At 62.6% G+C, this 56,717-nt stretch carries 55 protein-coding genes (2 of these 55 cut by a window edge); 21 read left to right on the top strand and 34 right to left on the bottom strand.

Going from position 1 to position 56,717, the window contains the following annotated elements; all coding sequences use genetic code 11:
• The 5 genes from leuS to bamE all read right to left on the bottom strand — a co-directional run.
• Positions 1-1,650 carry the 5' portion of a leucine--tRNA ligase gene (leuS, locus tag P3T25_RS30730; protein WP_429360624.1) on the bottom strand. 945 nt of this gene lie to the left of the window's left edge, so 1,650 of the gene's 2,595 nt are visible here — the first part of the coding sequence; its start codon is at positions 1,648-1,650; the stop codon falls past the left edge of the window.
• 219 nt (positions 1,651-1,869) lie between these two features.
• Positions 1,870-2,307 carry an ExbD/TolR family protein gene (locus P3T25_RS30725; protein ID WP_154558095.1) on the bottom strand — a complete coding sequence of 146 codons (438 nt, stop codon included), beginning with the start codon at positions 2,305-2,307 and terminating at the stop codon, positions 1,870-1,872.
• A 28-nt stretch (positions 2,308-2,335) separates the two neighbouring features.
• Entirely contained in the window at positions 2,336-3,052 is a 717-nt protein-coding gene (locus P3T25_RS30720; RefSeq protein ID WP_429360621.1) for a MotA/TolQ/ExbB proton channel family protein, read from the bottom strand.
• 64 nt (positions 3,053-3,116) lie between these two features.
• Positions 3,117-3,914 carry a 4-hydroxy-tetrahydrodipicolinate reductase gene (gene dapB, locus P3T25_RS30715; RefSeq protein WP_429360619.1) on the bottom strand — a complete coding sequence of 266 codons (798 nt, stop codon included), beginning with the start codon at positions 3,912-3,914 and terminating at the stop codon, positions 3,117-3,119.
• Positions 3,915-4,117: 203 nt separating this feature from the next.
• On the bottom strand, positions 4,118-4,957 hold the full coding sequence (gene bamE, locus P3T25_RS30710) for an outer membrane protein assembly factor BamE domain-containing protein (protein ID WP_154558170.1): 840 nt from the start codon (positions 4,955-4,957) through the stop codon (positions 4,118-4,120).
• Positions 4,958-5,115: 158 nt separating this feature from the next.
• Here bamE and fur point away from each other — a divergent pair, with 158 nt between their 5' ends.
• Positions 5,116-5,544, top strand: coding sequence for a ferric iron uptake transcriptional regulator (gene fur, locus P3T25_RS30705; protein WP_012434340.1), 429 nt, complete (start codon positions 5,116-5,118; stop codon positions 5,542-5,544).
• 118 nt (positions 5,545-5,662) lie between these two features.
• Here the strand turns inward: fur and P3T25_RS30700 are convergent, their stop codons facing one another.
• From P3T25_RS30700 to P3T25_RS30690, 3 genes are all read right to left on the bottom strand, one after another.
• On the bottom strand, positions 5,663-6,175 hold the full coding sequence (locus P3T25_RS30700; RefSeq protein WP_429360617.1) for an ureidoglycolate lyase: 513 nt from the start codon (positions 6,173-6,175) through the stop codon (positions 5,663-5,665).
• 13 nt (positions 6,176-6,188) lie between these two features.
• Positions 6,189-7,199: an allantoicase gene (gene alc / locus P3T25_RS30695; RefSeq protein WP_154558099.1), complete on the bottom strand. Its 1,011-nt coding sequence runs from the start codon at positions 7,197-7,199 to the stop codon at positions 6,189-6,191.
• A 134-nt stretch (positions 7,200-7,333) separates the two neighbouring features.
• Positions 7,334-8,662, bottom strand: coding sequence for a C4-dicarboxylate transporter DctA (locus tag P3T25_RS30690; RefSeq protein WP_429360615.1), 1,329 nt, complete (start codon positions 8,660-8,662; stop codon positions 7,334-7,336).
• 227 nt (positions 8,663-8,889) lie between these two features.
• Between P3T25_RS30690 and P3T25_RS30685 the strand changes: the two genes are divergently transcribed.
• Positions 8,890-9,582 (top strand): FadR/GntR family transcriptional regulator, encoded by a 693-nt coding sequence (locus P3T25_RS30685; protein WP_154558100.1) that lies wholly within the window; start codon positions 8,890-8,892, stop codon positions 9,580-9,582.
• Positions 9,583-9,678: 96 nt separating this feature from the next.
• Here P3T25_RS30685 and gap read toward each other — a convergent pair whose 3' ends face one another.
• Positions 9,679-10,689: a type I glyceraldehyde-3-phosphate dehydrogenase gene (gene gap / locus P3T25_RS30680; protein WP_429360613.1), complete on the bottom strand. Its 1,011-nt coding sequence runs from the start codon at positions 10,687-10,689 to the stop codon at positions 9,679-9,681.
• Positions 10,690-10,784: 95 nt separating this feature from the next.
• A complete protein-coding gene (tkt, locus tag P3T25_RS30675) occupies positions 10,785-12,806 on the bottom strand; it encodes a transketolase (RefSeq protein ID WP_429360611.1) in 2,022 nt (673 codons plus the stop codon).
• A 302-nt stretch (positions 12,807-13,108) separates the two neighbouring features.
• On the opposite strand from tkt, the gene speE reads away from it, so the two are divergent.
• The 3 genes from speE to P3T25_RS30660 all read left to right on the top strand — a co-directional run bounded on the left by speE (position 13,109) and on the right by P3T25_RS30660 (position 15,284).
• Positions 13,109-13,996 carry a polyamine aminopropyltransferase gene (gene speE, locus P3T25_RS30670; RefSeq protein WP_429360609.1) on the top strand — a complete coding sequence of 296 codons (888 nt, stop codon included), beginning with the start codon at positions 13,109-13,111 and terminating at the stop codon, positions 13,994-13,996.
• 114 nt (positions 13,997-14,110) lie between these two features.
• Positions 14,111-14,524 carry a VOC family protein gene (locus tag P3T25_RS30665; protein WP_054034519.1) on the top strand — a complete coding sequence of 138 codons (414 nt, stop codon included), beginning with the start codon at positions 14,111-14,113 and terminating at the stop codon, positions 14,522-14,524.
• A gap of 19 nt (positions 14,525-14,543) precedes the next feature.
• Positions 14,544-15,284, top strand: coding sequence for a 16S rRNA (uracil(1498)-N(3))-methyltransferase (locus tag P3T25_RS30660; RefSeq protein ID WP_429360607.1), 741 nt, complete (start codon positions 14,544-14,546; stop codon positions 15,282-15,284).
• A gap of 100 nt (positions 15,285-15,384) precedes the next feature.
• Here P3T25_RS30660 and P3T25_RS30655 read toward each other — a convergent pair whose 3' ends face one another.
• The 3 genes from P3T25_RS30655 to P3T25_RS30645 form a co-directional block, all read right to left on the bottom strand.
• Positions 15,385-15,945: a barstar family protein gene (locus P3T25_RS30655; RefSeq protein WP_054034683.1), complete on the bottom strand. Its 561-nt coding sequence runs from the start codon at positions 15,943-15,945 to the stop codon at positions 15,385-15,387.
• Between the two features lie 16 nt (positions 15,946-15,961).
• Positions 15,962-16,378, bottom strand: coding sequence for a ribonuclease (locus P3T25_RS30650; RefSeq protein ID WP_429360605.1), 417 nt, complete (start codon positions 16,376-16,378; stop codon positions 15,962-15,964).
• 418 nt (positions 16,379-16,796) lie between these two features.
• Complete coding sequence (locus tag P3T25_RS30645) at positions 16,797-19,136, bottom strand: NADP-dependent malic enzyme (RefSeq protein WP_429360603.1); 2,340 nt, start codon at positions 19,134-19,136, stop codon at positions 16,797-16,799.
• Positions 19,137-19,343: 207 nt separating this feature from the next.
• Between P3T25_RS30645 and thiL the strand changes: the two genes are divergently transcribed.
• The 4 genes from thiL to P3T25_RS30625 all read left to right on the top strand — a co-directional run bounded on the left by thiL (position 19,344) and on the right by P3T25_RS30625 (position 22,054).
• Positions 19,344-20,342: a thiamine-phosphate kinase gene (thiL, locus tag P3T25_RS30640; protein WP_171926715.1), complete on the top strand. Its 999-nt coding sequence runs from the start codon at positions 19,344-19,346 to the stop codon at positions 20,340-20,342.
• Positions 20,332-20,904: a phosphatidylglycerophosphatase A family protein gene (locus P3T25_RS30635; protein WP_171926716.1), complete on the top strand. Its 573-nt coding sequence runs from the start codon at positions 20,332-20,334 to the stop codon at positions 20,902-20,904. Before thiL ends, P3T25_RS30635 begins: the two co-directional genes overlap by 11 nt.
• A gap of 96 nt (positions 20,905-21,000) precedes the next feature.
• Entirely contained in the window at positions 21,001-21,501 is a 501-nt protein-coding gene (locus P3T25_RS30630; RefSeq protein WP_429360600.1) for a CinA family protein, read from the top strand.
• Positions 21,502-21,541: 40 nt separating this feature from the next.
• Positions 21,542-22,054 carry a cupin domain-containing protein gene (locus P3T25_RS30625; RefSeq protein ID WP_429360598.1) on the top strand — a complete coding sequence of 171 codons (513 nt, stop codon included), beginning with the start codon at positions 21,542-21,544 and terminating at the stop codon, positions 22,052-22,054.
• 16 nt (positions 22,055-22,070) lie between these two features.
• Here the strand turns inward: P3T25_RS30625 and pyrF are convergent, their stop codons facing one another.
• The 12 genes from pyrF to P3T25_RS30565 all read right to left on the bottom strand — a co-directional run bounded on the left by pyrF (position 22,071) and on the right by P3T25_RS30565 (position 35,053).
• Positions 22,071-22,886 (bottom strand): orotidine-5'-phosphate decarboxylase, encoded by an 816-nt coding sequence (gene pyrF, locus P3T25_RS30620; protein ID WP_429360596.1) that lies wholly within the window; start codon positions 22,884-22,886, stop codon positions 22,071-22,073.
• A 139-nt stretch (positions 22,887-23,025) separates the two neighbouring features.
• Complete coding sequence (locus P3T25_RS30615) at positions 23,026-24,078, bottom strand: aldose 1-epimerase (protein WP_154558110.1); 1,053 nt, start codon at positions 24,076-24,078, stop codon at positions 23,026-23,028.
• A 218-nt stretch (positions 24,079-24,296) separates the two neighbouring features.
• Positions 24,297-25,262 (bottom strand): SMP-30/gluconolactonase/LRE family protein, encoded by a 966-nt coding sequence (locus tag P3T25_RS30610; RefSeq protein ID WP_429360594.1) that lies wholly within the window; start codon positions 25,260-25,262, stop codon positions 24,297-24,299.
• Positions 25,259-26,059 carry an SDR family NAD(P)-dependent oxidoreductase gene (locus P3T25_RS30605; RefSeq protein ID WP_429360592.1) on the bottom strand — a complete coding sequence of 267 codons (801 nt, stop codon included), beginning with the start codon at positions 26,057-26,059 and terminating at the stop codon, positions 25,259-25,261. The genes P3T25_RS30610 and P3T25_RS30605 overlap by 4 nt, the downstream gene beginning before the upstream one ends.
• 40 nt (positions 26,060-26,099) lie before the next feature.
• A complete protein-coding gene (gene araH, locus P3T25_RS30600) occupies positions 26,100-27,116 on the bottom strand; it encodes an L-arabinose ABC transporter permease AraH (protein WP_093635407.1) in 1,017 nt (338 codons plus the stop codon).
• A 54-nt stretch (positions 27,117-27,170) separates the two neighbouring features.
• Positions 27,171-28,706, bottom strand: a complete 1,536-nt coding sequence (gene araG / locus P3T25_RS30595; RefSeq protein ID WP_093635405.1) for an L-arabinose ABC transporter ATP-binding protein AraG — start codon at positions 28,704-28,706, stop codon at positions 27,171-27,173.
• Between the two features lie 206 nt (positions 28,707-28,912).
• Complete coding sequence (locus tag P3T25_RS30590; RefSeq protein WP_154558113.1) at positions 28,913-29,911, bottom strand: arabinose ABC transporter substrate-binding protein; 999 nt, start codon at positions 29,909-29,911, stop codon at positions 28,913-28,915.
• Between the two features lie 173 nt (positions 29,912-30,084).
• Positions 30,085-30,861 carry an SDR family oxidoreductase gene (locus P3T25_RS30585; protein ID WP_429360589.1) on the bottom strand — a complete coding sequence of 259 codons (777 nt, stop codon included), beginning with the start codon at positions 30,859-30,861 and terminating at the stop codon, positions 30,085-30,087.
• Entirely contained in the window at positions 30,858-31,538 is a 681-nt protein-coding gene (locus P3T25_RS30580; RefSeq protein ID WP_429360587.1) for a 2-dehydro-3-deoxy-6-phosphogalactonate aldolase, read from the bottom strand. The genes P3T25_RS30585 and P3T25_RS30580 overlap by 4 nt, the downstream gene beginning before the upstream one ends.
• Before the next feature lie 36 nt (positions 31,539-31,574).
• Complete coding sequence (locus P3T25_RS30575) at positions 31,575-32,633, bottom strand: 2-dehydro-3-deoxygalactonokinase (protein ID WP_154558116.1); 1,059 nt, start codon at positions 32,631-32,633, stop codon at positions 31,575-31,577.
• Entirely contained in the window at positions 32,630-33,601 is a 972-nt protein-coding gene (locus P3T25_RS30570; RefSeq protein ID WP_154558117.1) for an IclR family transcriptional regulator, read from the bottom strand. The genes P3T25_RS30575 and P3T25_RS30570 overlap by 4 nt, the downstream gene beginning before the upstream one ends.
• Positions 33,602-34,072: 471 nt before the next feature.
• On the bottom strand, positions 34,073-35,053 hold the full coding sequence (locus P3T25_RS30565; protein ID WP_429360585.1) for a glycosyltransferase family 2 protein: 981 nt from the start codon (positions 35,051-35,053) through the stop codon (positions 34,073-34,075).
• 250 nt (positions 35,054-35,303) lie between these two features.
• Between P3T25_RS30565 and P3T25_RS30560 the strand changes: the two genes are divergently transcribed.
• Positions 35,304-36,131: a glycosyltransferase family 8 protein gene (locus tag P3T25_RS30560; protein WP_154558119.1), complete on the top strand. Its 828-nt coding sequence runs from the start codon at positions 35,304-35,306 to the stop codon at positions 36,129-36,131.
• Between the two features lie 22 nt (positions 36,132-36,153).
• Here the strand turns inward: P3T25_RS30560 and mtgA are convergent, their stop codons facing one another.
• From mtgA to mpl, 5 genes are all read right to left on the bottom strand, one after another.
• The gene (mtgA, locus tag P3T25_RS30555; protein WP_154558120.1) at positions 36,154-36,876 is read right to left on the bottom strand and encodes a monofunctional biosynthetic peptidoglycan transglycosylase; all 723 of its coding nucleotides are present in this window, start codon (positions 36,874-36,876) and stop codon (positions 36,154-36,156) included.
• Positions 36,877-36,948: 72 nt separating this feature from the next.
• On the bottom strand, positions 36,949-37,812 hold the full coding sequence (gene aroE / locus P3T25_RS30550) for a shikimate dehydrogenase (RefSeq protein ID WP_171926723.1): 864 nt from the start codon (positions 37,810-37,812) through the stop codon (positions 36,949-36,951).
• Positions 37,809-39,923, bottom strand: a complete 2,115-nt coding sequence (locus P3T25_RS30545; protein WP_429360582.1) for a ribonuclease catalytic domain-containing protein — start codon at positions 39,921-39,923, stop codon at positions 37,809-37,811. The genes aroE and P3T25_RS30545 overlap by 4 nt, the downstream gene beginning before the upstream one ends.
• 177 nt (positions 39,924-40,100) lie before the next feature.
• Entirely contained in the window at positions 40,101-40,703 is a 603-nt protein-coding gene (locus P3T25_RS30540) for a YqiA/YcfP family alpha/beta fold hydrolase (RefSeq protein ID WP_171926725.1), read from the bottom strand.
• Positions 40,700-42,094, bottom strand: coding sequence for a UDP-N-acetylmuramate:L-alanyl-gamma-D-glutamyl-meso-diaminopimelate ligase (mpl, locus tag P3T25_RS30535; protein ID WP_171926726.1), 1,395 nt, complete (start codon positions 42,092-42,094; stop codon positions 40,700-40,702). The genes P3T25_RS30540 and mpl overlap by 4 nt, the downstream gene beginning before the upstream one ends.
• A gap of 212 nt (positions 42,095-42,306) precedes the next feature.
• Here mpl and P3T25_RS30530 point away from each other — a divergent pair, with 212 nt between their 5' ends.
• From P3T25_RS30530 to P3T25_RS30485, 10 genes are all read left to right on the top strand, one after another.
• Positions 42,307-42,960 (top strand): UDP-N-acetylmuramate--alanine ligase, encoded by a 654-nt coding sequence (locus P3T25_RS30530; protein ID WP_154558123.1) that lies wholly within the window; start codon positions 42,307-42,309, stop codon positions 42,958-42,960.
• Positions 42,961-42,971: 11 nt separating this feature from the next.
• Entirely contained in the window at positions 42,972-43,520 is a 549-nt protein-coding gene (locus P3T25_RS30525; RefSeq protein WP_408381942.1) for a TlpA family protein disulfide reductase, read from the top strand.
• A gap of 194 nt (positions 43,521-43,714) precedes the next feature.
• Complete coding sequence (gene aroQ, locus P3T25_RS30520) at positions 43,715-44,170, top strand: type II 3-dehydroquinate dehydratase (protein WP_030100935.1); 456 nt, start codon at positions 43,715-43,717, stop codon at positions 44,168-44,170.
• A gap of 76 nt (positions 44,171-44,246) precedes the next feature.
• Positions 44,247-44,717, top strand: a complete 471-nt coding sequence (gene accB / locus P3T25_RS30515; RefSeq protein WP_097390440.1) for an acetyl-CoA carboxylase biotin carboxyl carrier protein — start codon at positions 44,247-44,249, stop codon at positions 44,715-44,717.
• Between the two features lie 129 nt (positions 44,718-44,846).
• Complete coding sequence (gene accC, locus P3T25_RS30510; protein WP_054040733.1) at positions 44,847-46,214, top strand: acetyl-CoA carboxylase biotin carboxylase subunit; 1,368 nt, start codon at positions 44,847-44,849, stop codon at positions 46,212-46,214.
• 3 nt (positions 46,215-46,217) lie between these two features.
• Positions 46,218-47,120 (top strand): 50S ribosomal protein L11 methyltransferase, encoded by a 903-nt coding sequence (gene prmA / locus P3T25_RS30505; protein WP_171926730.1) that lies wholly within the window; start codon positions 46,218-46,220, stop codon positions 47,118-47,120.
• Positions 47,121-47,168: 48 nt separating this feature from the next.
• Positions 47,169-48,530 (top strand): DUF3426 domain-containing protein, encoded by a 1,362-nt coding sequence (locus P3T25_RS30500; RefSeq protein ID WP_429360577.1) that lies wholly within the window; start codon positions 47,169-47,171, stop codon positions 48,528-48,530.
• A gap of 71 nt (positions 48,531-48,601) precedes the next feature.
• Positions 48,602-49,102, top strand: coding sequence for a thiol peroxidase (tpx, locus tag P3T25_RS30495; RefSeq protein WP_154558128.1), 501 nt, complete (start codon positions 48,602-48,604; stop codon positions 49,100-49,102).
• Between the two features lie 95 nt (positions 49,103-49,197).
• Positions 49,198-50,136, top strand: coding sequence for a carbohydrate kinase family protein (locus P3T25_RS30490; protein WP_429360575.1), 939 nt, complete (start codon positions 49,198-49,200; stop codon positions 50,134-50,136).
• A gap of 25 nt (positions 50,137-50,161) precedes the next feature.
• Positions 50,162-50,638, top strand: coding sequence for a glycine zipper 2TM domain-containing protein (locus P3T25_RS30485; RefSeq protein ID WP_054040737.1), 477 nt, complete (start codon positions 50,162-50,164; stop codon positions 50,636-50,638).
• A gap of 253 nt (positions 50,639-50,891) precedes the next feature.
• Here the strand turns inward: P3T25_RS30485 and P3T25_RS30480 are convergent, their stop codons facing one another.
• From P3T25_RS30480 to P3T25_RS30470, 3 genes are all read right to left on the bottom strand, one after another.
• On the bottom strand, positions 50,892-51,506 hold the full coding sequence (locus P3T25_RS30480; RefSeq protein WP_093645210.1) for a histone H1-like DNA-binding protein: 615 nt from the start codon (positions 51,504-51,506) through the stop codon (positions 50,892-50,894).
• A 30-nt stretch (positions 51,507-51,536) separates the two neighbouring features.
• A complete protein-coding gene (locus P3T25_RS30475) occupies positions 51,537-51,863 on the bottom strand; it encodes a hypothetical protein (RefSeq protein WP_093645212.1) in 327 nt (108 codons plus the stop codon).
• Between the two features lie 85 nt (positions 51,864-51,948).
• Complete coding sequence (locus P3T25_RS30470; protein WP_054040807.1) at positions 51,949-53,184, bottom strand: ribonucleotide-diphosphate reductase subunit beta; 1,236 nt, start codon at positions 53,182-53,184, stop codon at positions 51,949-51,951.
• A 339-nt stretch (positions 53,185-53,523) separates the two neighbouring features.
• Between P3T25_RS30470 and P3T25_RS30465 the strand changes: the two genes are divergently transcribed.
• A complete protein-coding gene (locus P3T25_RS30465) occupies positions 53,524-53,799 on the top strand; it encodes a hypothetical protein (RefSeq protein ID WP_429360572.1) in 276 nt (91 codons plus the stop codon).
• Between the two features lie 88 nt (positions 53,800-53,887).
• On the opposite strand, the gene P3T25_RS30460 is transcribed toward P3T25_RS30465, so the two are convergent.
• Positions 53,888-56,717, bottom strand: the 3' portion of a protein-coding gene (locus P3T25_RS30460; protein WP_429360570.1) for a ribonucleoside-diphosphate reductase subunit alpha. 176 nt of this gene lie beyond the right edge of the window; only the last 2,830 of its 3,006 coding nucleotides appear in the window; its start codon lies off the right edge, out of view; its stop codon occupies positions 53,888-53,890.

The following is a 56,717-nucleotide window of genomic DNA, read 5'->3' as shown; positions in this document are numbered from 1 at the left end:
CTTCGCCCAGAAGCGCGAGTACAAAAGGTGCAGAATCGCGTGCTCGATACCGCCGATGTACTGGTCCATCGGCGCCCAGTAATCGGTGCGCTCGTCGACCATGGTTTTCGCGTCCGGCGCCGCGTAGCGGTAGAAGTACCAGGACGAATCGACGAAAGTGTCCATCGTGTCGGTTTCGCGCTTCGCCGCGCCGCCGCAGGTCGGGCAGGTGCAGTTCACAAACGCTTCGGACTTGGCGAGCGGATTGCCCGTGCCGTCCGGCACGAGGTCTTCCGGCAGCACCACCGGCAAGTCTTTTTCCGGCACCGGCACGTCGCCGCAGGTCGGGCAGTGGATGATCGGAATCGGCGTGCCCCAGTAACGCTGGCGTGACACGCCCCAGTCACGCAGACGCCACGTGATCTGTTTGTCGCCGAGGCCGAGTTCTTTCAGATCGGCGGCGATGGCATCGACTGCCTGCGTGTAGTTCAGGCCGTCGTACTTGCCGCTGTTGATGCAGACGCCGCCTTCCTTCTCGCCATACCATTCCTGCCACGCTTCGGTCGAGTATTCCTTGCCTTCAAGGGCGATCACCTGCTTGATCGGCAGACCGTATTTCTTCGCGAACGCGAAGTCGCGCTCGTCGTGTGAAGGCACGCCCATCACCGCGCCTTCGCCGTAGCTCATCAGCACGTAGTTGCCGATCCACACTTCGACCTGTTCCTGCGTCAGCGGATGCGTGACGTAGAAGCCGGTGGCCATGCCCTTCTTTTCCATCGTCGCCATGTCGGCTTCAGCGACGCCGCCGCGCTTGCATTCTTCGATGAAGGCCTGCAGCTCCGGCTTGTCTTGCGCGAGACGCGTGGCGAGCGGATGCTCGGCGGCGACCGCGCAGAAGGTCACGCCCATGATCGTGTCGGCGCGCGTGGTGAACACGCGCAGCAGCTTCTGTTCGCCGTCGATTTCATACGGGAAACCGAAGTTCACGCCGAAGCTCTTGCCGATCCAGTTCTGCTGCATGATCTTGACGCGTTCGGGCCAGCCGAGGCCTTCGAGGTCGTTCAGCAGCTCATCCGCGTACTGCGTGATGCGCATGTAGTACATCGGGATTTCGCGCTTTTCGATCAGCGCGCCCGAACGCCAGCCGCGGCCGTCGATCACCTGCTCGTTGGCGAGCACGGTCTGATCGACCGGGTCCCAGTTGACGGTGCCGGTTTTCTTGTACGCGATGCCCTTTTCGAGCATCTTCAGGAACAGCCACTGGTTCCACTTGTAGTAATCGGGGCTGCAGGTTGCGACCTCGCGCGACCAGTCGATCGCGAGGCCCATCGACTGCATCTGCTTCTTCATGTAAGCGATGTTGTCGTAGGTCCACTTCGCCGGCGGCACGTTGTTGGCCATTGCCGCGTTTTCCGCCGGCATGCCGAACGCGTCCCAACCCATCGGCATCAGCACGTTGTAGCCGTTCATCCGCAGATAGCGGTACATCACGTCGTTGATCGTGTAGTTCCGTACGTGCCCCATGTGCAGCTTGCCCGACGGGTACGGCAGCATCGAGACGCAATAGAACTTGGGCTTATCAGTGGTTTCCGACGTCTTGTACGCGTCGATGGCGCGCCATTGCCCTTGCGCGGCGGCTTCGACGTCGGAGGGAACGTATTTTTCGTGCATGGTGTGATGGAATCGCTGGGTTCGGTGCTTTCGCACCGTGCCTGGTGCTCTGCTGGATGAAATGGCGTCGTTTCCCCTTCTGCGGGGGAAAGGGCTGATTATACCGTCCACGGACGGGTGCGCCGCGTGGCGTGGCGCGCGGGGCGGCCTCGCAGGCGCGGGAGCGGCTGCATGTTTAGCGGCATGGCCCACCGGGCGCGGTGCCGCCCGATAACGCAGCTAGGGTTTAGCGCCTGGAGGCGGCGGATCCGTCACGAAACCGATCCGCTCGAGCCCGGCCTGCTGCGCCGCGCCCATCACCTGCGCGATCACCTCGTAGCGCGTCGAGCGCTCGGCGCTCAGGTGGATCTCGGGCTGGTCGGTCTGCGCCGCTTTGCCCGCTGCCATGAATTGCGCGCGCATCTGCTGCAGCGTAATGACGCTGCCGTTCCAGTACAGCTTGCCGGCGGCATCGATTGAAAGAGAAATGGTTTGCGGCGTTTGCCGCGCGGGCGCGGCCGCGACTTTGGGCAAATCGAGCCGGATCGCGTGCGTGAATAAAGGCGCGGTAATGATAAAAATCACCAGCAGCACGAGCATCACGTCGATCAACGGCGTCATGTTGATCTCGGCCATCGGCGCGGCCGTCTGCTTTTTCTCGAGTCCGCCGAATGCCATGTCGCCTCCTTCTGCCTGAGCGCTGCGCTTAGTGGGTCGGGGTCCGGGCCTGGGCTTGCTGCGGCTGAGGCCGGGGCTGATCCGCCGGCGCGCACACATAGGCGTGCAGATCGTGCGCGAAGCCGTCGAGTTCCTCCGACAACTGCCGCACCATCCGCCCAAGCACGTTATAGGCGAGCACTGCCGGGATCGCGACCACGAGGCCGAAAGCCGTCATGATCAGCGCCTCGCCGACCGGACCCGCGACGTTCTCGATCTGCGCCTGACCGCTCGCCGCGATGCTGCCGAGCGCGTGATAGATACCCCAAACCGTGCCGAGCAGGCCGACGAACGGCGCCGTGCTGCCCACCGAGGCCAGCAGCACCTGGCCGAACTCGAGCCGCCGCTGCGACGCGTTGAGCGCCTGGCGCAGCGCCCGCAACACCCGCTCGCCGCGCTCGACGCGGGCGAGCAGCGCGCCGGGAATGTCCACTTCGGCGGCATGCAGCGCGGCCTCGGCGAGCGGCGTGAAGACGCGCTCGCGGTCCACGCGTCTCATTGCCGCGACGCCGTCCGACAACGTCGACGCCTGCCAGAACTGCGCAATCGCCGGCGTGGCCTGACGTTTCGCGCGCGTGAGGATCCAGCTTTTGACGATCAGAAAGCACCAGCTCGCAATCGACATAGCCAGCAGCACATACGCGACGCCATGCGTGATCGCGTCGCTGGTTTCCAGGTAGTGGATGATGCCGCTGCTGCCTGCCATCTGACCTCGCTATCGGAAAGTGATTACAGGGGCGTAACGGGGCCCTGCACAGGCCCCGTGCTGCTCAACGCAGGCCGAGCACGTCCTGCATGTCGAAAAAGCCCGTCTCGTGGCCTTCGAGGAAACGTACAGCACGAAGCGCGCCTTGCGCATACGACAGGCGGCTCGCCGATTTGTGCGTGATTTCGATGCGCTCGCCGATGCCGGCAAACAGCACGGTATGGTCGCCGACGATATCGCCGCCACGAATTGCCGAAAAACCGATCGTGGACGGATCGCGTTCGCCGGTCACGCCTTCGCGGCTGTAGACCGCGCATTCGTCGAGATTGCGGCCGAGCGCGTTGGCGATCACTTCACCCATGGTCAGCGCCGTGCCGGACGGCGCGTCGACCTTGTGGCGGTGATGGGCCTCGATGATTTCGATGTCGTAGCCGGTCGCGAAATGCTTCGCGGCGTATTCGAGCAGCTTCAGCGTGACATTGACGCCCACGCTCATGTTCGACGAGAACATGATGGCGATCTTGTCCGCCGCGGCGCGCAGTTGCGCTTTCTGCTCGTTGTCGAAACCGGTCGTGCCGATCACCATTTTGACGTTGTGGCGCTGCGCGGCTTCCAGATGCATCAGGGTGCCTTCCGGACGCGTGAAGTCGATCAGGTAGTCGGATTCGGCGAACACGCGCTCGACGTCGTCCGTCAGCAGCACGCCCGTCTGTTTGCCCAGAAACGCGCCGGCGTCCTGACCGAGTTGCGGGGAGCCCGCACGGTCGAGCGCACCGGACAGCGTGGCGTCGGAATCATTGAGGACGGTTTCGATGAGCATCCGGCCCATACGGCCCGATGCGCCAGCAATGGCAATTTTCATGGCTACGAGGGTTCGAAAGGGGTAAACCGCGGCAAAACCCGTCAAATGCGGGCAAAAGCGGCGGCGGGCAGCACACCCGGGCGCCGCACATACAGGACCAGCAGACGACCAGTACAGGTACGGCAGAACGGCTGACGGGCGCGGCGCACGGTACATTCCGACGCAGCGCCCGTCTTAACCGTCCCAAGAGAAGGACAGCGTGCTTAGCCGCCCGTTCCCACAGTGGACGAAGAAGACGTCAACGGCGCGTTATGCGTCGGGCCGCCATTGCTGCTTTGCGGGCCCGTCGGTCCCACCGGATTATCCTGCGTGCCCGGAACCTGCGGCGGCGGCGGACGATGGAACTGGAACTGCGGCTGCCCAGCGGCCGTGGGGCCTTGCTGCGGAATACCGCCGCCGTTGGCGGTCGGCGCGGTGGAGCGCACCGACGACTGCGTTTTGCCCGACGGCGATTGCACCGCATTGGTCAGCCGATTCGCGGCCTGCGCGGCTTCGGCGTTGGCGTCCGTTGACGGCACGGCCGCTGCTGCCGCGGCGGCGTCGACGGACGGCGAACTCGTGGTGTCCACGGCAGCCGGCGCAGCAGCCACCGGCGCGCTGGCGCCAGTCGCAGCACTTGCCACATTCGGCACGGCTGCCTTCTTCTTGCCGGACTTGTCGCCGTCAATTTCAGCCAGCAACTCGAGGTTGGACGGCAGATCTTCGCCACCCGACCAGCTGGCGACACGGTCGCCCGCGAACAGGATCACGAAGTCGCGCTGCTGCACGACGTTAGTCGAGCCGCGCTTGAAATAGAACACGTAGTCCCAGCGGTCTGCGTGGAACATGTCGGTCAACAACGGTGTGCCGAGCAACTGCTTCACCTGGGCGCGCGACATGCCGACCTGCATCTGGGCAGCCGCTTCTTGCGAGACGAAATTGCCTTGCACCACCGTAATACGGTACGGGGTAATGCTTTGGGCAACGCGCTGCGTCAAGCTGTCGTAGGTGGAACATCCGGCAAGAACCGCGACAGTCGCAACAGCGATCAAGGTACCCCGCATGCGGCTCCCCCGGTAGATCAATTGAGATTTTGAAATCATTTCACTCACCGTGCGGGCCCGCTGACGAGCCGCGCGAGTTTCATTCCATCGAAGATGACCAGAACGGCAAAAACACATTACTATGAGAGCCCAGCATTGTACTCTAGGGATCCCTTGTCATGACCAATCCAACCGATCTCAAGAATATCGGGCTCAAGGCGACCCTTCCGCGCCTCAAAATCCTTGAGATTTTCCAGCATAGCCCAGTGCGTCATCTGACTGCAGAAGACGTCTACCGCAACCTGCTGCACGAAGAGCTCGATATCGGTCTCGCAACCGTGTATCGGGTGCTGACGCAGTTCGAGCAGGCTGGCCTGCTGTCGCGCAGCAATTTCGAATCCGGCAAAGCGGTGTTCGAATTGAACGAAGGGTCGCATCACGACCACCTCGTTTGCCTCGATTGCGGGCTCGTCGAAGAGTTTTTCGACTCCGAGATCGAAAGCCGCCAGCAATCCATCGCGAAGGAACGCGGCTTCAAGCTGCAGGAACATGCGCTGGCGCTGTACGGCGCGTGTACCAAGGAGAATTGCCCGCATCGCAAGCATTGAAGTCGAATGCTTGAGATGCCGGCCGCGTCGGGGGTGCGCGGTTCGGCGGGCAAAGAAAAAACCCGGTCGACGGCAAATCGACCGGGTTTTTTTACGCGTGCGGCGCTGCGATTCCAGCCTATTCCGCCAGCTCGACGCTCGCTTCGAACAGCAGCCGCCACGGCTCGGCCAATGACAATTCATCGCAGTTAGGCTGCTCGCCGCCACGATCCACCACCACAAAATCGCTCACCTGATCGAGCGCGAGCAGGGGGTGGTGCCAAACACCTTTCGAATAATTCACGCCCTGCCAGCCGTCGCTCCAGAACGCTTGCATCCGCGCCGGATCGAGCTCTCCCACAGGCGCGACGACCACCAGATAGCGGCGCGCCGTTAAGGGAATGAAAGCCTGGCTGCCGAGCGGATGCCGCTCCATCATCGTGATTTCGATCGGCAGCGCCCGCGGTTGCGCCCGAAACAGGTTGATCAGCGGCCGGCCGCCGTTCTCCGTCACGTCGACGTTCGCCAGGTCGTGATAGCGCTCGGTCGTGCCGCCGTTGATTGGGAAATGGCGCGCGCCGTCCAGTTCGATGACGTCGCCGAACGGCGCGAAAGCCGCGCGCGTCAGCCGTTCCACATGCAAGGTTTTCATCGACGCAACTCCGTTATGCGATCTCGCCCCACAAGCGTAGACGCGATACGCCGCCGTCCGGGAAGATATTGAAACGCACATGCGTCACCGGGCCGAGAGAGGCGATGTCGTCCGCGAACGTGTGCACGTGGTCCATCTGCAGCTTCTGTTCGCCGAGCAGCACCGGCCAGAACATCGCCTGCGTGACGAGCGAATCGTCCGTCCCACCCGTCACCGAGGCCGCCTGCAGCGAACAGCGATCGGGATAATTGCCCTTGAAGTGCGCGGTATCGACTTCGATCTTGCGAATCACGCCCGGCCGCGCAAGCGCGACGATCGCCCAGTCGTTGCCCGGCTCGCGACGGCGTCGCGTCTCCCAGCCGTCGCCCATGTTGACGCCGCGGCCCGGCATCAGCATCTGCGAGGCCGGCCCGAAATGTTGGTTGTTAGCGGCGACAAGGTACGCGCCGTTTTCGATCGCGGCGAGATCCAGCAGCGTGCCGCGCTCGACGCGCTCCCAGTCCCGCTTCGGCTGGCCATACACGCGCAGACGCGCGAGACCGCCGTCCGGGTAGAGATTCACGCGCAGATGGGTGAACGCGCGGGCGTCGTTCACTTCGACGTAATGGTGCTGATTGCCCTGCAGCGTGGTGGCCGGCACGAGCGTTTGCCAGTCGGCGTTGTCGGGCGGAACGTCGCCGTCCACGTAGCACGCGTCGATCGACGCGGCCGGCGGGAAGTTGCCGGTGAAGTGGCTCGTGTCCAGATCGACGCCGTACACGACGCCCGGCCGCGCGAGCCGGATCACGCAATAGTCGTGGCCGGTGGTGCGCTTACGGCGCGTTTCCCAACCGTCCATCCATTTGCCGTGGTCATCGTATTTGCCGGGAATGAACACTGCCGGTTGCGGCTCGAGCATGCGTTCTTTCGGGGCGAAAAATTCGTCGCTCGCGTGGAGCGCCTGCGCGCCCAGACGCGGGTCGGCGAGGTTCATGTAGCGACGGGTGAAAGCGGGGGCGTTGGGGTCGAGGATCGGATTAGCCATAGTCTCAGTCAGGCGACGAAAAGTGAGGGAGAGCCGGCGGAGTCAGCGCATCCGCCGGGGTAGAACGCGCGCTGCGTTGGCGCGCTGTTGAATAGCGATGATTCTGGCCACAGTGCAACTGTGGCCGTGCTTTTTCAAACGGCCGGTGCGTGTTCGCCGGCGGCCGGCTCGGCGCCTGCATCTTCGCCTGCGGGTACGTAGCGCAGCGCTGCGTCACGGTTCAACACGCGATGGGCACGCGCCCGGTCGATATCGTTTTCCCATACGGCGACCACCACCGTCGCCACGCAATTGCCGATCAGGTTGGTCAACGCACGGGCAATGCCGACGAACCAGTCGACCGGCAGAATCAGCACGAGGCCGAGCACGGGGATCGCCGGAATCGCGGACAGCGTCGCGGCCAGAATCACGATGGCCGAGCCAGGAATGCCGTGCGCGCCCTTCGACGTCACCAGCGACACCAGCACCACGACGATCAGGTCATGGATGGACAGCGGCGTATTGGTAGCCTGCGCGATGAAAATCACAGCAAGCGTCAGATAGATGGAGAAGCCGTCCAGATTGAAGGAGTAACCGGTCGGAATGACCAGCCCGACGGTCGAATCCTTGACGCCCATCCATTCGAGCTTGCGCATGATCTGCGGCAGCACGGCATCCGAAGAGGCTGTACCCAGTACGATCGAAAGCTCCTCGCGCAGATAGCGGATCAGCTTGAAGATGCTGAAGCCGGCCAGACGCATCACCACGCCCAGCACGACCACCACGAACACGATGCAGCTCGCGTAGAACACCAGCACCAGCATGCCGAGTTGCTTGAGCGACTCGACGCCGTAGGTGCCGGTCGTGAACGCGATCGCGCCGAGCACGCCGAGCGGCGCGAGCTTGATGATGAAACCCATCACGCGGAAGAACACCTGCGAAAGCTCGTCGATCAGGCTGCTGACGCGCTGCGCCTTGTTGCCCAACAGCGACAGCGCCGAGCCGAACAGCACCGAAAACACGAGGATTTGCAGAATATCGCCGGTGGCGAATGCGTTGATCGCCGTGTCGGGGATGATCTTCAGCAGAAAGCCGGCCGTGTCCTTCAGGCTCTTCGCGTGCTCGGTGTAGGTCGACAGCGAAGCGGGGTCGAGCGAATGCAGATTGATGTTCATGCCGACGCCAGGCCGTGTTGCGTAGGCCAGCACCGCGCCGATCACGAGCGCAATCGTCGTCATGATCTCGAAGTAGATCACCGCTTTCAGGCCGACGCGGCCGACCTTGCGCAGATCGCCGGCATGCGCCATGCCGCTCACCACGACGCAGAAAACGATTGGGCCGATCACCATCTTGATCAGCTTGAGAAAGCCGTCGCCGAGCGGGCGCAGCGATTGGGCGAAATGCGGGAACACGGCGCCGATCACGATGCCCGCGACCAACGCTATGACGACCCGGCCAAACAGCGAATTGAAGAATTTCAACACGGCTTCCTCCTGGTTGCGATTCACATCTGTTCAGACTGGTCCGACCAGTTCTGTTATCTCGAATAGTAGGAAGCCGATATACTGGCGTCAAGGATTCATTAAATAGCGTTTACCCGCTATTTTTTTGCTGTTCCGGGGCCGGATTGCGCACGTTAAACGGCCCGTCGTACGAGCGTTCAGAACGCGTATTACAATGCTGGTCAGACCGCGCACCCAAGTGAGCCACGATGAAAAACGTTCCGCACACCGTCACCGATGCCGCCATCGCGACCATCCGCGAACGGATCGAAGTGGGCGTCTATCCGGTGGGCAGTTTGCTGCCGGCACAGCGTCAGCTCTCCGAGGAACTGGCGATCAGCCGCGCATCGTTGCGCGAGGCGCTCTCGACGCTCGAAGCGCTCGGTCTGCTGATGATCCGTCCCGGTAAGGGCGTTTATGTGGAAAGCGCGCAGGCCGCCGCTGCGCAACCGTGGCGCTTCGCGGAGCAGTCGTCGCTGCCGGATACGTACCAGATGCGTTTCGCGCTGGAAGGCTTTATCGCGCGCATGGCGGCGCTGGCTGTCACCGATTCCGACCTCGCCTGGTTCGAAGACAACATCGCAGCCATGCAGACAGCGCTCGCCTGCGACGAACTCGACGAAGCCGCTCGCCTCGACTACGACTTCCACATGCGCATCGTGAGCATTGCCGGCAACGCGGCGATCGAATCGATTCTGAGCAGTGCCGCGGAAATCATGAAGGAAAGCCAGCGGATGCCGTTTTATCGGCGCGAGTTAGTGCTGTCCACGTACACCGAGCATCGGGCGATTCTCGACGCGCTTAAGGCGCGTGATTCAGCGGCGGCCGGCAAGGCGATCGAAACGCATATCTCGAACGCCGCGCAGCGCGCCGGCGTCTATTTCCCCACGCCTCAGGCGTAAAAAAACCGCTCCGAAGAGCGGTTTTCTTTTGCAGTTGCCCTGCAACCGGCCCTAGGCCAGCAGCAAAGGCACACGAAACGAAGCTAGAACACCAGCTTACTTTGCGTTGGCCAGCGCCACAGCCGTGTCCAGCATGCGGTTCGAGAAGCCCCACTCGTTGTCGTACCAGCTCGACACCTTCACCAGACGGCCCGACACCTTGGTCAGCGTTGCGTCGAACGTCGACGAAGCCGGGTTGTGGTTGAAGTCGATCGAGACCAGCGGTGCGTCGTTGTAACCGAGGATGCCCTTCAGCGAGCCTTCCGACGCTTCCTTCATGATCGCGTTGACTTCTTCGACCGTCGTGTCGCGCGCGGCGATGAACGACAGGTCGACGACCGACACGTTGATCGTCGGGACGCGAATCGCGTAGCCGTCCAGCTTGCCGTTCAGTTCCGGCAGCACGAGGCCGACTGCCGATGCAGCACCGGTCTTCGTCGGGATCTGGCTGTGCGTGGCCGAACGCGCGCGGCGCAGGTCTTCGTGATACACGTCCGTCAGAACCTGGTCGTTCGTGTACGCGTGGATCGTGGTCATCAGACCGTTCACGAGGCCGATCTTGTCGTTCAGCGGCTTGACGAGCGGTGCCAGGCAGTTGGTCGTGCACGATGCGTTCGAGATCACCGTGTCCGATGCCTTCAGCACGTCGTGGTTCACGCCGTAGACGATCGTCGCGTCGACGTCCTTACCGCCCGGCGCCGAGATGATGACCTTCTTTGCGCCGCCCTTGATGTGCGCGCTGGCCTTTTCCTTGGTCGTGAAAAAGCCCGTGCATTCCATCACGACGTCGACGTTCAGCTCGCCCCACGGCAGTTCTGCCGGGTTGCGGTTCGCCAGCACGCGGATCTTGTCGCCGTTGACGACCAGGTAATCGCCGTCCACCGACACTTCGCCCGGGAACTTGCCGTGCGCGGTGTCGTATTGCGTCAGGTGAGCATTGGTCTTGGCATCGCCAAGATCGTTGATGGCGACGATTTCGATATCGTGCTTCTTGCCGTTTTCATAGAAGGCGCGCAGCGTGTTGCGGCCGATCCGGCCGTAGCCGTTGATTGCGACGCGAATCGTCATGATCTATCTCCTGATGGCTGAAAAAAATCTTCCATGTTCGTCTGTCCTTCTGGCGCAACCGCGCGTGGGGTACACGCGGTCGCGCTTACCGAAGGTCAGCCGAGTGCGGCTTTTGCCGTCTCTACCACGTGCTCGACGGTGAAGCCGAAATGCTTGAACAGCACGCCAGCCGGGGCCGATTCGCCGAACGTGTCGATGCCGACCACGCCGCCTTCCAGACCCACGTACTTGCGCCAGAAATCCGTGACACCCGCTTCGATCGCGACGCGGCGCACGCCCTTCGGCAGCACGCGTTCACGGTACTCGGCGTCCTGCTTGTCGAACACGGTGGTCGACGGCATCGACACGACACGTGCCGCGATGCCTTCGCGAGCCAGCGGCTCAACCGCGTTCAACGCCAGTTCGACTTCGGAACCGGTGGCGATCAGGATGACCTTGCGTGCGACGATCTCGTCGTTCCAGTCGCGCAGCACGTAACCACCCTTCTCGATGTTGGCGATCTGCGCGTCAGTACGCTCCGAGAACGGCAGGTTCTGACGGCTGAAGATCAGGCACGACGGGCCATGATGCTCGACCGCGTGGGTCCAGGCCACCGCCGTTTCGACCGTATCGGCCGGGCGCCACACTTGCAGATTCGGGATCAGACGCAGGCTTGCGACGTGTTCGATCGACTGGTGGGTCGGGCCGTCTTCGCCCAGACCGATCGAGTCGTGCGTGAACACGAAGATCGACGGCGACTTCATCAGAGCGGCGACGCGCAGCGCGTTGCGGCTGTAGTCCGAGAACGTCAGGAACGTACCGCCGAAGGCCTTGAAGCCGCCATGCAGCGCGATGCCGTTGATCGCGGCGCTCATGCCGAATTCGCGCACGCCGTAGTTCACGTAGTTGCCGGCAGCCTTGCCTTCGGCGTTCACACGCACCGGCTTGGCGGCCTTCCAGTTGGTCAGGTTCGAACCGGTCAGATCAGCGGAACCGCCGAGCAGTTCCGGCAACACGGCCGACAAACCTTCGATAGCCTGTTGCGATGCCTTACGCGTCGCGACAGTTTCCTTGCGTTCGTTCGCGCCGGCGATGATCGCCTTCGCCTTTTCCTTCCAGTCGGCGGGCAATTGCTTCGCGTCGCGGCGCTTGAATTCAGCGGCTTCCTGCGGGTATTTGGCTGCGTACGCTGCAAACGCCTTGTTCCAGTCGGATTCGTTGCGTGCGCCAGCTTCTGTTGCATCCCATGCTGCATAGACTTCCTGCGGGATCACGAACGGCTCCCACTTCCAGCCGATTGCTTCGCGCGTGGCCGCGATTTCCTTGTCGCCGAGCGGCGAGCCGTGCGAATCGTGGCTGCCGGACTTGGTCGGCGCGCCTTCGCCGATCACGGTCTTGCAGCAGATCAGCGTCGGCTTGTCCGATTGCTTGGCTTGCTTGATCGCGGCGTCGACCGCGTCGACGTCATGGCCGACCACGTTCGGGATCACGTTCCAGCCGTACGCTTCGAAGCGCTTCGGCGTGTTGTCGTGGAACCAGTGAACCACTTCGCCGTCGATCGAGATGCCGTTGTCGTCGTAGAACGCGATCAGCTTGTTCAGCTTCAGCACGCCCGCGAGCGAGCAGGCTTCATGCGAGATGCCTTCCATCAGGCAGCCGTCGCCAACGAACACATACGTGTGATGGTCGACGATCTTCGCGTCAGACTTGTTGAATTCGGTGGCGAGCAGCGATTCGGCGAGCGCCATGCCGACTGCGTTGGCCAGACCCTGGCCGAGCGGGCCGGTGGTGGTCTCGACGCCCGGCGTGATGCCGTATTCCGGGTGACCCGGCGTCTTCGAATGCATCTGACGGAAGTTCTTCAGCTCTTCCATCGGCAGGTTGTAGCCGGTCAGATGCAGCAGCGAGTACAGCAGCATCGAGCCGTGACCGTTCGACAGCACGAAGCGGTCGCGATCGGCCCATTGCGGGTTCTTCGGGTTGTGACGCAGATGGCGCGACCACAAAGCCACGCCGATTTCGGCCATGCCCATCGGCATGCCGGGGTGGCCGGAGTTCGCTTTTTGAACGGCGTCCATGGACAACGCGCGGATTGCGTTGGCCATCAGGGAAGTGTGTGCGGGAGACGGGGTCGTCATGTCGAGTCCGGAGACAGAGTCAGAAGGCGGTGCGCGCTTGAGGCCCGGATGCTCGAATGCCAGTCCACTTCGGCGCACGGTGCGGCGCCAGGAGACGCGAAACGGGCAGAGCAAACGGACAAGGCTGAAAGCGTGACATTCTAACAGAACGTTGACCGGCACCCTGCGCGCAAAGCCGCCTGGCGGCCTGGTTTCAGGCTGGTTCCGTGCCGGCTCTGCATGCGGGCCGGGGCCGCACCACGCTTGCGCCTTTACAATTGAGCGACACCAACCCACCGCGCTCCCAACGGAGCCCGTCATCCTTGAGCGCTCCCCTGCTGTTCCACCCCACCGCCGACGCCGTCTACGGATTTCCGAACGCGCGGCGGCTTGCGCGCGTCGATTCGCCCTACCAGCGGATCGAGGTATGGGACACGCCGCAGCTCGGCCGGCTGTTTGCGCTCGACGGCCGCCCGATGACCTCCACCGGCGACGAATTCATCTACCACGAATGCATGGTGCATCCGGCCGCGCTGGCGCATTCATCGCCGAAAGCAGCGCTGGTGCTGGGCGGCGGCGATGGTGGCGCCGCCCGGCAATTGCTGAAGCACCCGGGCATCGAGCGGATCGTGGTGGCGGAGCTGGATGCCGACGTCGTGCGCCTGACCCGCGAGTATCTGCCTGAGGTGCACGGCGGCGCTTTCGACGATCCGCGCGTCGAACTGGTGATCGGCGACGCCGCGCATTACGTCACGGGGGCCGTCCAATCGGCCCCTGCGACAGCACAATTCGATCTCGTCGTGTTCGACCTGACGCCACCGGACTCGCCCGCCTCAGGCCTCTACACCCCAGACTTCTACATGCGGCTCAAGCGAGTCATGAGCCCGACCGCCGCACTCTCGCTGCATCTCGGTTCTCCCTATTTCCACGCGGAGCGCATCGCCGGCCTGCTCGACGATCTGCGCGACACCTTCGCCATCGTGCGCACAATGAGCACCTTCATCCCGCTCTACGGTTCGCTCTGGATGATGGCGACCGCCAGCGACACGCTCGACCCCACCGGCCTCACCGTCGAAGCACTCTCCGAGCGCCTTGCCGCACGTCAAATCGACTCTTTGGAACACTACGACCCGGCCCTGCATGCCGGACTATTCTCGGCATCCCGGTCCGTGCGCGATAAACTAAGTCAATTCTTAAAGCCATCAAGCTAACGCGTGGGCAGAATGCACCGTTCGGTCGGCGCGCGCCATCAGTGTATCGATGCGCGACCGCCCGTCTGGCCTCGCAGCATGCATCCCGCAACCCCAAAAGATCCGGAGAACCCCATGACCGCCTCCCGCCCAGCCGGTGTGCCCTGGTTGACCCCCTATCTGACGGTGCGCGACGCACGTGCCGCCACGGCGTTCTTCGAAGCGGCATTCGGCTTCGAGGTCCGTGATAGCGTCCAGGACGACGGTGTCGTCATGCATGTCGAGATGACCTATCAAGGCCAGCTGATCGTGATGTTCGCGCCGGAAGGCGCGTTCGGCTCGGCGGCGAAAACACCCAAAAGCGCGGGCGCGATCGCGCCGCAATCGTTCTATGTCTATGTCGACGATGTCGACGCGGTTTACACGCGGGCGCTGGCCGCCGGCGCAAAATCGCTGAGCGAGCCACAGGATCAATTCTGGGGCGACCGGTTTGCCCAGGTCGAAGATCTGGACGGCTACCGTTGGGCGCTCGCTCGCCACCTTTCCTGAACTAATGAGTATTTTTCTGATGCCTCGCTTCTTCGTCGGTACGCCCCTCAAGCCCGACGACATCATGCAGTTGCCCGATGACGTCACGCGCCACATCCTCGTGCTGCGTTTGCAGCCAGGCGATTCGATCGTGCTTTTCAACGGCGAAGGCGGCGAATACAGCGCCGAACTCGTCGAGGTCGAACGCCGCTCAGCTAAGGTGAGAATTCACGAGTTCCGCAATATCGAAGTGGAGGCGCCGTATCACCTCACGCTCGCGCAGGGCATTGCCGGCGGCGACAAGATGGACTGGCTCATCGAGAAAGCGGTCGAACTCGGTGCATCGTGTTTTGTGCCGCTGACCACCACGCGCAGCGTCGTTCGTCTTTCCGGTGAGCGCGCGCAGCGGCGGCATGTGCATTGGCAAGGCATCGTGCGCGCGTCGTGCGAACAATGCGGGCGCAATCGCCTGCCGGAAGTGATGCCGGTGCGTGAGATCGCTACATGGCTCGGCGCGCTGCCTCGCACGCCTGAAGAAGGCGAAATGCGTATTCTGCTGTCGCCGCGCGCCAGCATCAGCTTTTCGGCACTGCCCGTTAATCCGCCGTTCGGGCGCGTGACCGTGCTGGTCGGCCCGGAAGGCGGTTTTTCGGCGGCGGAAGAAGCCGCTGCGACTGATCACGGATTTACCGCTGTCGGTCTCGGTCCGCGTGTGTTGCGCACGGAAACTGCCGGCATCGCAGTGCTCTCGGCGTTAGCAGCTCGCTGGGGCGGCTGGTAAGCCAAAACAAAGGCCCGCCAGTTGGCGGGCCTTGCTCTTTCTTTTTGCAGCGGTAAGCCGTGCTCAGGCACCCCATTCAAGCAAAGTGCTCAGGCCTACCTTACGCAAACGAATAAAACACCCGGAACGCAACCTTGCGCTCGGCCCAGAACTCGGACGCTTCGCGGAACACGTCCAGTAGCGTCTCGCGCCCTTCCTTGTCGAACTTTTGCGCGACCGGCAATTGCTCGAGCACGATCACGAAGCCGGGCTGCGCACCTGCCTTATGGACCAGATCGGTCAGGCAATCGTACAGCGCGTCGTAATTCTTGCCGAAATGCTTCGGAAACAGGAACGACGTAGCAATGGTCTCCAGCACTTCCTGTTTGGACTGAGCGTTCGCGCAGTACGCGTACAGAAAGTGCTGGCCGAGCTGGTTGGCCTCGTCAGCGAGATCCTGCACGCGAAACGCGCGGATCGACTGTACGATGTTCGGTCGTACGGTCTTGAAAAGACTCATGGGCTCCTCATTCGATGCAAGCACAGTGCTGCCTTCGCTCTGGGTATCCCGGCCCTGGTCGCCGGCGCGCATCCGCATGACGCGCTGGAACAAATTGCCGTCGCCGGCCGCGAAAAGATCCGTCGCGACTCCGGAGTCGTGCGCGTAGACGTTGTCGCTCATGCCGTTCATCCCGATGTCATTCAACAATACGATTAAAACTGGTGTAATGGTCGTCCGAGTAATAACAGTTGTCGATCCGCTGTAGCGGACCTCCGCAGACGATGCGACGCGCCCCGCGGTTTCGTGGACGAGGCGTAGGAACGGTGTATTCGTGGTAATAGCCGCGCCGATGCGGCGGTAGCAGCCGTTCGCGATTGCCGAATACGATGCCGTCCTTCTCATACGGGTAAGGCCCGCCCGCGGCAATCAAGTTCAATGTATTGACCGCTTCGCGCGGCAACTGTGCCGCTGCAATAGTGCCCTGCACCTGAGCTTGTGTATCGGCAGATGTCGTGTAGTCGCGCGCAAACGCGCCAGGCACGGAGCCGAATAAAGCGCAGAGCGTCAAAGCACCGATCAGCACGCCTTTAATGCGCAGCCACTTGCGTGCCATGAATCAAGGTTCCCCGCTGTTAGATCACGAGTTTGACGACCATGAAAGTCGTAAGGGTATCGCTAAAACCCCACAGAATCAACGTTCGCCGGACAGGCAAAAGCTTCCAATCGCGTGGGAAAGAGCCACGGAACGGGCTTTGACGACTTTTGACAGAATATTTAGCTTGTGCAGGCTAAAATTAACCTGACGAAGCAAATCGGGCGCGCACAAACCCACGGGGCGCCCATTGCGCGGCCCATTCCCTCTAATGAAAGCCTTGCGGTTCCCGCAGTCTCTCGAAGGCGGAATGGTCTCATTCGGCCTTTTTTAGGGTGGCTATCCCCTGTTCACCCGCAGGCGTGCCCATTGCGGGCACGCCTTTTTTTTTGCGCGGCGCCCAATTAGGCGGCGCCACGCTTCATTCCCGGATCAAGGATCAGCGGGAGGCGATTACGTCGGCAACCAGCAGCGCCGTCATGTTGACGATGCGGCGAACCGTGGCCGAGGCCGTCAGCACGTGCACCGGCTTGGCCGCGCCAAGCAGCATCGGACCAATCGCGATGTTGTTGCCCGCTGCGGTCTTCAGCAGGTTGTACGAGATGTTGGCCGCGTCGATGTTCGGCAGCACCAGCAGGTTCGCATCGCCTTCGAGCGTCGAGTCCGGCAGCACTTCGCGGCGCAGATTCGCGTCGAGCGCGAGGTCGCCGTGCATTTCGCCGTCCACTTGCAGGTCGGGTGCACGCTCGCGCAGGATCGCCAGCGTGTCGCGCATTTTCTGCGCGGTCGGCGCATTGCTCGAACCGAAGTTCGAATGCGACACCAGCGCGATCTTTGGCTCGATACCGAAGCGGCGCACTTCCTCGGCTGCCATGATCGTGATCTCAGCAAGCTGTTCCGGCGTCGGATCGACGTTCACGTGCGTGTCGACCAAGAAAATCTGGCGGTTCGGCAACACCAGCGCATTCATCGCGGCATAGACCTTCGCGCCTTGCTTCTTGCCGATCACCTGATCGATGAAGTGCAGGTGGCGATGCGTGGTGGACACCGTGCCGCAGATCATGCCGTCCGCCTCGCCCTTTTCCACCATCATCGCGCCGATCAGCGTGGTGCGGCGGCGCATTTCGAGCTTCGCCATCTGCTCGGTGATGCCCTTGCGGGACATCATCTTGTGATATTCCTGCCAGAAATCGCGGTAACGCTCGTCGTGGTCGGTGTTCACGACCGTGTAGTCCTGACCCGCGATCAGCCGCAGGCCGTAACGTGCGATGCGCTGTTCGATCACCGCCGGACGGCCGATCAGGATCGGCTTAGCGAGCTTTTCGTCGACGATGATCTGCATGGCGCGCAGCACGCGCTCTTCTTCGCCTTCCGCGAACACGATGCGCTTCTTCTCCGGCTCGACGCCACGCGCCAACTGGAAAATCGGCTTCATGGTCGTGCCGCTGTGATACACGAACTGCTGCAGATGCTGTTCGTACGCTTCCATGTCTTCGATCGGACGCTCGGCGACGCCCGAATCCATCGCGGCCTTCGCCACCGCCGGCGCGACCTTGACGATCAGGCGCGGGTCGAACGGCTTCGGAATCAGGTATTCCGGACCAAACGAAAGATCCTGGATGCCGTACGCAGTCGCGACGATATCGCTTTGCTCCTGGCGAGCCAGTTCGGCGATCGCATTGACCGCGGCGATCTCCATTTCACGCGTCACCGTGGTCGCGCCCGCATCCAGCGCGCCGCGGAACAGGAACGGGAACACCAGCACGTTGTTCACCTGGTTCGGGTAGTCCGTGCGGCCCGTGCAGAGCACGGCGTCCGGACGCACTTCGAGCGCCAGTTCCGGCAGGATTTCCGGGGTCGGGTTGGCCAGCGCCAGAATCAGCGGCTTGTCGGCCATCTGCTTGACCATGTCCTGCTTCAGCACGCCGCCGGCCGAGAGGCCGAGGAAAATATCCGCGCCGCCGATCGCCTCAGCGAGCGTGCGAGCGTCGGTTTCGCGTGCGAAGCGTTCCTTGTCCGGGTCCATCAGTTCGACGCGGCCCTTGTAGACCACGCCGGCCAGGTCGGTGACTGTAATGTTTTCGAGCGGCAGGCCGATGTCGACCAGCAGATCCAGACAGGCCAGCGCCGCCGCACCCGCGCCGGACGACACCAGCTTGACCTCCTTGATGTCCTTGCCGACGACCTTCAAGCCGTTAGTGATGGCTGCCGCGACGACGATCGCCGTACCGTGCTGGTCATCGTGGAAGACCGGAATCTTCATGCGCTTGCGGCATTCGCGCTCGACGATGAAGCAGTCCGGCGCCTTGATGTCTTCGAGGTTGATACCGCCGAAGGTCGGCTCGAGCGCGGCAATCACCTCGACCAGCTTGTGCGGATCGGACTCGTTCAGCTCGATATCGAACACGTCGATGCCGGCGAACTTCTTGAACAGCACGGCCTTGCCTTCCATGACCGGCTTCGAGGCGAGCGGCCCGATGTTGCCGAGACCCAGCACCGCGGTGCCGTTCGTGACAACGCCGACCAGGTTGCTGCGCGCGGTGAAACGGGCGGCGTTCAGCGGGTTTTCGACGATTTCCTCACACGCGAACGCGACGCCCGGCGAGTACGCCAACGCGAGGTCGCGCTGGTTGATCATCTGCTTGGTGGGGGCGATCGCGATCTTCCCGGGGGTCGGGAACTCGTGATAATCGAGAGCGGCTTCGCGGAGTTTGCTATTGACGGGAGTCGACATAAGGCGGGCTTCGAAGGGCGGATTAGAATAGATGTTCGACGGCATTGTAGCCCCAATTGCCGGCTCAATTCCTTCAATACGGGTACAACTGCCGCGACTGAAATATAGCGAAAGGCAGACATGGCACGCTTTGGGCCAACCACCAGTCGAATCGGAGTTGTGCGCGAATAGAGTGTTTACCCGCGAACATCTCCGTACAATGCGCGCCGTTAGCGGCTTTTTGTTGCACTTATCCGTTCACCCATTGCCACCATGCTCTCCGAGTTTTCGCTGATCGATCGATTCTTCGCCCGCCGCGCAGCCGCTGCGTCATCCCGTGCTGCAGAAGGCGAACTCGGCATCGGCGACGACTGCGCCCTGCTCGCGCCGCGCCCCGGTGAAATGCTGGCGATATCGACGGACATGCTGGTGGAAGGCCGCCACTTCTTTCCCGACATCGATCCCGAGGCGCTCGGTCACAAGGCGCTCGCGGTGAACCTGTCGGACCTGGCCGCGATGGGCGCAGAGCCGCTGGCGTTCACGCTGGCGTTCTCCTTGCCCAAAGCCGACGAAGCGTGGCTCGCCGCTTTCAGCGATGGCCTCTTCGCGCTGGCTGAGCGCTACCGCTGCAATCTGATCGGCGGCGACACGACCGGCGGCCCGTTGAATCTGTGCATCACCGTGTTCGGCAGCGTGCAGCCGCAGGTTGCGTTGCGCCGCGATGCCGCGCAACCGGGCGACGACATCTGGATCTCCGGCACGCTCGGCGACGCGCGCGCGGGTCTCGGCGTCCAGCGCGGAGAGTGGTCTGCCGATGCCAGCGACACTGCGACGTTTCGTCGCGCCCTCGAGCGTCCCGAGCCGCGCATCTTCCTCGGTCTCGCGTTGCGGGGCATCGCGCACGCAGCGCTCGATCTATCTGACGGGCTCGCCGGCGACTTGCTGCACATCCTGGAACGCTCGGAAATGCAGGCCACGGTCGACGTCGACGCCGTGCCGCGTTCGGCCGCGCTACGCCGCCTCTCGCCCGAGATCCAGCAACGTTGCACGCTAGCCGGCGGCGACGATTACGAACTGTGCTTCACCGCACCGGCCGCAGCGCGCGCCAAGGTCGAAGCAGCCGGGCGCGAGGTGGCCGTGCCGGTCACCCGCATCGGTACAATAAGCGCTCTTCAAACGGCGGCCGACCGCCCGGCGATCGGCTGGCGCGATGCCGCCGGCGCGCCGCTCACTCTGACGTTGCAAGGCTTCGACCATTTCCATGCAGACTGATCCCCCGCTGGGCCCCGCCGATGATCTGATCGGCCATCCGCAGCCCAACGCGTCCGGCCCGCGCGCGCCCCGTCCTCAGCCACGCCGCGCCACCGCGCGTTTCATGCTGTCGCATCCGCTGCACATTCTGTCGCTGGGTTTTGGCAGCGGCTTGTCGCCGGTTGCGCCGGGCACCGTCGGTACCCTGTTCGCATGGGCCTCGTTCGCCGTCCTGAGCCGTTATCTGACCGTGGTCGAATGGGGCGTGCTGATCGTCGCCGGCTTTTTCGGCGGCATTGCGATCTGCGGCTTTACAGCCAAGAAGCTGGGTACCGACGATCCGTCGCCGGTCGTCTGGGACGAAATCATCGCGTTCTGGCTGGTGTTGCTGATGGTCACGCCGGTCACGCTGACCGGGCAACTCTGGGCGTTCATCGTATTCCGCTTCTTTGACATGGTTAAACCGCCGCCCATCGGTTATTTCGATCGCCGACTGAAAGGTGGTTTTGGCATCATGTTCGACGACCTGGTCGCTGCGTTCTTCACGTTGCTCGTGATTGCGCTCTGGCGCATGTCGGTTTAACCGTTGCCCGTCGGCTGGTGCCGGTCGGCCTTTGCCCGCCGGCCACCGGCTGCCGACTGCCTCCCGCAGCAGTTCCCCGTTTTCCGGATTGACGCCATGCCTACCGATTCCGTGGTTCACCAGCTTGCGATTCGCGTGAGCAACCGCCTGCGCGACGAGCGCCTGATGCTCGTCACCGCCGAATCCTGCACAGGCGGCATGGTGGCGACCGCGATCACCGATATTTCCGGCAGCAGCGGCTGGTTCGAGCGCGGCTTCGTCACGTATTCGAATCAGGCGAAGTGCGAGATGATCGGCGTGCCGGCCGACCTGATCGAAAAGCACGGCGCGGTCAGTGAACAGGTAGCGCGCGCGATGGCCGAAGGCGCGCTGCGCAACAGTCGCGCGCAGGTGTCGGTGTCGATTACCGGCGTCGCCGGCCCGGGCGGTGGTACGGAAACCAAGCCGGTCGGCATGGTGTCGTTCGGCTGGAGCAATCGGCTACATACGTCCGTCGAAACCAAAGTCTTCAAGGGAGATCGCGAGAAGATCCGCGTGCAGGCGGCCGCGCACGCGTTGCGCGGCGTGCTGGCCCTGCTCGACGAGCGCGAACATTAACGTCTGGTTCAAAATCTGAGGCGCCGCCACGATGCCCAATATGTCGACTTCGCACGCAGCCAAAGACGAGTTGATCCGCCGCTTCGATCTGAAGCCGCATCCGGAAGGCGGATTTTTCAGCGAGACGTATCGATCCGCGGAGTCGGTACGCCGCGATGACAGTTCAACGCAGACGCGCTCGGCGTCCACCGCGATTTACTACCTGCTCTGCGACGGCGCGCATTCGGCGTGGCATCGGATCAAGTCCGATGAGGTCTGGCATTTTTATGCCGGTGAGCCTTTGAATGTTCACGTGCTCGACGAAGCGGGCACGTTGATTACGCACACGTTGGGCAATGCGCTGACGCATTCGGATGCCGTGTTTCAGGCAGTGGTGCCCGCGGGTCTGTGGTTTGCCGCGGAATGCGCGGACCCGGCGACGTTTGCGCTGGTGGGCTGCACGGTCGCGCCGGGGTTTGAGTTCAGCGAGTTTGAGCTGGCGGATGTCGAGGCGCTAAAAACGCGGCATCCGCAGCATGCGGCGTTTATCGAGCGGCTGGGGCCAGTTACCTGAACGGCCTCACCCGCCATCACCGAAACGCATTGATCCGGTCACGCGTTTCCATCGCAGCCTTAGCTGCGGCTTCGGCGAAATCGTCATCCTTACCGGCGTAAATAATCGCCCGCGACGAGTTGATCAGCATGCCCGTGCCGTTCGCCGTCCGGCCGGCGTTGACCGTCGCCTGAACATCGCCGCCTTGCGCGCCGATGCCCGGAATCAGCAACGGCATATCGCCGACGATCCCACGCACCACTTCGATTTCCTTCGGGAAAGTCGCGCCGACCACGAGCGCCAACTGGCCGCTCGCGTTCCACTTGTCCGCCGCCAGTTGCGCGACGACCTGATACAGCGGACGTCCGCCCGTCTCCAGAAACTGCAGGTCCGAGCCACCCGCGTTCGAAGTCCGGCACAACACGATCACGCCCTTGCCCTCGTGCTCCAGATACGGCTCGATCGAATCGAAACCCATATACGGATTAACCGTCACCGCATCCGCCTGATACCGCTCGAAGGCTTCACGCGCGTACTGCTCGGCGGTGCTGCCGATATCGCCGCGCTTCGCGTCCAGAATCACCGGCAAGCCCGGGTGGTTCGCATGAATGTGCGCGATCAACTGCTCGAGTTGATCTTCCGCGCGATGAGCGGCGAAGTAGGCAATCTGCGGCTTGAACGACGACGCATAAGGCGCGGTCGCATCGACGATGGTGCGGCAGAAGTCGAAAATCGCTTCGGGACGGCCCGCGAGTGCGCCCGGGAATTTGCTGGGCTCCGGATCGAGGCCGACGCACAGCAGCGAGTTCGTGCGCTGCCAGGCGTCGTTGAGTGTCTGGATGAAATTGGACATGGTGAGTCTCGCGGCGAGCCGATAACGGAAGAGGCGCGTATTTTACCTGTCCTGCGCGGTAAGCCGCGGCCAAGCGTCACACCGGCTCGGGCTGGGGCGTGACGACGGGTACACCGTACCGCTGCGCCCTGCTCGCGCCCTACTGCCGCCGGCGCGAACCACGCGCGCCCGGCATCGAGCGCAAACCCGTGCGTTCGACGGTAAAGCGGAACGTACGCGTGAGCCGTTCGCCGCGCGCGAGCATCGTCATCCCGTTCTCGCACGCGCCGCCCGCCAGATTCATCGCGTTGATCGGATGATCGACCGGCTCGAAGCAGAAGAAGTCTTCGCGCGGCGGGGTGTACAGCACGTAGTAGTCGGTGTCGGCAGCGATATTCAGCGACAGCCGCCGCTTCGGCCACACCACCGCCGCCTGCCCGCTCCAGCCCGTGAACGCGTGATTGACGATGGTTTCCGGCAAGGGATACGCCACGCCGAATTGCCATGCGGGCGGCGCCGGCACGTGGCGCACCGGCAGCCAGTCGTCGCCGGAAAGCCACAGGCCGCCGGCCGCCGCCGACAGTTCGGTGTCGGCGTCACGCACAAAAAATGGATGCACGCCCAGCCCGAAAGGCAGCGCCTCGCGGCCGGCATTCTCGATGTCCAGCGTGATGACGAGCGTGGGGCCGTCCAGCGTATAGGTTTGCGTCGCGCGGAACGCGTACGGTTTGCCGTCGTGGCGATCGAGCGTCAGACGGACGTTTTCGCGGTCTGACTCCGCGACCTGCCAGGCCGAGAGCCAACCGTCGCCATGAATCGGCAAGGCTTCGTCAGCGCGATTTTGCGGCACCTCGACACGCCGCCCCGCCACGTTGAAATGACCGCCGCCTATGCGATTCGAATACGGCAGCAGCGGATAGCATGCCAACTGGTTCGGCTGGGTATCCGAGGCGATGTGACGGCAGCGCCGGAAAATCGGCGTGAGCGCGCCGTCGTTGCGCCAATCGAAACGGGTGACGCCGCCACCGAGCGTCGGCGCGACATCGAGGCGCAAATGCGCGTTGGCGAGCGTGATGCACGCGAGCTCGCCGCCGCTCGTCTCACCGACCGCAACCGCAGAAGTACTGGGACCCGGAAGCACCGGATTGGCCGCCGCGTTAAGTCGCGCGCGTCGGCTCTGAGAAGAGGCGGAAACAGGATTCGCAACAGTCATATCTGGCTCCATCGAGAGGCGTGGGACGTTGCCGTCATTGCTGACGGATGCTGTTGGGCGATTTTTTTTGCACAAGTCGCCTCAGGGTCCGAACTGCATGCTGCCGATCTACTGCCGATTTGCTGGCACTGGGTTTGCGACATCAACGCTGGTTCACTTACAAAGTCACTGCGCGACTACACTCTGCTGCCTCGAGACTGAGGTTGCGCCATTCTGCGCTATGCGGGCGCGCCTTGGAACACCGGCTCCGGCAAACCTTGTCGTCCGGGCGTTGCGACGAACACGCCGCCCGCATGAGAATCGCCCGCGAGCGCGGCGGCATCGAGATCGATACGCGCACTCGTGATGTACAACGTGTCCAGTTGCACAGGCCCTGACGGAAGTCCTCTTGAGGGGCCGCCAAACGCGACGCAACTCGGCTGCGCGGTCGGCACGTCGACACGCTCGGTTTCCACGCCATCGGGGCCATACCGCACCACTCGCCTGCCGCCCCATTGCGCGTTCCACACGCCACCGTCGCGGTCGACGGTCGAACCGTCGAGCTCGCCGGTCGCATCCGTTAATGTCGTAAAGACACGGTCGTTGGCAACGCTGCCGTCCGCGCGATAGTCGCAGACGCGAATTTCACGCGTCGGCGAATCGCCGTAGTACATCGCCGCGCCGTCGGGACTGAACGCGATGCTGTTCGAGATCGCCGGTGCGGGCAACGGCAATCGCTCCAGCGACAAATCGTGATTCAGACGATAAAACCCGCCGACCGCCTGCAGCGGCGAGCCTTCGTCTTTCGTACCGAATACGAAACGACCTTGACGATCGCAGCGGCCGTCGTTCACGCGCGTGTTCAAGCCAGGTTCGACGTCGACGATACGCTGCGTCTCGCCGGTTGTCAGATCGAAGAACGCCAGATGCGTCGCCAATCCGAGCAGCAGGTAGCGCGGATCGGCGCACAACGCAAAACTCCCGAGACGCTCGGGCATGCGCCAGAACGTGCTGCCGCCGTCGCGCGGGTCATAGCGCCACAGACGCGCGCCTTCGATGTCGTTCCAGTAGAAGCGATCGGTCCTCGCGCACCACGTCGCGCCTTCGCCGAGCGTGCATTTCGTGTCGAGCAGCAGCGCCGCGCTGTGTGCAGGCAAAGCCGCACCCGCACCCGCATCCGAACCCGCAGACACGCCGGCACTCACGCCCAGCCTCCGTCGACGACGATGTCCTGCGCGGTAATCATCCTGCTGTCATCGGCGGCGAGGAACAGCGCCATGCGAGCGAGATCGGACGGTTGCAGTTCAGCATCGATGCACTGGCCTTCCTTGATCGAGCGACGGCCCGCATCGTCGAGCCACAAACGTTTCTGCTTTTCCGTCATCACCCAGCCCGGCACCAGCGTATTGACGCGGATATTGAAGTGACCGAGGTCGCGCGCGAGACCACGCGTCAAACCCTGCACCGCCGATTTCGACATCACATACACCGGGTAGCCGCCGTTCTTCAGCATCCAGCTGATCGAACCCAGGTTGATGATCGAACCCGCGTTGGCGGCTTTCATGTCCTCCATCACCGCTTGTGCTGCGAAGAACTGGTGACGGATATTCACCGCGATGCCCGCGTCGAAAAACTCGCGCGTCACGTCGCCAATCGCGTGGCGTTTGTCGTTCGCGGCGTTGTTCACGAGCACCTGAATCGGACCGAGTGCGGCCTTCACATCGGCGATCGCTTTTTGCAGCGCGTCGATGTCGGTCAGATCGCAGGGCAGGAACAGCGGCTTGTGTTTCGAATCGCCGAGCTCGTCGGCGAGCGCTTCACCCGCGGTCGCATCGATATCGAAGAACGCGACGCGCGCACCCTGCGCCGCAAAATGCTCGACGAACGATGCGCCGATACCGGTCGCGCCGCCCGTGATCAACACCGTTCGGTCGACGAGACTCGGATAGCGGGCAAACGCGTTGTCCGCGAGGCGGTCGTTTGCATTGGCCGGAGACGACATCGTTCGATTCCTTTTAGAGCAAGGTGGGGGAGCCGCGGGTTTAATCCCGTGAACCGCGGTTCTTCAACTGGTCGAGCAGCACAGCGGCGAGCAGGATCGCGCCACGCACGAGGTACTGATAGAACGCGTCGATGTTCATCAGGTTCATCACGTTCTCGACGGTCCCCATGATCAGCACGCCGATCACGACACCGGAGATCGTCGCACGACCGCCGAGCAGCGACACGCCGCCCAACACGCACGCCGAAATCACATTCAGCTCGAAGCCTTCCGCCGCATTCGGCTGGCCCGACGTAATCCGCGAAGCCAGAATCACACCGGCCAGCGCGGTGACGGCGCCTTGAATCAGGAAGATATAAACGCGCGTGCGTTCGACATTGATACCGGCAAGACGCGAGGCTTCCGGATTGCCGCCGATTGCCAGCGTATTACGGCCGTACACGGTCTGATTGAGCATCACGCCGAAGACGATGAAGCACAGCAGCGTGACCCAGATTGGCAGCGACACGCCGAAGAAGCTCAAGCCGCCCAGCGCGATAAACGTATCCGACGACACGCCCACGGCTTGACCGTGCGACACGATAAACCCGAGACCGCGGACGATTTCCATCGTCGCGAGCGTCGTGATCAGTGCGTTGATGCGCAGGTAGGCGATCACGGCGCCGTTGACGAAGCCGATCACCGCACCCGCGAACACCGCCGCGATGATCGCGATGAACGTGTTACCGGTCGCGTTCAGCACCATTGCGCACAACACACCGGCGAACGCGACCGTCGAACCCACCGACAAGTCGAAATCGCGGGACGCCAGACAGAACATCATCGTGCACGCGACCATGCCGATCTGCGAAATCGACAGGGCGAGACCGAGCATGTTCTCGATCGAGAAGAAGTGGTCGACCGTCAGCGACATCGTGATGAACATCACGATGAAGATCAGGATCAGGCTGTACTCGGTGATCTGCTGCCACCATTTCGCCTTGTCGTTGCCTTGCGGAATCAGCGCTTCGGCCGCACTTTTTGCGGCTTGTTGCGCGAGGTTTTCTCTGGCTTGCATGTTGAAGACTCCTCCCGTTCCCCACGGGTTGCCGGACTTTCGTCCAAATAATGTTCAGGCCGCTTGCTCAGTGGCTGCGGTTCCGGGCAGCGCTGTCGAGCTTTGCGGCAAGGCGAGGCCCAACACTGATTGTTCCGTTGCGTCCTTACGCGCCAGCTCGCCGGAAATCCGACCCTGGCGCATCACGACGATCCGGTCGGATACGCCGAGCACTTCCGGCAATTCCGACGAAATCATCACGATCGCGCAGCCGCGTTCGGCAAGCTGATAAATCACGTTATAGATCTCATGCTTGGCGCCGACGTCGATCCCGCGCGTCGGCTCGTCGAGAATCACGACCTTCAGATCGGGCTCGGCCAGCCAGCGCGACAGAATCGCCTTCTGCTGGTTGCCGCCCGACAGAAAACGAATCTTCTGACGACGGCTCGGCGTCTTGATCTTCAGCAGCTTGATAAAACGGTCGGCGGTTTCCGCTTCTTTCTTGCGATCGAGGAACATCCCGGCGCGCAGATAGTGACGGCGGCAACTGATATTGATGTTCTCCGACACGGTCGCCATCGCGACGATGCCCTCTTCCTTGCGGTCTTCCGGACACAGCACGATGCCGTGCTTGATCGCCTCACCCGCGCTGCGCACCTTGATCGGCTTGCCGTCGAGCACGATTTCGCCGGCCTTCTTGTGATCGGCGCCGTACACCAGATGCATCAGTTCGCTGCGCCCGGCACCCACCAGACCGAAGAAGCCGACGATCTCGCCGCGCCGCACTTCGAAGCTGGCCGGCTGCGCGAGCGCATGCCCTTCGATCGCTTTCGCCGCGAAGCGCACTTCGCCGAGCGGCCGTGAAGAGTAGTTGTAAATGTCGGCGATTTCACGTCCGACCATTTCGCTGACAATGGTGTCGCGCTTCACGCCTTCGAGCGTCGGATGCGAAGCAATTTTGCGGCCGTCGCGGAAGATCGTGCAGGCATCGCACAGCTCGTAGATCTCGTCCATGCGGTGCGAGATGTAGATCATCGCGCGGTTGTCGGCACGCAGATCGCGCACCAGTTTGAACAGCACTTCGGTCTCGCGATGCGACAGCGAGCTGGTCGGTTCATCCAGTGCGATCACGCGTGCGTTGCGCAGCAGCGCCTTGCAGATTTCGACCATCTGCCGTTGCGCGATCGAGAGCTTGCGCAGCTTCGCGTTCGGATCCAGCGCCACGCCCATCGCTTCGAGGCGCTCACGCACGAAGCGTTTGGCTTCGCGCTTGTTGACCCAGCCGAGCGAGTTCGGCAACTGGCCCAGCAGCAGGTTTTCCGCGACCGTCAGATCGGGCACGTATTGCAGTTCCTGGTGAATCACCGCGATCCCCGCCGCGATCGACGACGCCGCGCTCGTGAAGCGCACCTCATTGCCGTCGATCATCACGCGGCCCGAATCGGGCTGGTATTCACCACCGAGAATCTTTAGCAGGGTCGATTTCCCTGCGCCGTTTTCGCCCATCAGGCCGTGCACCTGGCCGACGTTGACGTCGAAGGACACACCGTCGAGCGCGCGCACGCCTGGAAAGACTTTGCCGATATTGTCAAAACGTAGCGTCGCTGACACTTCGCCTCCTATGTCGACGGGAATTAGCGCGTTAGCGCCTGCTGCCGTCCCATTGCTTCGTGTGAACCGTGCTTCTTCAGGTGCCTCATGGGCACAAAGCGTGGTCTGTCTCAACTGCTGATCTTGTATTGCTGTTGCCGGCGCGCCCAATCCCTGGAGAAACGACGCACCGGCAGTTCACTTCATTTAACTACGCTTTCAGCCGCTTAATTTGCCGCGAGGCCCATCTTCTGGCGCACATCGGCAACGTTGTCACGCGTGGCCAGCATTCCGCTCGTCAGCGTGAGCATCGGCGGTTCCTTGCCTTGCGTGATCCAGTCGTACATCAGCGTCGAGGTTTCTTCGCCGTGGCGCTTCGGGCTGATGATGACCGTGCCGTAGAAGCCGGTCGGCGACGGCTTCTTGAATTCGTTCAGTGCCGATTCCGAACCGCCGATGCCGATACCGATCATGTTGTCCGCCTTGAAGCCGCGGCCTTCCGCTGCGCGCACCGCGCCGAGCACGCCTTCGTCGTTCAGCGCGTAAGCCACCCAGTGCTTGAAGTTCGGGTTCTTCGTCAGCGCGATGTTGGCGGCGTTGAACGCGTTTTCCGTGTCCGTCTTCGCTTGCGGCGCGGCGATGATGTTCGCCTTCGGGAAGCCGGCGGCAACCAGCGCGTCGGTCGCGCCGGTCGTGCGGTCATGCGCGGTCGGCAGCTGTTCGTAGGTCACGTCGATCGCGCCGACGTCCTTCATGTCCCAGCCGCGCTTCTTGATTTCCGCGGCCAGGCCATCGCCCACCTGCTTGCCGATGTTGTACGCCGAGATGCCCATATGCGGCACCGATGCGATCGGCTTGCCCGCGCCGTCGACGAGGCGGTCGTCCACCGTCATCATCTTCAGGCCGTCGGCCTTCGCCTTGGCGACGATGCCCGGTCCGAGCTTGACGTCAGGCGTGCAGATCACAAAGCCTTGCGCTTTCTGAGCCGACAGATTGTCGATAGCGCTCATCACCTTCTCGCCCGACGGCGCGCCGATCTTCACCAGCGTGAAGCCCTTCTCCTTGGCGGCCATTTCGGCGAACTTCCATTCGTCCTGGAACCACGGTTCTTCCGGCTGCTTCACGAGGAAGCCGATCTTGACCGGATCCGCGGCTTGCGCCACCGGTGCGTTGAAGAGCACACCCGCCGCCGCTGCTGCCAGCGTGAGGAAAATTCTTCGTTTCATAATGCGTGTCTCCTGACTAATTGATAACGAGAAGGTATCGGCCGCGTCTTCTTGTACCGGGTATGACACACGCGGCCAGCGCGTCGTCCGGTGAAACCTTGCTGCTTTGTTCTTGCTGCCCGTTTGCTTCTTATTGCGTTTCCCGCTTCCTGTTGCGTGCTGCCCCACTACGTTCAGTCGTGATACACCGCCGAGCGGCCGCCATCCACCGTGATGCAGGTGGCGTTGATGAACGGCGCCTCATCCGAAGCGAGAAACACCGCCGTCATCGCTACTTCTTCCGGGCGGCCAATGCGCTTCATCGGTTGCAGAGCGAGCGTCGCCTGTTTCGCGGCAGCCGGATCGGCTTGTTCGTTCCACCAGTCGTGCGTCAATTGCGTTTCGATGTACCCCGGCGCGATCGCGTTGACCCGCACGTTGCGCGGCGCGTATTCGATGCCGAGCGCACGCGTCAATCCGATCACGCCATGTTTCGCGACCGGGTACGGAAAACATCCCGGAATGATCTTGAATGCATGCGTCGACGCGATATTCACGATGCTGCCCGCGCCGCGTTCGACCATGCCCGGCAACACCGCGCGACACCCATTCCAGACGCCGTCGAGATCGACCGCGAAGCAACGGCGCCAGTCGTCGTCGGTCATCGTCAACGGGTCGCAGAACACGTTGATGCCGGCGTTGTTGACCAGTACGTCGAGCGCACCGAACGCCTGTTCAGCCTCGCTCACCGCGTGCTGAACCGAGGCCGATTGCGTCACATCCGTCTGCACCGCCAGCACGCGTGCGCCGGTTTGTGCCTTGATCTGTTCCGCCGTCTGCTGCGCGATTTCGATATCGAGTTCCGCCAGCACGACCGCCGCGCCCTCGCGCGCAAACGCAAACGCGATCGCCGCACCGATGCCGCGCCCGGCGCCGGTGATCAACGTGACTTTGTCGGCGAGCCGCTTCATTTCTTCGCGCCTGCACGGGCGATGCGCAACCCGTTGATGAACGCCTTCGCGTGCGACGCGGTCACCGCCGCGCTCTGTCCCGGCTTGTACAGCGCCGAGCCGAGGCCGAAGCCATTCGCGCCGGCACTCAAAAACGGACCCATGTTGTCCGGCGTGATCCCACCAACCGGCACCAGCGGCACTTCCGCCGCGATCACCGCGCGCCACGCCTTCACGACCTGGCAGCCGAGTTGTTCGGCGGGGAACATCTTCAACACATCCGCGCCGTTTTTCAGCGCGATAAAGGCTTCGTTCGGCGTCGCCACACCCGGCGCGCAGGCCATGCCTTGCGCTTTCGCGGCAACGACGACCTCCGGGTCGCTATGCGGCATCACGATCAGCTCGCCGCCCGCCGACTTCACGTCGTTGACGAAACTCGGATGCAGCACCGTGCCGGCACCCACGATCGCGTCAGCCGGCAACACCTTTCGGATTGCCGCGATGCTGTCGAACGGCTGCGGCGAATTCAACGGCACTTCGACGATGCGAAAGCCGGCTTCGTACAGCGCCTGACCGTGCTCGGCAGCATCGGCGGGCGTCACGCCACGCATGATCGCGATCAGCGGGCAGACCTCGAACGCCGCGATCAACCCCGCGTGCGGCATGTACGGGGCGGGCAGATTGATGTGAGGTTGCATGTCGGTTCCTTATTTCGTGAGCGGCGGCGCAGCCGGTTAGCCGACGTGCGCCGCTTGGGGCGTGGGCTTGACGAGCCCCGCCTGGGTGGCGACGCGCCACAGGCCGCGCTCGGTGGCGTGCTTCACCAGCTCCGCGTGAGTGCAACCGAATTGCACCAGAGCCACGCGATAGCGCTCGCACAGCGCTTCATTGCCGATCAAACGCAGATGCTGGCCGGCGAGCGAGTTTTGCTGTTGCGTCAGCACGGCTTCGAGACCGGCCAGTTCGTGCCCGATCAGCAAACCCGACAGATAGTCCGGCTGCTGTTCGCGCGAAAGTTGTCCGGTGAGCCCGAGCGTGCGGGAGCTGAATACGGTGGCCAGCATGCCCGCCTGACCTTTATCGCGAGCGATGTTCACGCCGTGCAGAAACGAAGCGGTATCCGGACGATCCGGCGTGACCATCGTGCGGCCGAGGATGGTGTGCTCTCGCAATGCCGCGAACACTTCACCGGTCATGAAGGTATGAAAGCGTTCGATGCGGCCCGCCTGCACGACGGCCCACTTCGCGTGCGTGCCAGGCAAGCCGATCAGTGCGCGCTTACCGCTGTCCGCTGCACCTGTGTCCTGCCCGAGCGCGCCGAAAATCTGGGTTTCTTCGCCGCGCATGACGTTGGGCAGCTCGCCGCGCTGCAGGACGCCCGGCACGATGTGCAGCGTCACGCCGCACGCGGCTTTCACACGGACGATGCCGGCCACCAGCGCATCCGCACTCGCCGGCGCGTCGACATACGGTGCTTCGAGCCAGCCTTGCGCGCTGCCGACCATACCGGCTGCGATCACCGACACGGCGGGCGCCTGTTCGAGCCATGCGCCGCACGCGTCCTCGAAGGCCGCGTCGAAGCCGCCTTGCTCGGCGCTACGCGGCAAATTCATGATGCCGGCCGTCGATGCCCGCGTCGCCAGTACCTCGCCGGCCGCGTCGTACAGATACGCGCGCAGCGACGTCGTGCCCCAGTCGAGCGCAATGAGCGCTGCGTCTTGGAGGGTAGCGTCGGCGACCGCGGCGGCGTGCACCGGATTGGCCGCTTGCGTGTGAGAAACCGCTCGCTTCATCGCTTGATCCTGCGGGTTGCCGGTTGCGGAGCACGCCAGCCGAGTTCCTCCGAGATCGCACGCGCTTCGCGCTGCACGACCGGAATCAGTTCATCCATGCGCTCGAGCGACATATACGGAATCGTGCTCGCCACCGACAGCGCCGCCACGACTGCGCCCGATGCATCGCGCACCGGCGCCGCGACGCAGCGAATCGACGCTTCGTTTTCTTCGAGGTCGAAGGTGTAGCCGCCGGCGGCGTAGTTGGTCATGCGCTGCATGAAAGTCTGCGCATCGGGGCGGTTATCCGGCTTGAAACTGACGCCGGCGAGCGCACGCCGCGATGCTTCGAAGAGCGACTGCCAGACGTCCGGCGTGAGGTCGAGCATCATGGCTTTGCCGATCCCCGTCGACGCCAGCGGCATCCGGTGACCGACGCGCGAGCGCATTTCGAGGCCACGGGTGCCGGGGATTTTGTCGATGTACAGCACGTCGTCGCCATCGCGCACACCGAGGTGGATCGTGTCGAGCGTTTGCTCGGCGAGCGATTCGAGGTGCTGACGGGCCACGGCCGTCAGCGGCATCTGTTCGAGCGCGATGGTGCCGAGTTCGATCAGCTTCGGGCCGAGCAGATAGCCGCCTTGCACTTGCCGCAGATAGCGCGCCTGAACGAGGCTGCTCACCAGCCGATGCGTGGTGCTGCGGGTCGTGCCGAGCGCTGCGCCGAAGGTGCGCAGATCGCGGACACCGGCGGCGGCGGCTTCCAGAATCGCGAGGCCGCGCAGCAGTGTTTGCGTACCGGCCTGTTGCGGCGTGATGTCGAGCAACGTGCTCGGCAAGGCGATTTCGTCAACCACGCCGTTTGGCGCTGCGGCGTGCGGCTTTTTTACGGCGCCGGCCAGTTGCGGGGCGGCACTGGGCAGCTCCGCCTGCGGCGTGACATCGGCGGCGGACGTGCTGGCGGCGTGAGTAGGCATCGCTTTGTTCATGGCGATAGGCAGAGGATTTTGGGTGGGCTACGGCGCGAGGCCGCTGGCGTGGTGCGATGAACTGCAAGCGCGAGCTTCCTGCCGCGAGGTCGATGGCGTCACTGGCTTGTCTCCGGTTTTTTTGCTGGCCGTGGCGATCCGTTGTGTGCGTCGCCGGCGTGTTGGTATGCATTGTAGGGCGGCTTTTTTCAAATCTCCAATATGTGAATGATTGGACCATATATTGGGATATTGACGTCATTTAGCAGCAGTCATGCGCCGCACCATAGCCCTAGGCGCGCGACCGACGATGAAGCGGGCGCGAACATCGTGGGAACGCGAGTCGCGGCTCGATCGGCCAGCGCGGGCTCGCTATGCGGCCGGATACCCGGAGACGTGGGAAACGAAAGGCTTGGGGAAAGCGTCGAGCGAGGGCTCGACGCGAGGATGGGGAAAACTCAAGCCGCAATGGCGACGGATTCGTGACGGGTTCTAGTGGCCGCCGCCAGCCAGAGCGGCCTGAAATGCAGCCACACGACTGGAATCCGCGACATGGGCGTAGAACGCCGCCCGGTTCGCAAAAGCAGGAAACACGGTCTGAAAGTAGCTGACCAATTCGGTCAACCGGCGGTTGCGCAAAACCCGCAGAAACGCGGCCAGGTCCTGTTCGTCGAGATCAGCCGAGAATAGTCGCGGCCCGGCCGCGCATAACGCCTGTGCGATCACCGCAGCCACCTCGACGCGCACCTTGCTCTGGTCTTCCCAGATCGTATTGTTCGGGTGCACCCGATAGGCAATGTGCTCCTCTTCCAGGTCGAGGTACACGCTGCTGTTAGCGCAAGCGAACATCAGGAAGTCCAGATCGTGGCAATACCGAAGTGACTGGAATCCGCCCGCCGCGCGCCAAAGCTCGCGTGCGAACACCATGTTCGATGTCGTCGCGACGAAATTCTCATTCAACAGCGCGAGTTGCGGCAGCTTCGTCTCATGGAGAAAGCGTCGGGCACGGTCGAGCCAGTCGATCGCGAAACCCGACTGCAGGCGAACACCGTTACCGTCAATGATGCCCAAATTTCCCGCGATCAAGCCGACGTCTCGCCGCTCACGAAGGATCGCCCGACAACATTCGAGCTTCGCCGGCGCGAAGAGGTCGTCCGAGTTCAGTACGGCGATGTAATCGCCGCTGCTGAGTTCAATGCCCCGGTTGATCGTGGTATGCGCGCCCGCATTTTCCTGCCTGAAGGTCTTCGCGTGAGGCACATTCGAGAGCACCTGTTGCGCGAGCTCGAAGCCGTTATCCGACGAGCCGTCGTCGATCAGGATGATTTCGTCAGCGGCGGAGGTCTGGCTCAGCACACTGCCAAGCGCGGCTTCGATATACGGGGCGTGGTTATAAAGCGGGACCACCACGGAAATAATGGGCGCCGCAGACGCGGCCGATGTCCACGCCGGTCGTAATTCGAAGTTCAACATTTCAGGGAAAGGGCCAATGAATCGTGCGGCGAAATACTGCCACTGCTTTTAGGCACGCCATTCTACCCTCAATCTTTTTTAGATGGTTTTTTATCCTTAAAAAAATTAATAGTCGCAACACCCCATATATAATAATTTTAAGAATTGTCTCATTGCCAATTTAATTAAAAAGAATATCCTTTAACGGACTTAATTTCAAGATTGACATTCAATGCGCGTACTCATAGCAACCGCCTCAAACGACGCATACATGCCCCTCTTGCGCGGCTTACTGAATTCCCTCAAACAATTCGGAAATCCGCAGCCCTACTCGGACATCGGGTGTCTCGACGTGGGCCTGAATGCAGAAAACCGCGCCTGGGTTTGCTCACAGGGTGCGCACGTCGTCGAACCCGGCTGGGACCTGCCAGTCGATCCGGCAATGCGCGAACGCATGCCTTATCTGCGATCGCTAACGGCCCGGCCGTTTCTTCCCGCGTACTTCCCCGGCTATGACATGTATGTCTGGATTGACTGTGACGCCTGGGTTCAGGAGCGGTTCGTTTTCAACTGGTTGTTCAACGCAGCGAAAGACGGCGAATTGGGCATCGTGCCTGAGCTTCAGGTAGCCTATAAACAGAACATAACGGCTTCATGGCGAGCGCATCGCCTCGCTCAGTACTACAACGAAAATTTCTCGACTCAATCGCTAACGCAGAATTACTTTAACGCGGGCGTATTCGCGCTCACAGCAGATGCACCGCATTGGGCGCATTGGGCCCAACATTTCGATCAAGGATTGAGAGCGACGCATGGCACTCTCGTTTGCGATCAAACGGCTCTTAATGGCGCAATCTGGTCTGATTCACTTCCGGTGCATCCCCTGCCGTCGCTTTGCAACTGGCTATGTCATCTTGCGTTACCGGTTTTCAGTGTCGAGAACGCAAAGTTTTGCGAACCGTTCACCCCGTACAACACAATCGGCATCCTGCATCTCACCTCGGCAACCAAAGACCTGGTCTTCAGGTTGAAGGACAAAAACGGCTTGCCAATCGAGATCAGTCTTCGCTTTCCCGTCGCTGACCAGACGCCCATATAGCTCTCCGGTGCCGTGCACGGCGCTAGTCAGGCAACTCAGCCGCCCCCATCCGCCGCGCAATCACCCGCGAACGTTGAGCAAGATACCCTGAGCTCCTGTGCTCATCAAAATACTTAGGCTGCGGCAGCATCACAGCCAGCCGCGCCGACTGCCCCGCAGTCAATTTGGCAGCGGAAGTCTTGTAGTAATAATGCGCGGCCGCCTCCGCGCCATAAACCCCATTTCCCCACTCAACGGAGTTGAGATAAATCTCAAAGATCCGCTGCTTGTCCATCAGGGTCTCGAGCATCCACGTGATGATCAGTTCCTGGCCCTTGCGGATATAGCTCTTCTCACGAGATAGAAAAAGATTCCGCGCCAACTGCTGAGTAATCGTCGAGCCGCCGCGAACGATCTTGCCCTTGGCCTTGTTCTTCTCCCACGCCTGCAAAATGGCGTCGGTCTCGTAGCCGTTGTTATTCACGAAGTTCGCGTCTTCGGAAGCGATAATCGCTCGCTTCAGATTGTGCGAAATCTGTTCGTACGGCACCCACGTGCGTTGCACAGACAGATCAGGCCGATCCTGCGACAAGCGCCACGCGTCCGACCGCATAAAAGCGGTCGACTGAGGATTCGTGTAATTCCACACCGCGATCTGCGCGAAGTAAAACGCCTGCGTCGCAAGCCACGCAATCGCCACCACGGCGCCGAGATAAACGATCCATCGCACCGGACCTGGCCGGCTCGCGCGCCGCGTTGTTTTCATCGTGCCTGGAGTCCTCGAGTCGGTGAACGTGTGGGTTGGCGAGTTGCGTATTCCGGAAGTTAAAGCGGGGGTCTAGCCGTGCGGCGGCGCCGTCAACAACGCTCGCAATTCGGCCAGCACCGGCGCGCCGTCGGGCCGCACGCCTCGCCACACGTAAAACGATTCGGCTGCCTGCTCGACCAGCATGCCGAGACCGTCGGCGCCCCGTGCACCCAGCTTCCGCGCGTGCTCCATGAACACCGTCGGATGCGCGCCGTACATCATGTCGTAAGCGAGCGTACCGGTGCCGAACGCGCGGTCGTCGCAGTCCGGCAACGAAGCATCCAGACTGCCCGCCGTCGCGTTGACGATCACGTCGTATGTGCCTGCTTCGATCGCTCGCGCGCTGCCGCCGGTCAGACGGCAAGCGGCATCGCGTGCCGCCTGCGCGAACTGGTCCACTAACACTTCAGCCTTCGCTGCCGTACGGTTGACGATCGTCAGCGTATGCGGCGAACGGTCCAGCATCGGCAGCACGACGCCGCGCGCGGCACCACCCGCACCAAGCAGCAAAATCCGTGCGCCCTTCAATGAAACGCCAAGATTCACCTCAATGTCTCGAACGAGGCCGAAGCCGTCCGTGTTGTCGCCGTAGACACCGTTTCCGTCGAACCGCAGCGTGTTCACCGCGCCCGCTGCTGCCGCCCGCGGCGACAGGGTGTTAGCGAACGCATGCGCGTCGAGCTTGAATGGCACCGTCACGTTCATGCCGCGACCGCCAGCTTCGATAAAAGCGCGCACATGCGGCACGAACCCATCGACCGGCGCGAGCAGGTGGCCGTACTCGATCGGCTCGCCGGTTTGCGCGGCAAAGCGGCCATGAATGAATGGCGATTTGCTATGGCCGACCGGGTTGCCGATGACCGCGTAGCGGTCGCGCGAATCGCTGACGCTCATCGTCCCGGCTCCGCTACGTGCTGCTGGCCGGCTGCCGCATCGCTGGTGCCGGCGGCGTTTTCGGCATCGCCCGGTTCCGCCGCGCCGCCGTCGAGGTCGGCTTCCGCCTGAGCCTCGGCTTCGCCTTCGGCGCTTTCTTCCGCCACGTCGATGATTTCCTCTTCACCCTCGTCAGCTTCTTCAGCTTCGCTGCCGCTCGTCACCGTCGGCGCGTCGAGCACATGCAATAGGCGCACGGACGCTTCGACGGTCAGTTCGTCGATCGACATCACTTCCATCTGCAAGCGCGTACCGCGTGCGTGCACGCCGAGACCCGGCACGTGCAGCAGCAGCGGAATCTCTTCCAGACGCACGAGATCGCCCTTCACCACCGATGCCACCACCTGCTTCCTGTTCTCCTGCTTCAGCCAGCGCAGGCACCAGAAGTACTCCATGCGGCGCTGGTGATCGGCATACGCCGTGTAGGTGTCGTCGAAACCTTGCACGACGGCGAACAGATCGGCGTCCTTAGGCTTGAACGGCGCAGCCAGTTTCGCGGTCACGCCATGCTGCACGCAGGCGAGCAACTGCCACTGGTTCACGAGGTCGACATAGCGGCGCAGCGGCGACGTGCTCCACGCGTATTGCGTGACGCCCAGGCCTTCGTGCGGCGCAGCATTGGTTTGCATGCGGGTGCGTTTCGGACCGGTTGGCGCGCCGAACGCGCGCTGCGAACGATAGATGCCCGGCACGCCGTGGTCATGCAGGAACGCGCCCCACGACGAGTTTGCGAGAATCGCGAGCTCCGCGACGATCGTGTCGAGCGGCGAGCCACGCCTGCGCGGCGTGATCGTGATGTGCTCGCCTTCCACATAGAAGTTGAAATCGGTGTTGCGCTGCACTTCGCGGCGCAGGCCGTAACCGGCGCGCGCGGTCTGACGCTTTTCGAACAGCGCCTGCGCGAACGGCCACAGCACGGCGATGTCTTCCTTGTGCGGATAGTCGCCGGTGCCGGCGGCGAGCGCCTCTTCGGTGACCAGCTCATCCAGCGTGTTGTGGCGCAGATTGTTCTTCACGAACACGCGCTCGGCGCGCGTTTCACTCGCCACGATTTCCTGCGTCTCGCGATTGATGATCACGTAGAGCGACAGAGCCGGCCGCAAGCCACCTTCAGCCAGCGTGAACGCTTCCACGACGCTATCGGGCAGCATCGTGATCTTGTCGCCCGGCATATAGACAGTCGACAAACGCGTACGTGCGATCGCATCGACATCGTCGCCACGGGCAATGCCGAGCGCCGGCGCGGCGATGTGCACGCCGATCCGCACGCGGCCGTCGGCCAGATGCTCGACGGAGAATGCATCGTCGATTTCGGTCGTAGTGATGTCGTCGATCGAGAACGCCTCTACATCGGCTTCCGGCAGATCTTCCGGCAATGTGCCGACCGTGACCGGCGGAAAACCGGTGCCGTGCGGGAAAAACTCGGAGAGGAATTTCGCCTCATGCAACGCGCGAGCCGATGGAATTCCGCCGCACTCGAGCATCAGCCGCGCCTGCGAAATGCCGCGCGCCGCTGCCGCGCCTTCGAGCGCCTTGTATTCGATCGTGTTCTTGTCCGGCCTCGTGAGCAAAGCCAGCGCCTTGCTGCCGCTGAAACCTTCCGGAAGACGGCCCGCCTTCAGTTCGTCTTCGTAACCTGCCTGCACCAGCGCCTGCTGGCGCTTGCGCTCCAGCCCGGCGAGCGCCATCTTGAGCTGCTCCTGCGGCGCGCGCTGGTACATGCCGCGGCCCTTGCGGCGGAAGTACACCGGTGCGCCGTGCATGCGCAACACCAGCGCCGCGCGCTCGATGGCGCCGAACGCTTCGCCAAAGTACTCGGCGCCCAGCGTGGCAAACGGAAATTCGTCGTCCGGTGCGCATTCCCACAGGAAGTCCAGATCGATGTCCTGCGCGGCGGCGTCAGCCTGTTGCATCAGTTCGCCCGCGCCCGGCTTTTCGAATTCGATCAGCACGTCTTTCGCGCGCACCTTGGCGCGCCGGCCGCCCGGCAGCTCGACCTGAAAAGCATCGCCCTGGCGCGACAGCACGCTGCCCGCCTTGAAACTGCCCGATTCCTCGAAGAAAACGTTCACTCAATACTCTCGTTCTGTCTTGCATCTGCCGGCGCGCCCGATTGGGTTCAGCTATCGGTCACTGCGTGCGCGGCACGGCAACGTGTTCGTGGTAGTGGATCCGCGGCGCGATACACGCGCGCCGGCGGCATGATTCTGGTGATCCGCAACGGCCTCGCTGCGGGATCGTCGGCACGCTCAGGCCGCTTCGCGCGGCGCCGGCGGCTCGACGTCTTCGGCATCGCAAAAGGCCAGCACCTCGTCGACGTATTGCGCGAACTCGCTGATCGCGTGGTCACTCCCTTCGATCAGCGTAGTGCGCGCGCCCGGATAGTGCGCGAGCATTTCGCGGTAATCGAGCACTTCGTCGCCGGTGGCGGCCATCAAATAATAGCGTTCGGGCCGCGTGATCGACGCGACGCCGAGCGCGCGCAGCTCGTCCAGATGATGCGGCTCGACGGTGATGCTGCCGCCGCCGTGCCACAGCGGCTGCTCGCCGAGATAGGCGCTCAGGTCGCGCTGCGGCACGACCGCCGGGTTCAGCAGCACCGCCGGCCAGCCGTGCTTCTCGGCGAGATGCGTGGCGAAGTAGCCGCCGAGCGAACTGCCGATCACCGTGACGTCTTTCGGCTTCGCAGCCGCCACCAGCGATTCGGCGAGCGCCACGGTCTCGAACGGCGAGACCGGCAGCATCGGACAGCACCATTCGTCGCTGCGGCCGAGTTCGACGAGGCGCGCCGCCAGCACGCGCGCCTTGAACGAATTAGGTGACGAGCGGAAACCGTGCAGATAAAGGATCACGAAGCCCCTCGCGCGGAAAGTGCGTCGAGCAGCTTCTGATGCACGCCGCCGAAGCCGCCGTTGCTCATCACCAGAATCTGGTCGCCGGGGCGCGCTGCGTGAACCACCGCCTTGACCAGCGCGTCGAGATTGTCGAAAGCCTGCGCTTTGCCGCCGAGCGGCTCGAGCGCCTCGCCGAGATCCCAGCCGAGTGCGTCGCGGCCGGCCGGCGCACCGTAGCCGAACACGAGGTCGGCGTCGGCCAGACTCGCCGGCAGTTGCGCCTTCATCACGCCGAGCTTCATGGTGTTCGAACGCGGCTCCAGCACGGCCAGGATCCTCGTGTTTTCATGACCGACGCGTGCGCGCAGTCCGGCCACCGTGGTTTCGATCGCCGTGGGGTGGTGGGCGAAATCGTCGTAGACGGTCACGCCGTCGACGCTGCCGCGCACTTCCATACGGCGCTTCACATTCCGGAAGCTCGCCAGCGACTTCGCGGCTTGCGCCGGCGGCACGCCGACATGGCGCGCGGCGGCGATCGCAGCAAGCGCGTTCATGCGGTTGTGTTCGCCCTGCACCTGCCAATCGACCACGCCGACGCGCTCACTGTTGTGATACACGGCGAAACGCTCGTCGACCGGCACGCCGTCTTCCGCCGGCAAGGTTTCCCAGCCGCCTTGCACGCCGAACCGTTCGACTTCGCTCCAGCAACCGCGCGTCAGCACGCGCTCCAGCGCGTCTTCACGACCGTTCGTGACGATACGGCCAATGCCCGGCACCGTACGGATCAGGTGATGGAACTGCGTTTCGATCGCCGCCAGATCCGGGAAAATGTCGGCGTGATCGAACTCGAGGTTGTTCAGGACCGCGGTTTTCGGCCGGTAGTGGACGAACTTCGAGCGCTTGTCGAAGAAGGCCGTGTCGTATTCGTCGGCTTCGATCACGAAGAAGCTCGAATCGGTCAGCCGCGCCGACACGCCGAAGTTCAGCGGCACGCCGCCGATCAGGAAGCCCGGATTAAGACCCGCGTCTTCGAGCAGCCAGGTCAGCATCGAACTGGTGGTGGTCTTGCCGTGCGTGCCGGCCACCGCCAGCACCCACTTGCCGTTCAGCACATGCTCGCCGAGCCACTGCGGACCGGAGACGTAAGGCAGGCCGCGATCGAGAATCGCTTCCATGAGCGGGTTGCCGCGCGAGACCACATTGCCGATCACGAACAGGTCGGCGTTGAGGCCGTTCAACTGCTCGGCGTCATAGCCTTCAATCAGACGAATGCCTTGCGCCTCGAGCTGCGTGCTCATCGGCGGATAGACGCCGGCGTCGCAGCCCGTCACGGTGTGGCCCGCGCCGCGCGCGAGGACCGCGAGTCCGCCCATGAACGTGCCGCAGATACCGAGGATGTGGATGTGCATAAGCCTGTCGTGCCGCGCGGGCGTATTTTGCGAGGGATGGGAGTGCAGAAGAGCGGTCGAAACGACCGTCCGCAAAGGACGCTATTGTAACCGACGCCTCCGAATCGCCCTACGAACGGGGCCGCCAGGATGGCTGCCCGCCCCGCCCCCGCAAAATGCCCGGCATGAACCGCCCAGAAAGGGCTGCCATCAATCTCTAGTATGATTGAGAGATGGTTCGCAAATCACATTTCGATCCGCAGCGCGTGCGCGAGGAAATCGCCATTGCGGCTGCCCGGATGATCGCTGAAGACGGTCTGGACTACGCAACGGCCAAGCGTAAAGCGGCACGGCAGGTAGTCGGCGAGAGCCGTGTTGCCGGCGAATGGCTGCCGGATAACGACCAGATTGAAGAAGAAATCCGTGAATATCAGTCGCTTTTCCAGGGTGACAGCCAGCCGGCGCTGTTGCGGCGGCTGCGCCGTATCGCGATCGACTGGATGGAGCGGCTTGCGCCGTTCAATCCCTATCTGACCGGCGCGGTGCTCGGCGGCACAGCGGGTGAACACTCGGATATTCACCTGCAGGTGTTCTGCGACAACCCGAAAGAAGTCGCGATCTACTTTCTGAACGCCAACATCCAGTACGACGTTTCGGAGACGCGGCATTTTGCCGGCCGCGGTTACGTCGAGACGCTGAGCTTCCTCTGGCGCCCCACAAACGAAGGGCGCGATGCGGAGCCGACCGGCATCCACGTCGCCCTGTACGAAACGGACGACTTGCGCGGCGCGGTTCGGGCCGACGCGCGCGGCCGCACGGCCCGGGCGAATCAGCAGGCCGTTCAGGCGCTGCTCGACAGCAGCAACGTCACCTCTTCAACTAATTAGACAGACCTGGAATGAATACGACACGGATTCTGGCAGGCGCGCTTGTCGCGATCGCCGCTGCGGGTGGCGGGGTGCTGGCCAATCACTTGCTGAACGGCGACCCGGAAGTCGCCCACGCGGCGCAGCCCGGTTCCACGCAAAGCGCAGTCGAGCAACTTTGGACCGCGCCCGTCACGAATGTCGACGGCAAGCCGCAATCGCTAAGTTTGCTTAAAGGCCACCCAATCGTCGTCAACTTCTGGGCGTCGTGGTGCGGACCGTGCGTCGAGGAAATGCCCGCTCTTTCGCAACTTCAACGCGAATATGCAAAGAAAGGGATCCAGTTCGTAGGACTTGGCGTCGATTCGGATAAAAACGTTCAGGCGTTCCTGCAGAAGGTGAAAGTAGCCTATCCGATCTACGTGACCGGATTCGGCGGCGCCGACCTCGCGCGCGCGTTTGGCAACACCGCCGGTGGCCTGCCCTTTACCGTCGTCATTGACGCAAAAGGCAACATTCGTTCGACAAAATTAGGCCAAATCGACCCGCAAGCGCTGAAACAGACGCTCGACGCGCTCTAAATTTCACATTCTTTTGACGATCAGATCGGGGCAAAAGGCGCGAAATTACGCGCAAATCGCTCAAATTTGGGAGAAGATGGGCGCCCGGAGAGGTGGCGAAAGGTCGCCGGGATCGTTTCCAACGCGCAGGAAACTAGACAAGTTTCTCTAATCAGCGCTAAAGTGCGCCCAATTCCACGGAAAAAGAAGCGACCATGACGCGACTGCTGGTACTGCACGGCCCCAACCTCAACCTTCTCGGCACCCGGGAACCCGAGGTTTATGGTCGAGTAACGCTGCCGCAGATCGATCAGGCACTCGCGGACCGCGCAGCGGACGCCGGCGTCGAACTCGCGTCGTTCCAGAGCAATCATGAAGGCGCTCTAGTCGATCGCATCCAATCCGCCCGGACTGAAAAAACCGATTTCATACTGATCAATCCCGCCGCGTACACGCACACCAGCGTGGCCATTCGGGACGCACTGGCGGGGGTCGGCATCCCGTTCGTCGAGATTCATCTCTCGAACGTACATCGCCGCGAACCGTTCCGGCATCACTCGTATTTCTCCGACCAGGCTGAAGGCGTGATTTGCGGCCTCGGCTGGAAGGGATATATGTACGCGCTCGAATTCGCGCTCGACCGGCTGTCGGCCGGCTCGTCGCGCGGCTGATTCCAAACACGTCCAATTTAAGCCGGGTACTGCGATTGCACGCGCCGGCACTTTACGCATTGAAAGGGGCTTCCTGATGGATCTACGTAAACTTAAAACTCTGATCGACCTCGTCTCGGAGTCCGGTATTTCCGAACTCGAAGTGACTGAAGGCGAAGGCAAGGTCCGCATCGTCAAGAATGCGCCGCCGGTTTACGTGCAACCGTCCGCTTCGTATGCTCCGCAATATGCCCAGCCGGTACCGCTGCCGGGCGGCGAAGCACCGGCTGCCGCAGCGGGCGCCCCGGCTACGCCGGCCGCCGTCGCGCCGCAAGGCCACGTGGTGACCTCGCCGATGGTCGGCACCTTCTACCGCGCGCCGTCGCCGGGCGCCGATCCGTTCGTCCAGGTGGGCGACACGGTCAAGGAAGGCCAGACGATCTGCATCATCGAAGCGATGAAGTTGCTCAACGAAATCGAGTCGGACAAGTCCGGCGTGGTGAAGGAAATCCTCGTCGAAAACGGCCAGGCGGTCGAGTACGGCCAACCGTTGTTCGTGGTCGGCTAACGCGGCACGCTTTGCGCTTTTTTTGCGCCTGCCGCCCGCGCGTCTGCCCTGCCGAGGCGCGCGACCGATCCTCTGAGGCAGCCTGTGTTGTGATCAACCGGGCGCCCATTGATGAGTCGAAAACCCGCTATGTTTGAAAAAATTCTCATTGCCAATCGTGGCGAGATCGCGCTTCGTATCCAGCGCGCCTGCCGCGAACTCGGCGTCAAGACGGTCGTCGTCTATTCGGAAGCCGACAAGGAAGCCAAGTACGTGAAGCTCGCCGACGAGGCGGTCTGTATCGGCCCGGCGCCTTCGAATCTGAGCTACCTGAACATGCCGGCGCTGATCAGCGCGGCAGAAGTGACGGACGCCGAAGCGATCCACCCTGGCTACGGCTTCCTGTCGGAAAACGCCGACTTCGCCGAGCGCGTCGAGCAGTCCGGCTTCACCTTTATCGGCCCGCGCCCGGAAACGATCCGGATGATGGGCGACAAGGTGACCGCCAAGCAAACCATGATCAAGACCGGCGTGCCCTGCGTGCCGGGTTCTGAAGGCGCGTTGCCGGAAGATCCGAAAGAGATCGTGAAAATTGCCCGCCAGGTCGGCTACCCGGTGATCATCAAGGCCGCCGGCGGCGGCGGTGGCCGCGGCATGCGCGTGGTCCACACCGAAGCGGCGCTGGTCAACGCGGTCAACATGACGCGCGAGGAAGCCGGCCGTGCGTTCGGCAACCCGCAGGTCTACATGGAGAAATTCCTGGAGAACCCGCGGCACATCGAAATTCAGATCCTGTCCGACTCGTTCAAGAACGCAGTCTGGCTCGGCGAGCGCGATTGCTCGATGCAGCGCCGTCACCAGAAGGTGATCGAAGAAGCGCCGGCGCCCGGTATCGCGCGCCGCCTGATCGACCGAATCGGCGATCGCTGCGCGGACGCCTGCAAGAAGATGGGCTATCTTGGCGCGGGTACGTTCGAATTCCTGTATGAAAACGGCGAGTTCTACTTCATCGAGATGAACACGCGCGTGCAGGTCGAGCATCCGGTGACCGAGCTGATCACCGGCGTCGACATCGTGCAGGAACAGATTCGCATCGCAGCGGGCGAGAAACTCGCCTTCCGTCAGCGCGACATCGTGTTCAAGGGTCACGCGATCGAATGCCGGATCAACGCGGAAGATCCGTTCAAGTTCACGCCGTCGCCGGGACGTTTGACGTCGTGGCATATGCCGGGTGGCCCCGGCATCCGCGTCGATTCGCACGCCTACAATGGCTATTTCGTGCCGCCGAACTATGATTCGATGATCGGCAAGCTGATCGCTTATGGCGCGACGCGCGAACAGGCGATCAAGCGGATGCGCATCGCGCTGTCGGAAATGGTGGTGGAAGGCATCCAGACCAACATCCCGCTGCACCGCGAGCTGATGCTGGACGCGAAGTTCGTGGAAGGCGGCACCAGCATTCACTACCTCGAAAACCGGTTGGCCGCGAAGCAGCAGGCCGCGCCGGAAGAAGCGTAAGTCATGAGCTACCGGGAACTGATCGCCGAGCTGGCACGCGAGCACGCGGAGGAGTTCTCCGACGCGCTGCTCGAGTTGGGCGCGCTGTCCGTATCGGTCGAAGATGCGGACGCCGACACGCCCGACGAGCAGCCGCTGTTCGGCGAGCCCGGTCTCACGCCGGATCGCACGGCGTGGCAGCGTTCGCGCGTGATCGCACTGCTCGCGCCGGAACAGGAGCCGGGTGTGCTGCTCGCGGCGGCGGCCAATGAGGTGGGGCTGGAAAGCGCGCCATCGTTTACCGTGCGTGAAGTCGAAGAGCAGGATTGGGTGCGTCTCACACAGTCGCAATTCGATCCGATTTCGATCGGCGAGCGCATCTGGGTGGTGCCCTCGTGGCACGACGCACCGGACCCTGACGCACTCGTGCTGGAACTCGATCCGGGCCTCGCGTTCGGCACCGGCAGCCATCCCACTACGCGTCTGTGCATGGAATGGCTTGAGCAGTCGGTGAAGGCGGAGCAATCCGTGCTCGACTACGGCTGCGGCTCGGGCATCCTTGCAATCCTCGCGAAGAAGTGCGGCGCCAACCCGGTGTACGGCATCGATATCGACCCGCAGGCGGTCGAATCGGCCCGTCACAACAGCGAGCGCAACCGGGCGGAAGTCACGTACGGTTTGCCTGACGAATGCCCCACCGGCGAGTTCGATATCGTGGTCGCCAACATCCTGTCCAACCCGCTCAAGCTGATGGCCTCGATGCTGTCGTCGAAGGTCAAGCCGGGCGGCCGGATCGCGCTGTCAGGCATTCTGGCGCGCCAGGCGGACGAAGTGGCGCAGGTCTATTCGCGATGGATCGACATCGGCGTATGGCGCGAACACGAAGGTTGGGTATGCCTGACGGGAACGCGCCGCGAAAGCCATTAGAATAAGGCGTATTGTCCAACCAACGGCCTTTCGGCTTACCGGCTCAATATGCTCCTGGCGACGCGTTGCCCCTTCTGCGAAACCGTCTTCCGCCTGCAACCGGCGCAGCTCGCGCTGCGCCGCGGCCTCGTGCGGTGCGGGCAATGCCATGAAGTATTTGACGCATCGAGCAGCCTGTTCGAACTGAACGAGGACGGCGACTTCTCCACCGCCAAGCCGGTTGCCGCGGCTGCGGCGATCGAGGCTTTGTCCGGCGTACGCCCCAAGGGCCCCGATTTCAGTGCTGAAGCATGGGATCCGTGGGCACCGGCGCCCGACGCCGCGATCGACAACCGCCTGCTTCACAACGCCAGCAACCTGCCGCTCACGCCGATTTCCACCGGTGCAGGCGTCGCGGTCACGCCGCGCCACGCTACCGAGCCGGAACTGCCGGCGAGCGCCTTCACCGCGCCGATTCCTGCCGACCACGAACCCAGTCTCGCGAGCGCGCCGCTCGCCCCCCCCAGTCTCGCGAGCGCGCCGCTCGAACCCGTTGCCCACGAGGCCGAGGCGCCCCCGGACCTGCCGCGTGAGCCTTTTGCTCGTGAGGCCAATCCGTCTGCGGACGCAGCGCCGCGCGTCTGGCACAAGACCGAGCGTCCTTCTGAACATCTCGCTGATGCTGACGAGCCGGTTTTGCACGAACCGGCCAGCTTGCATGGCATTTCTGACAATGAACCGCATTTCGGTGCGGCCGGCTTAGGTGGGGCCGGTTTAGGCGCTGCAGGCGTAGCTGCGGCAGCCGGACTGGGTGCCGCCGCCGCGGGCGGTGGCTCAGGTCCAGGTCCAGCCACCTTTGGATCGAGCGGCGAACCCTTCGCGGTCCAGCCGGTGCATGACGGCGTCGATCCCTTCCCGGTGGTACGCGAAACACGTCCGGCCGAACCGCGCCGCCTCGGCTGGATCATCTTCGGCTCGGTGGTCGCCGCGCTACTGGTTATCGCCCTGCTCGCGCAACTCGCCTGGTGGCAGCGTGAAACCATGCAGGTCTACTTCCCACGTTCGCAGACGCTCTACGTAAAGGCCTGCGCGCAGCTCGGCTGCCAGATCACGCCGCCGCACGACATCGACGGTTTGCAGGTCGAACCGTCCGACCTGCGGCAGATCGACGGCCCGCACAAGCTCGAACTGAAGATGCCGCTGCGCAACCGCGCCAATGTTGCGCTGGCCTACCCGGCCATCGAACTCACGCTGCTCGACGACCAGAACAATGTCGCCGTGCGCCGCGTGCTGTGGCCGCAAGACTACGTCGCACCCGGCACGCCGATCGCGGCCGGACTGCCGGCGCACACGACCCAGACCATGATCGTGCATCTCGACACGGGCAATGCGGTCGCGTCCAATTTCCGCGTACAGATTTTTTATCCGTAACGCATCCTCGCGCCCGGCACTGACCGGGCGTGTTCACCGTCATTACTGACGAATTTTCGGAGCACGACAACATGAGTCAAGTTACGCTGGGTGGCAACCCGATCGAAGTAGCCGGCACGTTCCCGAGCGCGGGCCAGACTGCCCCCGCCTTCTCGCTGGTCGGCAAGGATCTGAAGCCCCTGTCGCTGGCCGACTTCGCCGGCAAGCGCAAGGTGCTGAACATCGTCCCGAGCCTCGACACACCGACCTGCGCCACGTCGACCCGCAAGTTCAACGAGGCAGCAGCCAAGCTGAGCAACACGGCTGTGATCGTCGTGTCGGGCGACCTGCCGTTCGCCGCATCGCGTTTCTGCACGACCGAAGGCATCGAGAACGTCGTGACGGCGTCCACGTTCCGCGGCCATGAGTTCGCGCAAGCCTATGGCGTCGACGTCACGAGCGGCCCGCTAACGGGTCTGACGGCACGCGCCGTGGTGGTCCTCGACGAGAACGACAAGGTCGTGCACGCTGAGCTGGTCGGCGAAATCAAGAACGAACCGAACTACGACGCAGCGCTTGCCGCGCTGAAGTAAAACCTTCGCGCACGAACCCCGGCGCCGCGCTTCATGCGCGGCGCTGTCACGTCGTCGCGCCATTCTCTTTATCGATTTTTACAGGAACGCTCGCCTTGGCTACGCTGATTTGCGGTTCGCTCGCCTACGACAACATCATGACCTTCGAAGGCCGCTTTCGGGAGCACATCCTGCCGGAGCAGGTCCACATCCTGAACGTGAGCTTCCTCGTGCCGACGATGCGCCGTGAGTTCGGCGGCTGCGCGGGCAATATCGCCTACTCGCTGCATCTGCTGGGTGGCAACGCGCGCATCATGGGCGCGCTTGGCGCGATCGACGCGCAGCTCTACATGGACCGCTTCACGCAGCTCGGCCTCTCGACGGAAAACGTCCTGGTGGTGCCGGACACGTACTCGGCCCAGGCGATGATCACCACCGACCTCGAAAACAACCAGATCACGGCGTTCCACCCGGGCGCGATGATGCAGGCGCATCTGAACCGTGCCGACGAAGCGAAGGGCATCACGCTTGGCATCGTCGGACCGGATGGTTACGACGCCATGATCCAGCATTCCGAGCACCTGGCAGCGGCCGGCGTGCCGTTTATCTTCGATCCGGGCCAAGGTTTGCCGCTGTTCGACGGTGAGTCGCTACGCCGCATGATTGAACTTGCTACTTACGTAGCTGTCAACGATTACGAAGCCAAACTGGTGAGCAACAAAACGGGTTGGTCGATCGAAGAGATCGCCGGCAAGGTCGAAGCGCTGATTGTCACGCTCGGCGAACAAGGCGCGCAGATCCATCACGCCGGCAGCATCGAAGCCATTCCGGCGGTCAAGGCACAGCAGGTGCTCGATCCTACGGGCTGCGGCGACGCGTTCCGCGGCGGCCTGCTGTATGGCATCGAGAACAAGCTGGGCTGGGCGACCACCGGGCGTCTGGCGAGCCTGATGGGCGCGCTGAAGATCGAACACCAGGGCCCGCAAAACTACGCGCCCAACCGGGCGGAGATCAACGAACGGTTCAAGCAGGCGTTCGGATACGACCTGCAGTAATGCCGCAAGCTATTGGAGTTAGGGAATGAGAACAACGAGTCGTCTGGTAGTGGCCGCCTTGATTGCCGGTTCGCTGGCCATGTCGGGGTGTGCGTACAACAGCAGTTCTGCCGACGTCTACACCGCGTCGCAGGCACAGCGCGAAGAGACGGTCCGCATGGGCACGGTCGACAGCGTTCGGGCCGTGAAGATCAGTTCGAACAACGGCCAGCCGAGCGGCCTGGGTGCGATCGGCGGCGGTGCGTTGGGCGCGGTGGCCGGCAGCGCGATCGGCGGCGGTCGCGGCTCGATCGTGACGGGCATCATCGGCGGCCTGGCTGGCGCAGTGGCAGGCAATGCCGTCGAGAACGGCGTCGCGGTGCACGACGGCCTCGAGATCACCGTGCGACTCGATAACGGCGACATGCGCGCGATCACCCAAAGCGCCACCGGCGAAATCTTCCGCGCCGGCGAGCGCGTCCGTCTGCTTTCCAGCGGCGGCGTCACGCGCGTCACGCACTAAGTTTCCCCTCTCGTGCGGTCGCGCTTCACGCGCCGCCGCGACGACCTCAAACGCATGCCCTCTGTGCATGCGTTTTTTTTCGCCTGCGGGTTTTGCACTCGTTTCTCAAAACCGGCGCCTTCGCCCGAGCAAAAAAAATCCCGTCGCCAGAAACCCGGCAACGGGACCCTGACCGAGTAGCGCTCGGTGATGTTGCTTCAAGCGCTACTCGATCATCGACACACAGTACGACGTGTCGAAGTACTTCTACTGCTTACGGACGGCTGCCCGTCGGGAACGGCCATGCCGCTGCCGGGTTCAGCGCGGTCTTCACCGTCGCCGCCGGTGCGCTCGAGACAGAAGTCGCAGCGGGAGCAGGAGCAGCCTTCTTGGCGACAGCCTTCTTCGCAGGGGCAGCCTTCTTGGCAGGAGCAGCGGCCTTCTTCGCGGCAGCCTTCTTGGCAGGCGCAGCCTTTTTAGCGGCAGCCTTTTTCGCAGGCGCAGCCTTCTTGGCGGCAGCCTTCTTGGCAGGCGCAGCTTTCTTGGCAGCAGCCTTCTTGGCAGGCGCAGCCTTCTTGGCAGCAGCCTTCTTAGCCGGCGCCTTCTTCGCTGCAGCCTTCTTCGCCGGTGCTGCCTTCTTTGCTGCAACCTTCTTCACTGCTGCCTTCTTAGCCGGCGCCGCCTTCTTTGCCGGTGCCTTCTTCGCTGCAACCTTCTTCACTGCGACTTTCTTAGCAGCGACTTTCTTCGCCGGAGCAGCCTTCTTCGCTGCAACCTTCTTCACTGCGACTTTCTTAGCAGCGACTTTTTTCGCCGGAGCAGCCTTCTTTGCCGGAGCAGCTTTCTTAGCTGCGGGTTTCTTAGCTGCTGCTTTCTTGATAGTTGCCATCATTTTCTCCTTCAGGTTTTCAGATGAGAGTCAGTTCAAACTACACCCTTCGTCAAAACCCGCTTCCCGCGGACGCTTCTCAGGGCGCGCGCTACGAAGCGGGCTATTCATCGGCGTACGCAGGTGCTGCGCGCTTACGCTAATGAATGCGGTAAGGCGCGCCGTGCCCTTGGGCACCGCGCGCCAGATCTGGTCGGCGCTGGATCTCAACGCCGGCAATTGCTTGATCGGGCCGCTGGCGGCGACGCCAGCGGCTTTTTCCGGGGGGAAGTTTGCCCATCCCACTGAAGGGTTCGCAAAGTGCCAGTCATGTTTGTGGGCCGCGAAGGCACGCGGCGCACTGGGCACAATTTGCATCAGGCGGTTCTGCTCCTAACTAAATTGCCGCGGCCGAAGCCTGCCGGCATCCCCAAAATGAATGCATCTGCGACACGAACCCGGATCACTCCCAGGTCAGCGCGCCGCCAGTCTGATATTCGATCACTCGCGTCTCGAAGAAGTTGCGTTCCTTCTTCAGGTCGATCATCTCGCTCATCCACGGGAACGGGTTTTCCTCGTTCGGGTACAGCGGATCGAGACCGATCTGCTGGCAACGGCGGTTGCAGATGAAACGCAGATAGCTCTTGAACATCGACGCATTGAGGCCGAGCACCCCGCGCGGCATCGTATCTTCTGCGTAACGATATTCAAGTTCGACCGCTTGCTGGAAGATCTCGCGGATTTCCGCGCGGAACTCAGCCGTCCAGAGTTGCGGGTTTTCGAGTTTGATCTGGTTGATCAGGTCGATGCCGAAATTGCAGTGCATCGACTCGTCGCGCAGGATGTATTGGTACTGTTCCGCCGCGCCGGTCATCTTGTTCTGGCGGCCCAGCGCCAGGATTTGCGTAAAGCCGACGTAGAAGAACAGGCCTTCCATCACACAGGCGAACACGATCAGCGAGCGCAGCAGGGTCTGGTCTGCCTCGAGCGTGCCGGTCTTGAAGGCCGGGTCGGTCAGCGTATGGATGAACGGAATCAGGAATTCGTCTTTCGCGCGGATCGAGGAAACCTCGTGATACGCGTTGAAGATTTCGCCTTCGTCGAGACCCAGGGACTCGACGATGTACTGGTAAGCGTGCGTGTGGATCGCCTCTTCGAACGCCTGGCGCAGCAGGAACTGGCGGCATTCGGGCGCCGTGATGTGGCGGTAGGTGCCCAGCACGATGTTGTTGGCAGCCAGCGAGTCAGCCGTCACGAAGAAGCCCAGGTTGCGCTTGACGATGCGGCGCTCGTCTTCGGTCAGCCCGTTCGGGTCTTTCCAGAGGGCGATGTCGCGCGACATGTTCACTTCTTGCGGCATCCAGTGGTTGGCGCAACCAGCCAGATACTTTTCCCAGGCCCACTTGTATTTGAACGGCACCAACTGATTGACGTCGGTCTGGCCGTTGATGATGCGTTTGTCGGCGACATTGACTCGCGCTTCGGAGGCGGCAGCCGTTCCGGTAGCAGCGTGGGTCACATGAGCGACGGGAGCGACAGCGATGTCGTTCGCGAAGATGTCTTGAGCCGAGGGAGCGTGAGGAGCGGAACGCGTTCCGACTTGCGAACCGACAGCCGATCCCGCAGCGTTGCGCAACACATTCTGTTGCGTAGCGCTCGAGGGAGTTACGGCAGTGATCTCGTCATCCCAGTTGAGCATAAATGTCACCATCAATTTAGAACGGTTTGTACCATCTTTTCACGAGCGATAAAAGAGTTCGCTGATGAAAAATCCTGTTTTCGATTCGCGTTGCTACGTTCATACAACACTTTGTTCAACAGACTGTGTGTGTCGCCTCATGTGAAGCGTGTTGAACGTGTGTCGTCGAGGTGCTTCGCGAGCTCGAAGAGCAACGTGTTAAAGCGACGTTTCGCTGCTCTATCTATCTGTATTGCGGAGCGTGCTTGCAGCGTTTTGCGATTGCTTCCTGCTGCCTCGTGCCGACGTTCCGGCTGTCCCGTGGTTGCCTGTTCGTCAGTGCCGGCGAGGTGAAGTTCAATGCAATGTCGAGCGATGCATCTGGCCGGCTGTGTCGATCGACCTTCGACCGGGGCGTTTGCTGAGCGCTTCATGTCGAGCGCTTCGTCTGTGCTGCCGACTGCTGTCTGCTTCATCTACTACTTGCTTACCGCTTGCCTGCTGTTTGCCTGCCGCTTCACGACTTCAGTTGCTTGCCGTGCTTCGCTGCTTTTCGACGAGCAGCGCAACGTCGATTTCGTTTCGCTGCGCCGCTCGTCTACTTCACTTATGCATCACTTCTATGAGGCTTGCTGATCGCTGCATTCGGGTCTTTACCTACAACCCTTAGCCAGGCGGCGATCCTTCCGCCTGCTTCGTGCTTGCCCGGCAGTTGCCAGGCTTCTTACTGGCAAGCCTCGCACTCGTCGAAACCAGGATCGCCCGGACGCATCATGCACACCGGACCATCCGCTTCCGGCGCTGCTTCGACCGCAACTGCCGGCGCTGCCGCCGCGACCTGGATGCCGCCCGAAGCTGCACCGCCGCTCGCGCCGAAGCCGCCGGCCGCGCCCCCGCCGACACCACCTGCACCGCCCGACCCTTCGCCGCCACCCGAGCTCACCGCGTTCAGCGCGCCGTGCGCCACCGTCGACTTCTCGACGTGCGTCGCCGCCATCGTGCGGAGGTAGTAGGTCGTCTTCAGACCGCGCACCCATGCGAGCTTGTAGATCTCGTCGAGCTTCTTGCCCGACGCGCCGCCCATGTAAATGTTCAGCGACTGGGCCTGGTCGATCCACTTCTGACGACGCGAAGCCGCCTCGACCAGCCACACCGGATCGAGTTCGAACGCGGTCGCGTAGATCGCGCGCAGGTCGGCCGGGATGCGGTCGATGCGCGAGAGCGTGCCGTCGAAGTACTTCAGGTCGGCGACCATCACTTCGTCCCACAGACCGCGTTCCTTCAGGTCGCGCACCAGGTAGTCGTTGACCACCGTGAATTCGCCCGACAGATTCGACTTCACATACAGGTTCTGGAACGTCGGTTCGATACAGGCCGACACGCCGATGATGTTCGAGATGGTCGCCGTCGGTGCGATGGCGACGCAGTTCGAGTTGCGCATGCCGTAGGTGGCGATACGCGAACGCAGTTCGGTCCAGTCCATCGATTCGCTCGAATCGACTTCGACGTAACCGCCACGCGCTTCGGCCAGCAGCTTCACCGAGTCTTGCGGCAGGATGCCGCGATCCCACAGCGAGCCGCGGTAGCTTGAGTAACGGCCGCGTTCCTGCGCCAGTTCCGTCGACGCGTAGTAAGCGTAGTAGCAGACCGCTTCCATCGACGTATCGGCGAACGCAACCGCCTCTTGCGACGCGTACGGCGTGCGCAGCAGGTGCAGGCAGTCCTGGAAGCCCATGATGCCCATGCCGACCGGACGATGCTTCAGGTTCGAGTTACGCGCCTTGGCAACCGCGTAGTAGTTGATATCGATCACGTTGTCGAGCATGCGCATCGCCACGCTGACGGTGCGCTTGAGCTTGTCGTGGTCGAGCGCCAGGGTGCCGTCGGCCTGTTCCTTCAGGTGAGCGACGAGGTTCACGGAGCCCAGGTTGCAGACGGCGATTTCGGCGTCGCTGGTGTTCAGCGTGATTTCCGTGCACAGGTTCGACGAGTGGACGACACCGACGTGCTGTTGCGGCGAACGCACATTGCACGGATCCTTGAACGTGATCCACGGGTGGCCGGTTTCGAACAGCATGCCCAGCATCTTGCGCCACAGTTGCGCCGCCGGGATCTTCTTGAACAGCTTGATCTCGCCCCGCGCGACCTTGTCTTCGTAAGCCGTGTAAGCCGTTTCGAACTCCGCGCCGAACTTGTCGTGCAGATCCGGGCAGGTGGACGGCGAGAACAGCGTCCAGTCGCCGCCTTCGTGCACGCGCTTCATGAACAGGTCGGGAATCCAGTTCGCCGTGTTCATGTCGTGGGTGCGGCGACGGTCGTCGCCGGTGTTCTTACGCAGCTCGAGGAATTCTTCGATGTCCAGGTGCCACGTTTCCAGGTACGCGCAGACCGCGCCCTTGCGCTTGCCGCCCTGGTTCACAGCGACAGCCGTGTCGTTGACGACCTTCAGGAACGGCACGACGCCTTGCGACTTGCCATTGGTGCCCTTGATGTGCGAACCCAGAGCACGCACGCGCGTCCAGTCGTTGCCCAGACCGCCGGCGAATTTCGACAGCAGCGCGTTTTCCTTCAGCGCTTCGTAGATGCCGTCGAGGTCGTCGTCGACCGTGGTCAGGTAGCACGACGACAGTTGCGAGCGGCGGGTACCCGAGTTGAACAAAGTGGGCGTGGACGACATGAAGTCGAAGCTCGACAGCACCTTGTAAAACTCGATCGCGCGCGCTTCGCGGTCGATCTCGTTCAGCGACAGACCCATCGCCACACGCATAAAGAATGCCTGCGGCATTTCGATGCGCACGCCGTCGTGATGCAGGAAGTAGCGGTCGTACAGCGTTTGCAGACCGAGGTAGCCGAACTGCAGGTCGCGGTTGTTGTCGAGTGCGGCGCCGAGGCGCTTCAGGTCGAACTGCAGCAGCTTGTCGTCGAGCAGCTCGGCTTGCACGCCGCGCTTGATGAATTGCGGGAAGTACTCGGCGTAGCGCTCGCCCATTTCCGTTTGCGTGACTTCCTCTTCGAGGATCTCGCGGCGGATCGTGTGCAGCAGGATGCGTGCGGTGACCTGGCTGTACGCCGGGTCTTTTTCGATCATCGTGCGGGCAGCCAGAATTGCCGAGTCGTAGACCTGGCTCATCGGCACGCCGTCGTACAGATTCTTGACCGTTTCCGCGATGATCGGATCGGCGCTCACGGCGTCGCCCAGGTTCGAGCAGGCCAGTTCGATGATGCCGCGCAGCGCAGCCATGTCGAGCGGACGCGTCACGCCGTTGTCGGTGACGTTCAGACCCGGCGTGCTGGCGACGATCTGGTCGTCATGACCGCGCGCCTGGGTGCGCTTCTCGCGATACAACACGTACGCACGCGCGACGTTGTGTTCGCCGCCGCGCATCAGCGCGAGTTCGACCTGATCCTGGATGTCTTCGATATGGAACGTGCCGCCATTCGGACGGCTGCGCACGAGCGCACGCACCACATTCTGCGTGAGTTGCTCGACCAGTTCGCGCACGCGAGCCGACGCCGCGCCTTGACCACCGTTGACGGCCAGAAATGCCTTCGTC

It is taken from the genome of Paraburkholderia sp. GAS32 (genome assembly GCF_050434225.1).
In the GTDB taxonomy this organism is placed as follows: domain Bacteria; phylum Pseudomonadota; class Gammaproteobacteria; order Burkholderiales; family Burkholderiaceae; genus Paraburkholderia; species Paraburkholderia madseniana.
This window is presented reverse-complemented; position numbering and strand designations above follow the sequence as displayed.

Bases quoted from the DNA above. Each gene is read 5' to 3' on its own strand.
- P3T25_RS30725 (WP_154558095.1), bottom strand. From the start codon at position 2,307: ATGGCATTCGGCGGACTCGAGAAAAAGCAGACGGCCGCGCCGATGGCC.
- P3T25_RS30720 (WP_429360621.1), bottom strand. From the start codon at position 3,052: ATGGCAGGCAGCAGCGGCATCATCCACTACCTGGAAACCAGCGACGCG.
- dapB (WP_429360619.1), bottom strand. From the start codon at position 3,914: ATGAAAATTGCCATTGCTGGCGCATCGGGCCGTATGGGCCGGATGCTC.
- bamE (WP_154558170.1), bottom strand. From the start codon at position 4,957: ATGCGGGGTACCTTGATCGCTGTTGCGACTGTCGCGGTTCTTGCCGGA.
- fur (WP_012434340.1), top strand. From the start codon at position 5,116: ATGACCAATCCAACCGATCTCAAGAATATCGGGCTCAAGGCGACCCTT.
- P3T25_RS30700 (WP_429360617.1), bottom strand. From the start codon at position 6,175: ATGAAAACCTTGCATGTGGAACGGCTGACGCGCGCGGCTTTCGCGCCG.
- alc (WP_154558099.1), bottom strand. From the start codon at position 7,199: ATGGCTAATCCGATCCTCGACCCCAACGCCCCCGCTTTCACCCGTCGC.
- P3T25_RS30685 (WP_154558100.1), top strand. From the start codon at position 8,890: ATGAAAAACGTTCCGCACACCGTCACCGATGCCGCCATCGCGACCATC.
- gap (WP_429360613.1), bottom strand. From the start codon at position 10,689: ATGACGATTCGCGTCGCAATCAACGGCTACGGCCGGATCGGCCGCAAC.
- tkt (WP_429360611.1), bottom strand. From the start codon at position 12,806: ATGACGACCCCGTCTCCCGCACACACTTCCCTGATGGCCAACGCAATC.
- P3T25_RS30665 (WP_054034519.1), top strand. From the start codon at position 14,111: ATGACCGCCTCCCGCCCAGCCGGTGTGCCCTGGTTGACCCCCTATCTG.
- P3T25_RS30660 (WP_429360607.1), top strand. From the start codon at position 14,544: ATGCCTCGCTTCTTCGTCGGTACGCCCCTCAAGCCCGACGACATCATG.
- P3T25_RS30655 (WP_054034683.1), bottom strand. From the start codon at position 15,945: ATGAGCGACAACGTCTACGCGCACGACTCCGGAGTCGCGACGGATCTT.
- P3T25_RS30650 (WP_429360605.1), bottom strand. From the start codon at position 16,378: ATGGCACGCAAGTGGCTGCGCATTAAAGGCGTGCTGATCGGTGCTTTG.
- P3T25_RS30645 (WP_429360603.1), bottom strand. From the start codon at position 19,136: ATGCCGTCGAACATCTATTCTAATCCGCCCTTCGAAGCCCGCCTTATG.
- thiL (WP_171926715.1), top strand. From the start codon at position 19,344: ATGCTCTCCGAGTTTTCGCTGATCGATCGATTCTTCGCCCGCCGCGCA.
- P3T25_RS30635 (WP_171926716.1), top strand. From the start codon at position 20,332: ATGCAGACTGATCCCCCGCTGGGCCCCGCCGATGATCTGATCGGCCAT.
- P3T25_RS30630 (WP_429360600.1), top strand. From the start codon at position 21,001: ATGCCTACCGATTCCGTGGTTCACCAGCTTGCGATTCGCGTGAGCAAC.
- P3T25_RS30625 (WP_429360598.1), top strand. From the start codon at position 21,542: ATGTCGACTTCGCACGCAGCCAAAGACGAGTTGATCCGCCGCTTCGAT.
- pyrF (WP_429360596.1), bottom strand. From the start codon at position 22,886: ATGTCCAATTTCATCCAGACACTCAACGACGCCTGGCAGCGCACGAAC.
- P3T25_RS30615 (WP_154558110.1), bottom strand. From the start codon at position 24,078: ATGACTGTTGCGAATCCTGTTTCCGCCTCTTCTCAGAGCCGACGCGCG.
- P3T25_RS30605 (WP_429360592.1), bottom strand. From the start codon at position 26,059: ATGTCGTCTCCGGCCAATGCAAACGACCGCCTCGCGGACAACGCGTTT.
- araH (WP_093635407.1), bottom strand. From the start codon at position 27,116: ATGCAAGCCAGAGAAAACCTCGCGCAACAAGCCGCAAAAAGTGCGGCC.
- P3T25_RS30590 (WP_154558113.1), bottom strand. From the start codon at position 29,911: ATGAAACGAAGAATTTTCCTCACGCTGGCAGCAGCGGCGGCGGGTGTG.
- P3T25_RS30585 (WP_429360589.1), bottom strand. From the start codon at position 30,861: ATGAAGCGGCTCGCCGACAAAGTCACGTTGATCACCGGCGCCGGGCGC.
- P3T25_RS30580 (WP_429360587.1), bottom strand. From the start codon at position 31,538: ATGCAACCTCACATCAATCTGCCCGCCCCGTACATGCCGCACGCGGGG.
- P3T25_RS30575 (WP_154558116.1), bottom strand. From the start codon at position 32,633: ATGAAGCGAGCGGTTTCTCACACGCAAGCGGCCAATCCGGTGCACGCC.
- P3T25_RS30570 (WP_154558117.1), bottom strand. From the start codon at position 33,601: ATGAACAAAGCGATGCCTACTCACGCCGCCAGCACGTCCGCCGCCGAT.
- P3T25_RS30565 (WP_429360585.1), bottom strand. From the start codon at position 35,053: ATGTTGAACTTCGAATTACGACCGGCGTGGACATCGGCCGCGTCTGCG.
- P3T25_RS30560 (WP_154558119.1), top strand. From the start codon at position 35,304: ATGCCCCTCTTGCGCGGCTTACTGAATTCCCTCAAACAATTCGGAAAT.
- mtgA (WP_154558120.1), bottom strand. From the start codon at position 36,876: ATGAAAACAACGCGGCGCGCGAGCCGGCCAGGTCCGGTGCGATGGATC.
- aroE (WP_171926723.1), bottom strand. From the start codon at position 37,812: ATGAGCGTCAGCGATTCGCGCGACCGCTACGCGGTCATCGGCAACCCG.
- mpl (WP_171926726.1), bottom strand. From the start codon at position 42,094: ATGCACATCCACATCCTCGGTATCTGCGGCACGTTCATGGGCGGACTC.
- P3T25_RS30530 (WP_154558123.1), top strand. From the start codon at position 42,307: ATGGTTCGCAAATCACATTTCGATCCGCAGCGCGTGCGCGAGGAAATC.
- P3T25_RS30525 (WP_408381942.1), top strand. From the start codon at position 42,972: ATGAATACGACACGGATTCTGGCAGGCGCGCTTGTCGCGATCGCCGCT.
- aroQ (WP_030100935.1), top strand. From the start codon at position 43,715: ATGACGCGACTGCTGGTACTGCACGGCCCCAACCTCAACCTTCTCGGC.
- accB (WP_097390440.1), top strand. From the start codon at position 44,247: ATGGATCTACGTAAACTTAAAACTCTGATCGACCTCGTCTCGGAGTCC.
- accC (WP_054040733.1), top strand. From the start codon at position 44,847: ATGTTTGAAAAAATTCTCATTGCCAATCGTGGCGAGATCGCGCTTCGT.
- prmA (WP_171926730.1), top strand. From the start codon at position 46,218: ATGAGCTACCGGGAACTGATCGCCGAGCTGGCACGCGAGCACGCGGAG.
- P3T25_RS30500 (WP_429360577.1), top strand. From the start codon at position 47,169: ATGCTCCTGGCGACGCGTTGCCCCTTCTGCGAAACCGTCTTCCGCCTG.
- tpx (WP_154558128.1), top strand. From the start codon at position 48,602: ATGAGTCAAGTTACGCTGGGTGGCAACCCGATCGAAGTAGCCGGCACG.
- P3T25_RS30485 (WP_054040737.1), top strand. From the start codon at position 50,162: ATGAGAACAACGAGTCGTCTGGTAGTGGCCGCCTTGATTGCCGGTTCG.
- P3T25_RS30480 (WP_093645210.1), bottom strand. From the start codon at position 51,506: ATGGCAACTATCAAGAAAGCAGCAGCTAAGAAACCCGCAGCTAAGAAA.
- P3T25_RS30475 (WP_093645212.1), bottom strand. From the start codon at position 51,863: ATGCAAATTGTGCCCAGTGCGCCGCGTGCCTTCGCGGCCCACAAACAT.
- P3T25_RS30470 (WP_054040807.1), bottom strand. From the start codon at position 53,184: ATGCTCAACTGGGATGACGAGATCACTGCCGTAACTCCCTCGAGCGCT.
- P3T25_RS30465 (WP_429360572.1), top strand. From the start codon at position 53,524: ATGCAATGTCGAGCGATGCATCTGGCCGGCTGTGTCGATCGACCTTCG.